At 69.9% G+C, this 56,064-nt stretch carries 52 protein-coding genes (2 of these 52 running past the window's edge); 21 read left to right on the top strand and 31 right to left on the bottom strand.

Features of this window, described 5'->3' with window-relative positions; all coding sequences use genetic code 11:
- From AB0B98_RS02325 to AB0B98_RS02310, 4 genes are all read left to right on the top strand, one after another.
- Positions 1 to 265, top strand: the 3' portion of a protein-coding gene (locus tag AB0B98_RS02325; protein ID WP_091399738.1) for a mersacidin/lichenicidin family type 2 lantibiotic. 14 nt of this gene lie to the left of the window's left edge; only the last 265 of its 279 coding nucleotides appear in the window; its start codon lies off the left edge, out of view; it ends in the stop codon at positions 263 to 265.
- A 93-nt stretch (positions 266 to 358) separates the two neighbouring features.
- The gene (locus tag AB0B98_RS02320; protein WP_357360205.1) at positions 359 to 3,697 is read left to right on the top strand and encodes a type 2 lanthipeptide synthetase LanM family protein; all 3,339 of its coding nucleotides are present in this window, start codon (positions 359 to 361) and stop codon (positions 3,695 to 3,697) included.
- Positions 3,690 to 4,184 carry a hypothetical protein gene (locus tag AB0B98_RS02315; protein WP_357360203.1) on the top strand — a complete coding sequence of 165 codons (495 nt, stop codon included), beginning with the start codon at positions 3,690 to 3,692 and terminating at the stop codon, positions 4,182 to 4,184. The genes AB0B98_RS02320 and AB0B98_RS02315 overlap by 8 nt, the downstream gene beginning before the upstream one ends.
- Positions 4,181 to 6,355, top strand: coding sequence for a peptidase domain-containing ABC transporter (locus AB0B98_RS02310; RefSeq protein WP_238667799.1), 2,175 nt, complete (start codon positions 4,181 to 4,183; stop codon positions 6,353 to 6,355). The genes AB0B98_RS02315 and AB0B98_RS02310 overlap by 4 nt, the downstream gene beginning before the upstream one ends.
- A 9-nt stretch (positions 6,356 to 6,364) precedes the next feature.
- Here the strand turns inward: AB0B98_RS02310 and AB0B98_RS02305 are convergent, their stop codons facing one another.
- Both AB0B98_RS02305 and AB0B98_RS02300 read right to left on the bottom strand, forming a co-directional pair.
- Positions 6,365 to 9,202, bottom strand: a complete 2,838-nt coding sequence (locus AB0B98_RS02305) for a BTAD domain-containing putative transcriptional regulator (protein ID WP_357360200.1) — start codon at positions 9,200 to 9,202, stop codon at positions 6,365 to 6,367.
- A gap of 110 nt (positions 9,203 to 9,312) precedes the next feature.
- The gene (locus AB0B98_RS02300; protein ID WP_238667797.1) at positions 9,313 to 9,921 is read right to left on the bottom strand and encodes a TetR/AcrR family transcriptional regulator; all 609 of its coding nucleotides are present in this window, start codon (positions 9,919 to 9,921) and stop codon (positions 9,313 to 9,315) included.
- Positions 9,922 to 10,034: 113 nt separating this feature from the next.
- Here AB0B98_RS02300 and AB0B98_RS02295 point away from each other — a divergent pair, with 113 nt between their 5' ends.
- A complete protein-coding gene (locus tag AB0B98_RS02295) occupies positions 10,035 to 11,045 on the top strand; it encodes an aldo/keto reductase (RefSeq protein WP_238667796.1) in 1,011 nt (336 codons plus the stop codon).
- Positions 11,046 to 11,060: 15 nt separating this feature from the next.
- On the opposite strand, the gene AB0B98_RS02290 is transcribed toward AB0B98_RS02295, so the two are convergent.
- Together AB0B98_RS02290 and AB0B98_RS02285 are read right to left on the bottom strand one after the other, a co-directional pair.
- Positions 11,061 to 11,888 (bottom strand): hypothetical protein, encoded by an 828-nt coding sequence (locus AB0B98_RS02290; protein WP_357360197.1) that lies wholly within the window; start codon positions 11,886 to 11,888, stop codon positions 11,061 to 11,063.
- Positions 11,889 to 11,895: 7 nt separating this feature from the next.
- Complete coding sequence (locus tag AB0B98_RS02285; RefSeq protein ID WP_357360195.1) at positions 11,896 to 13,476, bottom strand: helix-turn-helix transcriptional regulator; 1,581 nt, start codon at positions 13,474 to 13,476, stop codon at positions 11,896 to 11,898.
- Between the two features lie 199 nt (positions 13,477 to 13,675).
- Between AB0B98_RS02285 and AB0B98_RS02280 the strand changes: the two genes are divergently transcribed.
- Together AB0B98_RS02280 and AB0B98_RS02275 are read left to right on the top strand one after the other, a co-directional pair.
- Positions 13,676 to 13,936 (top strand): hypothetical protein, encoded by a 261-nt coding sequence (locus tag AB0B98_RS02280; RefSeq protein WP_357360193.1) that lies wholly within the window; start codon positions 13,676 to 13,678, stop codon positions 13,934 to 13,936.
- Between the two features lie 13 nt (positions 13,937 to 13,949).
- Positions 13,950 to 15,083: a cupin domain-containing protein gene (locus AB0B98_RS02275; protein ID WP_357360191.1), complete on the top strand. Its 1,134-nt coding sequence runs from the start codon at positions 13,950 to 13,952 to the stop codon at positions 15,081 to 15,083.
- A 48-nt stretch (positions 15,084 to 15,131) separates the two neighbouring features.
- Here the strand turns inward: AB0B98_RS02275 and AB0B98_RS02270 are convergent, their stop codons facing one another.
- The 5 genes from AB0B98_RS02270 to AB0B98_RS02250 form a co-directional block, all read right to left on the bottom strand.
- A complete protein-coding gene (locus tag AB0B98_RS02270; RefSeq protein WP_357360189.1) occupies positions 15,132 to 16,607 on the bottom strand; it encodes a PepSY domain-containing protein in 1,476 nt (491 codons plus the stop codon).
- Positions 16,608 to 16,782: 175 nt separating this feature from the next.
- On the bottom strand, positions 16,783 to 17,343 hold the full coding sequence (locus AB0B98_RS02265; RefSeq protein WP_357360186.1) for a copper resistance protein CopC: 561 nt from the start codon (positions 17,341 to 17,343) through the stop codon (positions 16,783 to 16,785).
- 22 nt (positions 17,344 to 17,365) lie between these two features.
- Positions 17,366 to 18,580, bottom strand: coding sequence for a Dyp-type peroxidase (locus tag AB0B98_RS02260; protein ID WP_357360567.1), 1,215 nt, complete (start codon positions 18,578 to 18,580; stop codon positions 17,366 to 17,368).
- A 23-nt stretch (positions 18,581 to 18,603) separates the two neighbouring features.
- On the bottom strand, positions 18,604 to 19,206 hold the full coding sequence (locus AB0B98_RS02255) for a copper chaperone PCu(A)C (RefSeq protein WP_357360184.1): 603 nt from the start codon (positions 19,204 to 19,206) through the stop codon (positions 18,604 to 18,606).
- 65 nt (positions 19,207 to 19,271) lie between these two features.
- Entirely contained in the window at positions 19,272 to 21,320 is a 2,049-nt protein-coding gene (locus AB0B98_RS02250; protein ID WP_357360182.1) for a copper resistance protein CopC, read from the bottom strand.
- Positions 21,321 to 21,542: 222 nt separating this feature from the next.
- Between AB0B98_RS02250 and AB0B98_RS02245 the strand changes: the two genes are divergently transcribed.
- Positions 21,543 to 22,529, top strand: coding sequence for a zinc-dependent alcohol dehydrogenase family protein (locus tag AB0B98_RS02245; RefSeq protein ID WP_357360180.1), 987 nt, complete (start codon positions 21,543 to 21,545; stop codon positions 22,527 to 22,529).
- Positions 22,530 to 22,564: 35 nt separating this feature from the next.
- On the opposite strand, the gene AB0B98_RS02240 is transcribed toward AB0B98_RS02245, so the two are convergent.
- From AB0B98_RS02240 to AB0B98_RS02220, 5 genes are read right to left on the bottom strand one after another with little or no spacing between them, the layout of a single operon-like run.
- The gene (locus AB0B98_RS02240; RefSeq protein ID WP_274525437.1) at positions 22,565 to 23,305 is read right to left on the bottom strand and encodes an MBL fold metallo-hydrolase; all 741 of its coding nucleotides are present in this window, start codon (positions 23,303 to 23,305) and stop codon (positions 22,565 to 22,567) included.
- Positions 23,298 to 24,329, bottom strand: coding sequence for a hypothetical protein (locus tag AB0B98_RS02235; RefSeq protein WP_357360178.1), 1,032 nt, complete (start codon positions 24,327 to 24,329; stop codon positions 23,298 to 23,300). The genes AB0B98_RS02240 and AB0B98_RS02235 overlap by 8 nt, the downstream gene beginning before the upstream one ends.
- 4 nt (positions 24,330 to 24,333) lie before the next feature.
- Positions 24,334 to 25,086, bottom strand: a complete 753-nt coding sequence (locus tag AB0B98_RS02230) for a hypothetical protein (protein WP_357360176.1) — start codon at positions 25,084 to 25,086, stop codon at positions 24,334 to 24,336.
- Positions 25,083 to 25,370 (bottom strand): acyl carrier protein, encoded by a 288-nt coding sequence (locus AB0B98_RS02225; protein ID WP_357360174.1) that lies wholly within the window; start codon positions 25,368 to 25,370, stop codon positions 25,083 to 25,085. The genes AB0B98_RS02230 and AB0B98_RS02225 overlap by 4 nt, the downstream gene beginning before the upstream one ends.
- A gap of 60 nt (positions 25,371 to 25,430) precedes the next feature.
- On the bottom strand, positions 25,431 to 26,528 hold the full coding sequence (locus AB0B98_RS02220; RefSeq protein ID WP_357360173.1) for a DUF3419 family protein: 1,098 nt from the start codon (positions 26,526 to 26,528) through the stop codon (positions 25,431 to 25,433).
- Between the two features lie 497 nt (positions 26,529 to 27,025).
- Here AB0B98_RS02220 and AB0B98_RS02215 point away from each other — a divergent pair, with 497 nt between their 5' ends.
- The 4 genes from AB0B98_RS02215 (at position 27,026) to AB0B98_RS02200 (ending at position 30,861) form a co-directional block, all read left to right on the top strand.
- Positions 27,026 to 28,228: an MFS transporter gene (locus tag AB0B98_RS02215; protein ID WP_357360171.1), complete on the top strand. Its 1,203-nt coding sequence runs from the start codon at positions 27,026 to 27,028 to the stop codon at positions 28,226 to 28,228.
- Positions 28,229 to 28,318: 90 nt separating this feature from the next.
- The gene (locus AB0B98_RS02210) at positions 28,319 to 29,410 is read left to right on the top strand and encodes a hypothetical protein (protein WP_357360169.1); all 1,092 of its coding nucleotides are present in this window, start codon (positions 28,319 to 28,321) and stop codon (positions 29,408 to 29,410) included.
- Positions 29,407 to 29,541 carry a hypothetical protein gene (locus AB0B98_RS02205; protein ID WP_274525390.1) on the top strand — a complete coding sequence of 45 codons (135 nt, stop codon included), beginning with the start codon at positions 29,407 to 29,409 and terminating at the stop codon, positions 29,539 to 29,541. Before AB0B98_RS02210 ends, AB0B98_RS02205 begins: the two co-directional genes overlap by 4 nt.
- Positions 29,542 to 29,601: 60 nt before the next feature.
- Positions 29,602 to 30,861 (top strand): hypothetical protein, encoded by a 1,260-nt coding sequence (locus tag AB0B98_RS02200; protein WP_357360166.1) that lies wholly within the window; start codon positions 29,602 to 29,604, stop codon positions 30,859 to 30,861.
- Between the two features lie 115 nt (positions 30,862 to 30,976).
- Here AB0B98_RS02200 and AB0B98_RS02195 read toward each other — a convergent pair whose 3' ends face one another.
- The 6 genes from AB0B98_RS02195 to AB0B98_RS02170 form a co-directional block, all read right to left on the bottom strand.
- On the bottom strand, positions 30,977 to 31,789 hold the full coding sequence (locus AB0B98_RS02195) for an S-methyl-5'-thioadenosine phosphorylase (protein ID WP_357360565.1): 813 nt from the start codon (positions 31,787 to 31,789) through the stop codon (positions 30,977 to 30,979).
- A 148-nt stretch (positions 31,790 to 31,937) separates the two neighbouring features.
- Entirely contained in the window at positions 31,938 to 32,642 is a 705-nt protein-coding gene (gene mtnC / locus AB0B98_RS02190) for an acireductone synthase (protein ID WP_357360164.1), read from the bottom strand.
- The gene (locus AB0B98_RS02185; RefSeq protein WP_357360161.1) at positions 32,639 to 33,220 is read right to left on the bottom strand and encodes a cupin domain-containing protein; all 582 of its coding nucleotides are present in this window, start codon (positions 33,218 to 33,220) and stop codon (positions 32,639 to 32,641) included. Before AB0B98_RS02185 ends, mtnC begins: the two co-directional genes overlap by 4 nt.
- Positions 33,217 to 33,885 carry a methylthioribulose 1-phosphate dehydratase gene (gene mtnB, locus AB0B98_RS02180; RefSeq protein WP_357360159.1) on the bottom strand — a complete coding sequence of 223 codons (669 nt, stop codon included), beginning with the start codon at positions 33,883 to 33,885 and terminating at the stop codon, positions 33,217 to 33,219. Before mtnB ends, AB0B98_RS02185 begins: the two co-directional genes overlap by 4 nt.
- Positions 33,882 to 35,414, bottom strand: a complete 1,533-nt coding sequence (gene mtnA, locus AB0B98_RS02175; RefSeq protein ID WP_357360157.1) for an S-methyl-5-thioribose-1-phosphate isomerase — start codon at positions 35,412 to 35,414, stop codon at positions 33,882 to 33,884. Before mtnA ends, mtnB begins: the two co-directional genes overlap by 4 nt.
- Positions 35,415 to 35,632: 218 nt before the next feature.
- Positions 35,633 to 36,052, bottom strand: coding sequence for a GDP-mannose 4,6-dehydratase (locus AB0B98_RS02170; RefSeq protein ID WP_357360155.1), 420 nt, complete (start codon positions 36,050 to 36,052; stop codon positions 35,633 to 35,635).
- Between AB0B98_RS02170 and AB0B98_RS02165 the strand changes: the two genes are divergently transcribed.
- Positions 36,035 to 36,340, top strand: a complete 306-nt coding sequence (locus AB0B98_RS02165) for a sugar phosphate nucleotidyltransferase (RefSeq protein ID WP_357360153.1) — start codon at positions 36,035 to 36,037, stop codon at positions 36,338 to 36,340. The two genes, AB0B98_RS02170 and AB0B98_RS02165, sit on opposite strands and share 18 nt — an antisense overlap.
- A 253-nt stretch (positions 36,341 to 36,593) precedes the next feature.
- Here AB0B98_RS02165 and AB0B98_RS02160 read toward each other — a convergent pair whose 3' ends face one another.
- Positions 36,594 to 37,706 carry a hypothetical protein gene (locus AB0B98_RS02160; protein ID WP_357360151.1) on the bottom strand — a complete coding sequence of 371 codons (1,113 nt, stop codon included), beginning with the start codon at positions 37,704 to 37,706 and terminating at the stop codon, positions 36,594 to 36,596.
- An 836-nt stretch (positions 37,707 to 38,542) separates the two neighbouring features.
- Between AB0B98_RS02160 and AB0B98_RS02155 the strand changes: the two genes are divergently transcribed.
- Together AB0B98_RS02155 and AB0B98_RS02150 are read left to right on the top strand one after the other, a co-directional pair.
- Positions 38,543 to 39,442, top strand: coding sequence for an ADP-ribosylglycohydrolase family protein (locus AB0B98_RS02155; RefSeq protein WP_357360149.1), 900 nt, complete (start codon positions 38,543 to 38,545; stop codon positions 39,440 to 39,442).
- Positions 39,443 to 39,913: 471 nt separating this feature from the next.
- Positions 39,914 to 40,990 (top strand): cellulose binding domain-containing protein, encoded by a 1,077-nt coding sequence (locus AB0B98_RS02150; protein WP_357360147.1) that lies wholly within the window; start codon positions 39,914 to 39,916, stop codon positions 40,988 to 40,990.
- A 458-nt stretch (positions 40,991 to 41,448) separates the two neighbouring features.
- On the opposite strand, the gene AB0B98_RS02145 is transcribed toward AB0B98_RS02150, so the two are convergent.
- Positions 41,449 to 41,973: a GNAT family N-acetyltransferase gene (locus AB0B98_RS02145; RefSeq protein ID WP_357360145.1), complete on the bottom strand. Its 525-nt coding sequence runs from the start codon at positions 41,971 to 41,973 to the stop codon at positions 41,449 to 41,451.
- 827 nt (positions 41,974 to 42,800) lie between these two features.
- Here AB0B98_RS02145 and AB0B98_RS02140 point away from each other — a divergent pair.
- Positions 42,801 to 43,700, top strand: coding sequence for an ABC transporter substrate-binding protein (locus tag AB0B98_RS02140; RefSeq protein WP_357360142.1), 900 nt, complete (start codon positions 42,801 to 42,803; stop codon positions 43,698 to 43,700).
- Between the two features lie 83 nt (positions 43,701 to 43,783).
- Here the strand turns inward: AB0B98_RS02140 and AB0B98_RS02135 are convergent, their stop codons facing one another.
- Genes AB0B98_RS02135 through AB0B98_RS02115 form a run of 5 tightly spaced genes read right to left on the bottom strand, consistent with a single transcriptional unit; the run spans position 43,784 to position 48,920 of the window.
- Positions 43,784 to 44,464, bottom strand: a complete 681-nt coding sequence (locus AB0B98_RS02135; RefSeq protein ID WP_357360140.1) for an ATP-binding cassette domain-containing protein — start codon at positions 44,462 to 44,464, stop codon at positions 43,784 to 43,786.
- The gene (locus AB0B98_RS02130; RefSeq protein ID WP_357360138.1) at positions 44,461 to 45,468 is read right to left on the bottom strand and encodes an ABC transporter ATP-binding protein; all 1,008 of its coding nucleotides are present in this window, start codon (positions 45,466 to 45,468) and stop codon (positions 44,461 to 44,463) included. Before AB0B98_RS02130 ends, AB0B98_RS02135 begins: the two co-directional genes overlap by 4 nt.
- Positions 45,465 to 46,349, bottom strand: coding sequence for an ABC transporter permease (locus tag AB0B98_RS02125; RefSeq protein ID WP_357360136.1), 885 nt, complete (start codon positions 46,347 to 46,349; stop codon positions 45,465 to 45,467). Before AB0B98_RS02125 ends, AB0B98_RS02130 begins: the two co-directional genes overlap by 4 nt.
- A complete protein-coding gene (locus AB0B98_RS02120) occupies positions 46,342 to 47,361 on the bottom strand; it encodes an ABC transporter permease (protein WP_357360134.1) in 1,020 nt (339 codons plus the stop codon). The genes AB0B98_RS02125 and AB0B98_RS02120 overlap by 8 nt, the downstream gene beginning before the upstream one ends.
- A complete protein-coding gene (locus tag AB0B98_RS02115; RefSeq protein ID WP_357360563.1) occupies positions 47,331 to 48,920 on the bottom strand; it encodes an ABC transporter substrate-binding protein in 1,590 nt (529 codons plus the stop codon). The genes AB0B98_RS02120 and AB0B98_RS02115 overlap by 31 nt, the downstream gene beginning before the upstream one ends.
- A 188-nt stretch (positions 48,921 to 49,108) precedes the next feature.
- Between AB0B98_RS02115 and AB0B98_RS02110 the strand changes: the two genes are divergently transcribed.
- Positions 49,109 to 49,624 carry a signal peptidase II gene (locus AB0B98_RS02110; RefSeq protein WP_357360131.1) on the top strand — a complete coding sequence of 172 codons (516 nt, stop codon included), beginning with the start codon at positions 49,109 to 49,111 and terminating at the stop codon, positions 49,622 to 49,624.
- Here AB0B98_RS02110 and AB0B98_RS02105 read toward each other — a convergent pair.
- From AB0B98_RS02105 to AB0B98_RS02090, 4 genes are read right to left on the bottom strand one after another with little or no spacing between them, the layout of a single operon-like run.
- A complete protein-coding gene (locus tag AB0B98_RS02105) occupies positions 49,613 to 50,245 on the bottom strand; it encodes an LUD domain-containing protein (protein ID WP_357360129.1) in 633 nt (210 codons plus the stop codon). The genes AB0B98_RS02110 and AB0B98_RS02105 overlap by 12 nt on opposite strands.
- Positions 50,242 to 51,687 (bottom strand): LutB/LldF family L-lactate oxidation iron-sulfur protein, encoded by a 1,446-nt coding sequence (locus AB0B98_RS02100; RefSeq protein ID WP_357360127.1) that lies wholly within the window; start codon positions 51,685 to 51,687, stop codon positions 50,242 to 50,244. Before AB0B98_RS02100 ends, AB0B98_RS02105 begins: the two co-directional genes overlap by 4 nt.
- Entirely contained in the window at positions 51,684 to 52,394 is a 711-nt protein-coding gene (locus AB0B98_RS02095) for a (Fe-S)-binding protein (protein ID WP_357360125.1), read from the bottom strand. The genes AB0B98_RS02100 and AB0B98_RS02095 overlap by 4 nt, the downstream gene beginning before the upstream one ends.
- Positions 52,395 to 52,422: 28 nt before the next feature.
- A complete protein-coding gene (locus AB0B98_RS02090) occupies positions 52,423 to 53,142 on the bottom strand; it encodes a GntR family transcriptional regulator (RefSeq protein WP_357360124.1) in 720 nt (239 codons plus the stop codon).
- A 112-nt stretch (positions 53,143 to 53,254) separates the two neighbouring features.
- Here AB0B98_RS02090 and AB0B98_RS02085 point away from each other — a divergent pair, with 112 nt between their 5' ends.
- The 4 genes from AB0B98_RS02085 to AB0B98_RS02070 all read left to right on the top strand — a co-directional run.
- Positions 53,255 to 54,094 (top strand): fumarylacetoacetate hydrolase family protein, encoded by an 840-nt coding sequence (locus AB0B98_RS02085; protein WP_357360121.1) that lies wholly within the window; start codon positions 53,255 to 53,257, stop codon positions 54,092 to 54,094.
- A complete protein-coding gene (locus AB0B98_RS02080) occupies positions 54,094 to 54,882 on the top strand; it encodes an SDR family oxidoreductase (RefSeq protein WP_357360119.1) in 789 nt (262 codons plus the stop codon). The genes AB0B98_RS02085 and AB0B98_RS02080 overlap by 1 nt, the downstream gene beginning before the upstream one ends.
- Positions 54,883 to 54,894: 12 nt before the next feature.
- On the top strand, positions 54,895 to 55,803 hold the full coding sequence (locus tag AB0B98_RS02075) for a hypothetical protein (RefSeq protein ID WP_357360117.1): 909 nt from the start codon (positions 54,895 to 54,897) through the stop codon (positions 55,801 to 55,803).
- A gap of 188 nt (positions 55,804 to 55,991) precedes the next feature.
- Positions 55,992 to 56,064: the 5' portion of an RNA polymerase subunit sigma-70 gene (locus AB0B98_RS02070; RefSeq protein WP_357360115.1), read on the top strand. Its footprint extends 926 nt past the window's final position; only the first 73 of its 999 coding nucleotides appear in the window; it begins with the start codon at positions 55,992 to 55,994; the stop codon falls past the right edge of the window.

The following is a 56,064-nucleotide window of genomic DNA, read 5'->3' as shown; positions in this document are numbered from 1 at the left end:
AGCCTGGAAGGACCCCGAGTACCGGGCGAGCCTTTCCGCCGAGCAGTTGGCGGCGCTGCCGGAGCACCCCTGCGGCGTGGTCGAGCTCGGTGACGACGTCCTCGCGCACATCGCCGGCGCGCGCACCGAGGGCCTGTGGACCCTCGGCTGCTGTGGCGGCTTCACCGCCCGGGAGACCCCGTGCGGTTCCTGTGGCGCGACGTGCGGCGGAACCACCTGTGGCACCTGCCAGACGCAGTCGACCTGCGGTCTGTGCACCGCCTGATCCACCCGCTCCACCGGCGGTGCCCGGACACCTGAGATGTCCGGGCACCGTCCCCCGCGAGACCCGACCGCTGCGCGAGAGAGAGCACCCCCGATGACGCAGTCGCACCCGCCCGGCCACGACCCGGTGGACGTTTCGAACCCCTGCTGGTACCTGGCGTACTCCCTGCCGGAGAGGCTCGGCGGCGCGGCGCCGACCGGCTCGGCGGACGAGGACCGGGGGCGGCTCCGGCTCGATCGGTGGAAGAACGAACCGGTCTTCGCCGGTGACACGGACCTGTTCGAGAGCTGGCTCGACGCCCTCGACCTCGACGAGCCCACCCTGACCACTGTGCTCGGCGAGACGCCGGAGACGGTCCGCAGCAGGTTCGCCGACATCCCGGACTACGTGCGCACCATCGAACGGGCCTGGCGCAACCACCGGCCGGGCGAGACCGGTGCCGCCGACCAGCACGGGCACGACCATGACCACGACCACGACCACCACCACGTGCCGCACCCGCACGCCGCGTTCGTCGAGCTGGTGCGCCCGCTGGTGGACGACGGTGTCCGCCGGGTACGCGAGGCGGTGCACGCGGCCTGCGCGGGTGCGCCGGGACCACACCTCGACGCCGACCTGCTCGCCGACCAACTCTGCGAGCCGCCCTACGGGGCGATCAACCTGCTCGTCGGCCGGGTGCTCGTGCTGGAACTCAACGTCCTGCGCGTGCAGGGGCAGTTGGAGGGGGAGACCTCGCAGCAGCGCTTCGAGGACTTCGCCCGGCGGCTGCGCGACCCGAAGTACACGCTCGACGTGCTGATGGAGTACCCGGTGCTGGCCCGGGACGCGACGATCCTCATCGACAACTGGGTGGACGCCCGGGTCGAGTTCGCCCAGCGCCTCGTCGCGGACGCCACAGCGCTGACCGCCCGGCTGGGCGACCCGGCGGAGCTGGGCAGCGTGACCGAGGTGTCGTTCGGCGCCGGTGACTCACACCGCGGCGGCCGCTCGGTCGGGTTCGTCCGCTTCGCCAACGGCGCCCGCGCCGTCTACAAGCCCCGAGGCCTGCAGGTCGAGCTGCACTTCCAGCAACTGCTGGACTGGCTCAACACGCGCGGCGCACAGCCGTCGCTACGCACCATGTGGGTGCTCGACCGCGGTGACTACGGGTGGTCGGAGTTCGTCACCGCCGGGCCCTGCGCCGATCACGACGCGCTGCGCCGCTTCTACACCCGGCAGGGCAGCTACCTGGCGTTGCTGCACAGCCTCGCGGCCGTCGACTTCCACCTGGAGAACATCATCGCCGCCGGCGAGCACCCGATGCTTGTCGACCTGGAAGCCCTCTTCCACCCGCAGGGCGAGCAGACGGACCAGCAGATCGGCGTCTCGGCGGAGTCGTTCCGGACGATGCGGGAGTCGGTCCTGGAGGTCGGGCTCCTGCCCCGGCCCATCATCTACCAGGACGACGACGGCGTCGGCGGCGTCGACTTCAGCGGCCTGGCCGGCACCGCCGGGCAGCTCACGCCCACCCCGGTCGCCACCTGGGAGGAGTCCGGCACCGACGAGATGCGCCTGGTCCGCAAGCGCATCGAGATGGGGGGCGGGCAGAACCTCCCCAGCCTGAGTGACACGGCACACCACACCCTCGACTTCAGCGCCGACATCATGGCCGGGTTCGAGCAGACCTACCGGCTGCTGCACCGCCACCGCGACGAACTGCTGGCACCGGACGGGCCGGTGGCCGCGTTCGCCGGTGACGAGGTACGCGTGATCCTGCGCGCCACCCGCACCTACGGCAAGTTGCTGCAGGAGAGCCGCCACCCCGACCTGCTACGCAACGCGCTGGACCGGGAGCGGTTCTTCAGCTTCCTCTGGTTGCAGGAGGAGTGGCCCGGGGCCGAGGCCCGGATCGCCACCGCCGAGCAGGCACAGCTGAGCCGCGGCGACATCCCCTTCTTCAGCACGACGCCCGCCTCGCACGACTTCGTCGCCGGAGATGGCTCGGTGGTCGCCGGGGTGCTGCCCACCAGCGGCCTGGAGCGGTCGCGGCAGCGCATCGGCGCCCTCTCCGAAACCCACCTGGCCCAGCAGACCTGGATCCTGCGTAGCTCGCTCGCGGCGCTGACGATGGGCGTGGAGAGTCAGGGGCAGTGGTCGGAGTACCAGGTCACCGCCGCCACCGTTCCCGCCGATGTGGACCGGTTCATCGCCGCCGCGTGCGCTGCCGGCGACCGGCTGCTGCTGTCGGCCGACACCGGCGAGGACTCGATCGCCTGGCTCGGGCACACCCTGGTGGCCGACAAGATCTGGCAGCTTGGCCCGGTCGGGATCGACCTTTACAGCGGGTTGTCCGGGATCGCGATCTTCCTCGGCTACCTCGGCGAGGTCAGCGGCGAGCAGCGCTTCCGCAGCGCCGCCGAGGTCGCCGCCGGCATGCTGGTACGTCAGATCGACCTGCTCGACGAGACGCCGACGGAGAGTTTGGAGAACTTCACAGTCGGCGCCTTCAACGAGCTGGGCGGACCGCTGTACGCGTTGAGTCACCTGGGTGCCCTGTGGCAGCGCGAGGACCTGTTGGACGCCGCCGGACGCATCGTGCCCGTCCTGCTGCACCTCGCGCCGCAGGACGAGGCGTACGACGTGATCAGCGGCGCGGCCGGAGCGATCCTCGCGCTGCTGGCGTTGCACGCGGCACGGCCGTCGGAGCCGGTCCTCGACGCGGCCCGCACGTTCGCCCGGATCCTGCGGGACAAGGCCGAGCCGGCCGGCGACGGGATCGGCTGGGCGGGCGCGGTGAACCCGAGTCGGCCGCTGGCGGGTTTCTCACACGGGGGGTCCGGCATCGCGGTCGCCCTGGCCCGGCTGGACCGGGCCCTCGGCAACCGCGACCATCTGCCGCTGGTCGAGGGAGCGATGCGCTATGAACGCTCGGCCTTCGACCCGGAGCACATGTGCTGGCTCGACCTGCGCGACACCACGCCGGAGCGGTACTCGATGGTCGCCTGGTGCCACGGCGGGCCCGGCATCGCGCTCGCCCGCGCCGACCTCGCCGGCTACGTCGGCGACCACGAACTGCTCGACCGCGACCTCGCCGACGCCAGCACCGGCATGTTGCGGTTCGGCCTGACCGGCGAGGTCATCACGGGCACCGGCAACCACAGCATCTGCCACGGCGACCTCGGTAACGTCGAGGCCCTGCTGGCCGCGGCACGGGTCCGTGGCGACGAGGACGCCGCCCGGCAGGCCGAGCTGGTGGCCGCCAGCATCCTGGACTACATCGACCGGGACGGCTGGCTGTGTGGGGTTCCGCTCGGTGCGGAGACTCCGGGCCTGATGAGCGGCATCGCCGGCATCGGCTACAACCTGCTGCGTCTGGCATTGCCGGAGCGGGTTCCGTCGATCCTGCTGGTCGAGCCTCCGGTTCCGGCGGTGGGCGGTGACCCGCGTGGCTGAGCAGCAGCTCTGGCCGTACCGGCCGCAGGCGTTGGCGACCTACCGCGGTGGCGTGCACGACGGCCCGGCGCGGAGCCCCATCCGGTCCTCACGACGGCCGCTGGTCGCGCTCGCCGTGCTGCTGCTGATCGGCGTGGGCTTCGCGGCGGTCATGCGGGTGCCACGGACTGTCGACGGCGCCGTGATCGGTGCCGACGGGCCGAATCTGGTCTCCATGTTCGCCGGGCGCCTCAGTCCGGAGCCGGCGCCGGGCACGGAGGTCACCCTCGTGCAGGAGGGTGGCCGGTCGACACTGCGGGTGGTCCGGGCCGAGGTCGTCGACGACACCGCCGATCGGCGCTGGAACATCCCGGCGGAGGTGCCCCGGCCGGTCACCATCGTCTGGCTCGCCGGAGACGCGAAGGAGAGCTTCGGCCGGCTCAGTCTCGTGGTCGCCAATCCCACACTGCTGGAGTTGGTGCCGGGCGTTGAGGGGGTCCTCCGATGACGATGAGCTGGCTGCGACCACGTCGCCGGGTGCCGATCATGCTCCAGATGAGCGCCACCGAATGCGGTGCCGCGTGCCTGGCCATGGTCTTCAGCTCCTACCGGCGGTGGACCTCTGTCGCCGAGTGCCGCGAGCAGTTGGGCATCGGCCGTGACGGGGCCACGGCGTTGCAGATGACCCAACTCGCCCGCCGGACGGGGATGCGGGCCCGAGGTGTCAGCGTCGACATCGACGGACTGCCACAGCTGCGGTTGCCGGCGATCGTGCACTGGAACTTCCGGCACTATCTGGTGCTGGAGCGGTGGGACCGACGCGGCGCCGTCGTCGTCGACCCGGGGATGGGCCGGCGGCGGATGAGCCGCGAAGAGTTCGGCGAGGGGTTCACCGGAATCGCCATCGAACTCACCCCGGGCGAGGAGTTCGAGCGACGCTCCAGCCCGGGACGGCTGGCCTCGCTGCGGTTCGCCCGCAGCATGCTGACGTTCTCCCGTCCGCTGCTCGGCCTGGTCCTGGTCGTCTCGCTGCTGCTCCAACTGGCGGTGCTGCTGCCCGCACTGATCACCAAGTTCGCGGTCGACACGGTGATCGGGAAGGGGCAGGTCGAGGCCCTGACCGTCCTCGGACTCGGCATGCTCCTGCTGTTGGCCACCCAGGGGGTGGGCACCTACGCCCGAGGTGCCGCTCTCAACGTGTTGCACGCCCGCATGGACGACACCATGATGCGGCGCTTCTTCGACCACCTGCTCGCCCTGCCGTACTCCTACTTCCAACTGCGCAGCAGCGGCGACCTGCTGATGCGGATGTCCAGCAACACAGTCATCCGCGACCTGGTCACCAGCCAGACGATGTCCCTCGTCCTCGACGGACTGTTCGTCGTCGTCTACATCGGCATGCTCCTGGCGTTCACGCCGCTCTACGCCTGGCTGGTGCTGGGTCTGGGCCTGCTGCAACTCGGCGCGATAGTGGCGACGTACCGGGCCATGCGGGAACGCACGCACCGGGACATCGCCGCACAGGCCGAGGAGCAGAACTACGCGGTCGAGGTGCTTGCCGGCGCCGAGACGGTGAAGGCGATGGGCGCCGAGCAGCAGGTGCTCGGCCGCTGGTCCGGGCTGTTCCAGACCCGGCAGTTCGCCTCGCTGCACCGCCGTCAGCTGGAGACCGGGTTGGAGGCGACACTCGGGGTGTTCCGGATGGGATCGCCGCTGCTCCTGCTGTGGGTCGGCGCGCACCAGGTCGTCGCCGGCGCGATGTCGCTGGGCACCATGCTGGCGCTCAACGCCCTCGCCGCGGCCGTGCTCACCCCGCTGATGGGCCTGGTCAACACGGCTCGTCAACTACAGACGGTCGGCACCCACCTGGAACGGATCCGGGACGTGATGGACGAGGCCGCCGAGCAGGACCGGTCCACGTCCCAGCCACCGGGCCGCATCTCCGGGCAGGTGACACTGAGCGGAGTCGGAATGCGCTACAGCGCCAACGCCGCCTGGGCCGTACGCGGAGTCGACCTGACCATCCCGCCCGGCGCGAAGGTGGCGCTGGTCGGGCGGACCGGTTCGGGCAAGACGACGCTCGCCAAGACGATCATCGGACTGTACGTGCCCACTGAGGGCGAGGTCCGCTTCGACGGGCGTCTGCTGCAGGACCTCGACTTCCGCGAGTTGCGACGCTGGTGTGGCATGGTCACCCAGGAGCCTGCCCTGTTCGCCGGGTCCGTCCGCGACAACATCTCCCTCGGGCACCCGGCCGCGACCTACGACGAGGTCATTCTCGCCGCCGAGCGCGCGCAGATCCACGACGAGATCATGGCGATGCCGATGGCGTACGAGACCCGACTCACCGAGGGCGGCGGAGGGCTCTCCGGCGGCCAACGGCAACGGCTGGCCCTCGCCCGCGCCCTCGTGCACAACCCGCCGCTGCTGCTGCTCGACGAGGCGACCAGCCACCTGGACGTGGTCACCGAGCGTCGGGTGGACGAGGTCCTCTCGGCGCTGTCGTGCACCAGGATCGTCATCGCGCACCGGTTGAGCACCGTGCTCAACGCCGACCTGATCGGTGTGATGGAGGAGGGTTCCCTGGTGGAGCAGGGCACGCACGACGAGTTGATCGCGCACGGGCGCTACTACGAGGCGCTGATCCGCGACCAGCTCCAGACGGCCCGACCGCTGTAGTCGGGCGTCTCACTCGGGCGGGGTCATCGGGCCGGGGTGGCCGGGCGCGACGCGTGCCAGCAGCTGCCGCACCACGTCGGCGGCGGGGTCGCCCAGGTCGTCGTAGATCCGGATCGCCCGCTGCCATGCCTCGGCAGCGGCCGGAGGATCCGCCATCGCCTCGCGCGCCTCGCCCAACCGGACGAGGGTCAGCCCTTCGTGATACCGGTTGGCCGATTCCTGGAAGCGTTGGACCGACTGCTCGTAACAGACCGCCGCCCTGGCCGGGTCACCGAGCCGGTGGTACGCGAAGCCCAGACTGTCCAACGTCGCGGCCTGCCCGACGCGATCGTCGATCGCCTCCTGTTCGGCCAGCGCCTCGGCGCAGTCGACGACGGCCTGGTGGTAGTCGCCGGTCAGGGCGTGCAGGTAACCCTTGACGTTCAGCGCGCGCGCCTCAGCGTACCGGTTGCCGATGAGCTGCGAGACCCGCAGCGCCTCGGCACTGTGTTTGAGCGCCTCGTCCAGCCGGCCGTACTGGGTGCAGTGCTCGGTGTACTGCCGCAGGATCAGCGCCAGGCTGTCCAGGTCCTCAAGCTGTTCGTACAGTTCGAGCGCCCGCTGCACGTGGTGCTCGGCCGCGTGCTGGTCGCCGAGCCGCATCAGCGCGCGGGCGAGCATCCGACTGGTCTGCGCCTGCGCCCGGATGTCACCGACCCGCTGGGCCGCCGCGAGCGCCGCCTGCTGGGCCGCGAGCTGCTCCTGGAACATGCCCCGAGGCGCGAGGTACGCGGCCAGGGCCCAGGCGAGCTGGCAGGCGTACCGCTCGAAGCCGGTCTCCGCTGCCTGACGCAGCACCCGCAGCAGAACGGGGTGCTCGGCGTGGAACCAGGCCGCCGCGGAGACCCGGTCGGGCATCGGCACGTGCACGTTCGTCGGCATCGGTGGTTCCAGCTCGATGGGTGCCCAGGTCGGCTGGAGCAACACCGCGCCGGGGTGGGCGCTGTGCAGGTAGTGGTCGTACATCCGGCGCGCGGCGGCCTGTCGCTCCTCGGCCACGTCGGATGCCTGGGCCAGTTCGGCCGCGTACGACCGGAGCAGGTCGTGCAGGGCGTACCGCTCGGGTAGGTGCTCGGTCAGCAGGTGCAGCCGGGTCAGCTCCTTCAGCAGCGGGGTGACGGCCGCCCGGGGCCGGCCGAGCAGCGCGGCGGCGGCGTCTCCGGTCAGGTCGGGGCCCGGGTGCAGGCCCAGCAGGCGCAGCAGGCGGGCCGCCCCGCTGCTCAGCGCCCGGTACGACCAGGAGAAGATTCGGCGGACGTCCCCGTCGGCCAGTTGCTCCAACCGGGACTCTGACGGGCGTAGTTGGGCCGCGACGGCGTCGATCGGGAAGGTGGACCGGGCGGTCAGCCGGGCCGCCACGATGGACAGGGCGAGCGGGAGGCGACCGGTCGACTCGATCACCTCGCTGGCCGCCGCCGGTTCCGCCGCCACCCGGTCGTCGCCCAGCCGGCTGCGGAGCAGCCTCGTCGACTCGGCGGCCGTCAGCACCGCCAGCGTCAACGGTCGTGCGCCTTCGGCCACGGCGAGACTGCTGAGCTGGTCACGGCTGGTCACCAGGACCGCGCACCGACCCACGCCGGGCAGCAGTGGCCGTACCTGGTCGGCGTCGCGCGAGTTGTCGAGGACGACGAGCATCCGACGTGAGGCCAGCAGGCTGCGGTACAGCCCGGCCCGAGCGTCGACGCTGCTGGGGATGCGGCCGACCGGTACGCCGAGCGCCTCGAGGAAGTCGACCAGGGCGTCGGCGGGGGACACCGCGTCCGCGTCGTCGTAGCCTCGCAGGTTGACGTACAACTGGCCGTCGGGAAAGCGGTCGGCGGCCCGATGGGCCCAGTGCAGCGCGAGCGTCGTCTTGCCCACGCCGGCCATACCGCTGATGGTGACGATGTCCACGGTGGTGGGTTGTGCGGGCCGGGCGCCGAGGGTCGCGTCGAGGAGATCGAGTTCGGCGGTGCGCCCGACGAAACCAGGTAGGGCCAGTGGTAATTGCTGAGGGCGGTCCGGTGCCGCCCCGGCCGACGCCTCGTCCGTCGGCCCGGTCGCCGCGGCCTGCTTGCCGAGGCGGTGGTGCAGGACGTCGTCGTGCAACCGGGTCAGCTCGGGGCCGGGGTCCATCCCGGTCTCCTCGGCCAGCGCCCGCCTGGCTTGCTGAAACGCTGCCAGAGCCCCAGCGATGTCGCCGATCTGGTAGAGACCGGTCATGAGTTGGGACCAGGCCCGTTGCCGCAGTGGGTGACGGTCGAGCAGCGCCCGCAACCGGGGGATCACCTGGGCCGCCTCGCCGAGCGCGAGCCGCGCCGCAGCGTGGTCCTCCTCGGTCAGCAGCCGCCGCTCCGTGATCCGCGCGACCCGGCCGGTGAGGAGCCGGGGCAGCGGCAGCCCGGCGAAGGCGGGCCCCCGCCACATGCCGAGCGCGTGGGCCAGTTCCGGCTGCGCCGCCGCCGGGTCGCCGGCAGCCAGCGCTGCCCGTCCGCGCGCCGCCGCCGCGTCGAACCGGTCCACGTCCCGCTCGTCCGGCTCGACGCGAAGCAGGTAGCCGCACGGTGTGGTGAGGATCCGGCGGCGCTCACCGGCCGCACAGTCGAGTGCCTGGCGCAGCCCTCGTAGGTAGGTGCGCAGGTTCGCGGCGGCCGAGGCGGGCGGCTGGTCGCCCCACACCATCGTCATCAGCTCGTTGGCGGAGATCGCCTCACCCGGGCGTAGCAGCAGAGCGGCCAGCACCAGCTGCTGTTTCGTCGACCCGAGGGCGACCGGCCGGCCGTCCCGTGACACTGTCAGCGGCCCGAGCAGGTCGAAGTGGAGGGGCATCGATCAATGACGTTAGCATCGATTGAACATGATCTTCATGTTTGGTCGGGCGGTCGCCCGCGGGGCCCGGTCGACCAGTGGCGTGGCACGGCGGCCTGACCCCTGGCCGGTCAGCGCAGTCCGCGGATGAGGTTGTCGACCAGGGTGCGGGCGAACTCCTCGGTGAGCGGCAGGTCGGCGATGAGAAGTCGGTGGTAGCAGGCGCCCCAGAGTTGGTCGACGACGGATTCGGGGTCGATGTCGGCGCGTAGCTGCCCCCGGGCCATCGCCCTGGTGAGGGTTTCGACGGCGAGGGCGCGTCGGGGTCCGGAGTAGCGCTCGCGGTAGGCGGCGGCCAGTTCCGGATCGGTCTGCGCCTGCCCGATGAGTTGGCGGACGACCCGACCGGCGGTGGTGTCCCGCACCAGGTGGACGAAGGCGACGAGCTGGTTGGTCAGGTCGGCGACGATGTCGGCGGTGTCGGTGAAGGCCAGGGTGGGCGCGACGACAGTGAAGTAGCCGTCCAGGGCGAGTGCTCCCTTGGAGGGCCACCACTTGTAGATGGTCATCCGGCTGGCTCCGGCGTGGGCTGCGACCTTCTCGATGGTGAAGCCGGCCATGCCCTCGGCCAGCAGGAGTTCACCGGCGGCCGTGAGGATCTCCGCGCGTACCTGATCGGTGGGGCGGCGGCCACGACCACGCCGCGCTGGCGTCTGGGCATTCGGCGTGAGCTCGGCCACTGGTCCTCCCGATTATATGGACACGCTGTCTACTCGCTGATTATATGGACACAGCGTACACAGCGGTGCCTGGTTGTCACGACGCACCGCGACTACCGAAGGGGACGAGGGACATGACTGGTCTACGACGGCGACGGTTGGGCACCTCCGGGCCGGAGGTGTCGATCATCGGGCTCGGCGCGATGGGCATGTCCGACCTGTACGGGCCGGCTGACGAGGCGGAGAGCGTCGCGACGCTGCACGCGGCGATCGACGCCGGTGTGAACCTCATCGACAGCGCGGACTTCTACGGGTCGGGTCACAACGAGATGCTGATCGGCCGCGTGCTGCGGGAGCGTCGCCGGGACGAGGTGGTGCTCAGCGTGAAGTTCGGCGCACGCCGGACACCCGACGGCGGCTTCCAGGCGGCACCGTACGACGTGTCGGCGGCGGCGGTGAAGGACCGGCTGGCGTACTCGCTGCGACGCCTGGGCACCGATTACATCGACATCTACCGGCCGTCGCGGCTGAACCCGCAGGTGCCGATCGAGGAGACAGTGGGCGCGCTGCTGGAGATGCAGCAGGCCGGCCACATCCGGCACATCGGGCTCTCCGAGGTGGGCGCGGACAGCATCCGCAGGGCCGCGGCTGTGGCGCCGATCAGCGACGTCCAGATCGAGTACTCGCTGCTCTCCCGGGGCCCGGAGGCCACCATTCTGCCGGCGCTGCGGGAGTTGGGCATCGGGTTGACCGCCTACGGGGTGCTGTCCCGAGGGCTGCTCAGCGGCCACTGGTCGGCGGACCGTGCGCTGACCGGCACGGACTTCCGGGCCAACAGCCCCCGGTTCCAGGGCGAACACCTGACCGCCAACCTGCGCCTGGTGGACGCGCTCGGCCGGGTCGCGCAGCGGCTGGGGGCGACCACCAGCCAGGTGGCGATCGCCTGGGTGGCAGCACAGGGCGAACAGATCGTGCCGTTGGTCGGGGCGCGGCGGCGCGACCGGCTGACCGAGTCGCTGGCCGCAGTCGGCCTGGTGCTCGACCAGGACGCACTGGACGAGATCGAGCGTGCCGTCCCGGCCGGCGCTGCCTCCGGCCAGCGGTACGCGACCACCATGATGGCGATGCTCGACAGCGAGAAGTGACTCCGGCGGGCGGGTTCAGGAAGCTGCTCGCCAGACCCAGTTGCGGCGTTCGTAGAGCGGCACCAGCCCGGCCCGGCGCATGTTGTTCAGCGACGGGTTCTGCTGACCGGGCGCGGGCTTGCCGGTCTCGGCGAACAGCCACCGGCATCCCGCCTCGGCCGCGGCTCGGGCGCGGGCGGCGATCAGCGCCGACTGCGCCCCGAGGCCGCGGTGCCCGGTGGCCGTCGCGGCGGCGTTGAGCGACGCGGCCTCGCCGTGCAGGAACAGGTTGCCGCCCGCGACCAGCTCGCCGCCGTCCCAGGCCGCGTACGGTCGCCACGCCGGCTGGCCGACAGTCGCGGCCAGCATGTCGGTGAGCCCACCGGTCGGCATGCCGAACCCGGTGAGCAGCACGTCGGCCCAGCGCCGCGCCTCGGCGGCCGGCACCGGGGCGACGCGCAGACGGGTCTGCGTCGCGGCGACGTCGCCCGGGCGGGCGGCGAGCTTGACCCAGGTGCTTCCCGGCTCAAGCCCGCGCGCGGCAGCGACCTCGTCGAAGCCCGCCGGCAGCACCGACGGCACGAGCTGAAGGACTGCCTGGTCGACGCCCTGCTCCCGGTAGAAGTCGAGGACGCGATCCAGGGTCTGCACCGTGAACGGCTCGGTGGTGCCGAAGCCGAGGGCCTTGCTCCAGTACCCGCCGGAGGGATCGTTGCGCATGGCGAGGGCGACACCGCCGCCGATGCGGGTGGTCGCGATCCCGAGATCGGTGTACGTGGGCCCGGGCGCCTGCGACTCGTAGGAGTGCATGAATTCGCACTCCACGGCTTCGGCGAGCGGGGTCAGGTCGGCTGGCGCGGTCATCGGCTGATTATCGTCTGGTCCGTTCCCAGGCCCGTACCAACTGCATTCGATTATGAATGCCCAGCTTGTGGTATATGGAGCGGAGTTGGGTGTCCACGGTGTGGAAGGAGACGAAGAGACTCCTGGCCGCCTCCTTCTTCGTGGCACCCGCGGCGAGCATCTCGGCCACCCGCTCCTCGGCGGGGGTGAGCGCGCCGATGCCCCGGCTTAACGGCTCGTCGATCGACTGCCGGTGGCGCGGTGTGGCGGCGAGGTCGGCGCAGCGCCGGTCCGCGATCGCCTGGTCGCCAGGAGCGCCGATCCGGGCGTAGAGGGCAGCCGCCTCGTGCGCGGCATCGCGTGCCTCCCCGGACCGCGTTCGGGGACTGTTCGCGAGGTCGAGCAACGCGTCGGCCAGCGCCGGCCGCGCGGCGGTGGTGCGCAGCCGGTCCACCGCCGACCGGAGGGCGTCCGGGTCGTCGTCGCGCAACCCTCGGCTCTGATCGGCCAGCGCGTGCCACAGCGGCACCGGAGTACGGGTGGAGACCAGCTCGACCAGCTCGGTGACCCGGCGGGCGGCCCGGGTGTCGTCGGCCGCCACCGCCGCGCGTACCAGTCGGGGGCCGAAGTGCGGCACTGGCACCAGTGACCGGACCGACCGATGCAGGTCGGCGACGACAGTGCTGAGCAGGTCGGCCGGGGCGCTGAGGGCGGTGTCGCGCACCGCCACACAGAACGCCAACGTCCACATCGAACGGTCCGGCCATCGGTCCTCGGCGAGGCAGGCGCGGAGGATGGCCCGGGCATCGTCGTGTTCGCCACGGCGGTAGCGGACCTCGCCGATCACCGCCACCAACAGAGCACGCACCTCCCTGCTGAGGTCCACAGAGCCGGAGCTGAGCGTCGTGACGGCCAGCGCGGCCGCCTCGGGCAGCTCTCCCACAGCCACCATGCGCAGGCAGTCCAGCGCGGTCAGCCGAGTGAGTGAAACGTCGGTCGCCTCGGGCGGCTCGCGGGTCGCGGCCTGCGCGTCCTGGTACCGGCCCAGACCCAGCTGCACGAGGATCCGCTCCGCCCGGATGGACTCGGCGTCGGCGCGTGCCGCCCAGGAGTCCGGGTCCAGGGCCGCCAGCACCGCCTGGGAACCCGGCAGATCACCGTGCCCGAGCGAGCGTGCGGCCCGGGCGAGGGCGAGCTGGCGAGCGGACGCCTGATCACCCGAAGCGGCGTGCGCGGTGCCCGCGTCGCGCAGTAGGGCATCGGTGTCCGGATGTCCCGTGCGGGCCGCGACCGTGGCGACAAGGGCGAGCACTGTGCCGCGGCTCGGAGCGTCCAGTCGGAGGTTGAGCGCCTCCCGCAGACCGGCGAGGGCGATGGTCGGCTGCTCCAGAGCCACGATCTGCGCCAGGCGACCGAGCAGGAAGGCGCGATGGCGCTCGCCGCTGCGACTCATGGCGATCTCCGCGGCCAGGACGTGCAGCGCCTCCATCCCGCGTCCGGCGAGCCGGAGCTGGTCCGCCGTGGCAGACAGCCGGTGCCGTCGTTGTTCGGCGTCGGCGGCGATGTCGTCGGCCGGAAGCGTTCCACAGTTGAAGGGTGATTCGGACAATGGCGTTCTCCCCGGTTGTTACCAGGCGCGTCGAAAGGCCGTCCTGCGACCGAGCCTAGCTACGGCGGCAGGTACGGGCGACCAGATCGAAAAACCGACGCCGATTGCGCCGAATGGCCACCACCGTCCGGGATTCCGCAGGTGGTAATGGCGCGATCACGTGATGCGACGGGCTGCGTTCGCCGCCGATCATCGAATCATGGCCCAACTCACCGAACTTCCCGGCCTGCGTCGGCTTCGGGTCGTACTGCTGATGTTCGTCCTCTACGCCAGCACCGGGGCGGGTGGTCACGCTCCGGCGTGGACCCGCCTGGTGCTGGTGGCGACCGCCGCGGCGATCCCGGTCGCGATCGTGGTCCAGTACGGCTGGCCCGGGCTGCGTGCCCTGCTGGGGATCTCGTCGCGGCTACGGCTGCGGGGCGGGTCCGTTCCCGCGCCCCATCCGATCCAACCCGAGTGAGGAGACAGCGATCATGGCGAACAGCGATCCCGAGCCGCGGCGCGGCGACCAGGGCGGCCCGCCCTTCGCGGGGCGCAACGTCGAGCTCGAGCGGCAGAACCCGGACCTCCTGGTTCCACCGACGACCGACAGCCGACTGGTGCCCAACCTCAAGTTCTCGTTCTCACAGGCGCACACCCGGGTGGAGAAGGGCGGCTGGACCCGGGAGGTCACCAACCGCGACCTGCCGATCGCCAGTCAGTTGTCCGGCGTCCAGTTCGGTCTCGAGCCGGGCGCGTACCGGGAGATCCACTGGCACCAGCAGTCGGAGTGGGCGTACATGCTCAGCGGCAGCTGCCGGATCAGCGCCGTCGACCACGAGGGCCGCAACTTCATCGAGGACGTGAAGGCGGGCGATCTGTGGTTCTTTCCGCAGGGCGTGCCGCACAACATCCAGGCGTTGGAAGACGGCGCGCAGTTTCTGCTGGTCTTCGACGACGGGGCGTTCTCGGAGAACAACACCTTCCTGCTCAGCGACTTCTTCGCCCACACCCCGCGACACGTGCTGGCCAAGAACTTCGGCTGGACGCTGGAACAGATGGAGAACCTGCCCGAGCGGGAGAAGTACATCTTCCAGGGCGACGTCCCACCACCATTGCAACAGGACCGGGTGGTCAGCCCGACCGGCGACATCCCACGAAGCTTCAAGCACCGGATGCTCGCGCAGACCCCGCAGCGATTCCGCGGCGGAACGGTCCGGATCACCGACTCGACCAACTTCGCCGCCTCCGTGACCACCTCCGCGGCCCTGGTGGAGGTCGAGCCGGGAGGGATGCGCGAGTTGCACTGGCATCCCACCACCGACGAGTGGCAGTACTACATCTCCGGAACCGGGCGGATGGGTGTCTTCGCCTCGCAGGCCGCGGCCCGGACGTTCGACTTTCAGGCCGGCGACGTGGGCTACGTCCCGTTCGCGTACGGCCACTACATCGAGAACACCGGCGACGAGCCACTGGTGTTCCTGGAAATGTTCCGCCATCCCCGGTTCGAGGACATCTCGGTGATGCAGTGGATGGCAAACACGCCGCACGAGGTCATCGCCGACACGATCAACGTGCAGAAGTCGATCGTCGACAGCCTGCCGAACACCAAACAGGTGGTGATCTGAGCGAAGCGCCCGGCCGTCCGTCGGCGGACGGACGGCCGGTCCGGTGGATCAGCTCCCCGCGGGTGCCGGGGAGGTGGGGGCCGCGGCGGGCCGTCGGCGTCGAGACACCGCACCCACCACCACGTCGATGGCGAGGAAAGCGAGCACCGTGAGCCCGAACAGGGGCAGCGTCCAGCCGATCGCCACGGTCACCGGCACCCCGATCAGCAGCGCCCAGAGCGGCAGGCCGCGTACGCCACCGCGAGCTGGCGGCGTGCCGGCGAACGCACGGCGGTCGGCGCGGGTGGGCCGGCGTTGCCACCACATGCGGTAGCCCCAGAAAATGACGCAGAGCAGGCCGAGGGCGAGCGCGGCGAGCAGGATCTGGTTGACCAGGCCGAAGAGGATCCCCATGTGGGCCTGGATGCCGAGGCCGCTCAGTTTGGCCAGCACTGGCCAGTCGGCGAAGTCGCTGCGCGCAGTCACCGTGTCCGAGGCCGGGTCGACGGCGATGCGGTCCTTCCTGACCGGCCAGGTGTTGTCGACCTGCGTGACGGTCCAGGCGGAGCCCGGCTCCTGCGCGGGGCTGATCTCGACCGGCCCGGAGAGGCCCGCGCCGCGAGCGACCGCCAGGACCCGGTCGAAGGCCGCCGACTCGACGACCCCGCCCGCCCCGGCGGCACCGTGCTCGTGGCCCCCGCCGGTCTCGGCAGGGGAGGGCGGACCGGCGGTGAGGCTGGTGGAGATCTCCGGGGTGCGGGCGCTGAGCGCGTCGAGGCCGGCGGCGAAATTCGCTCCGGCGTAGCGGGACCAGGTCAGGCCGGTGACCGAGAGGAAGAGGAGTCCGACGGTGAGCCAGATACCGGTGGTGGCGTGCCATCCCCGGGTGCGGCGGACACCCTTACCGGTGGACAGGTCCGGCACGAGCAGGTGCCGGGCGGCAGCGCGGGCGGCGCCGCGTCGACGCCACCAGAGGATGACCCCGCCGAGCGCCATCACCCACAGCCAGCTCGCGGCCAGTTCGGAGTAGTGCTCGCCCACCGTGCCCAGGTGCAGGTGGCGGTGCAGATCGTCCAGCCAGGTGGTCACCGGCGTGGACCCGAACCAGGTGGTGAGCTGCCCCTGGGACTCGCCGGTGTACTGGTTGATGTAGACGGTGTGCTGGTTCTCGCCCAGCTCGGGCAGGGAGAACACCACAGTGGTGGTCCGGTCGCCGTCGCCGGGTTGCACTGTGGTGATGCTGCCGTCGGGGTGCGCGTTGCGCGCGGCCCCGATCTGCTCGGCCAGCGGAAGCTGACGGTCACCCACCTGGGCGACGGTCAGCTGGTCGCCGTAGAGGATCGCGTCGAGTTGCGGGGTTGTGGTGTAGGCCAGGCCGGTCAGTGCGGCGACCACCAGGAACGGGCCGACGAGGATGCCGGCGTAGAAGTGCAGCCGCAGCAGTAGCGCGCCGAACGGTGACGTGCGCCGGGCTGGCCGGGCCGGTTTCTCGGTGGTGGTGGCGGGCTCCGGCGTCGGCGTGCCGGACAGTTCGGTGAGAGACATGGTGATCCGATCGAAGAGTCGGGAAGCGTCCGAGGCTGCTTCCCGTACTGGTCTGGTCGCCCGGTGAGGTGTCGCGTCGGCCCTGACTGGTAGTCGGGGGAGAGACGCCGGCGGTTCCCGAGGGTCGGTTCCCGATGACCCGGGCGGCGGGCGGACCGCACGAGGGCGGGTCGGATCAGCGCCGGGCCGCCCGCCGCCACAGCAGCCCGGCCGTCAGCAGGACGAGGAGGGCCAGCGCGGCAGCCGCGACGAGTACACCGACGCTCGGACCACCGCCGGACTGTGCGGCGACGGACGGGGTGGGCGCTGACGCGCTGACGTTGGCAACCGGCGCGGCGCTGGACGTCGGATCGGCCACAGTGAACGGGTAGGAGCCCTGTACCGGGTGCCCGTCCACGGAGACGACCCGGTAGGCGACCGTGTATGTCCCGTTCGGCAGGGTGTCGGTCACCTGGATCGTGGTCTTCGCTCCGGTGACCACCGGTTGGCCGGTGGGAAGCTTCCGCTTGGCGGCGTCGGTGAGCACGATGGTGGTGAACGCCGCGTCGATTCGCTGCATGAATTCGAGCGTGACCTCGGTCGGTGCGCTCGGCACCGTCGCGTCCCGAGCGGGCGTGGCCGTCTTCAGCGAGTTGTGCGCCCAGGCCGGGCCGGCCGGGATGAGCACCGCCACGAGGACGGCGAGCACCGCCGCGCCGAGCCGGACGGAGGTACGGCGGGACGGCGGCACGGTCATGACGGAACTCCGGTTGGCGTCGTCATCCGAGCACCTGCTCGCCGATCCAACCGCCCGGTTGACATCCGGGCGGGATGGCGAAGACAGCGGAACCGATCGGCGTGGTCCACTCGTTGAGCAGGTCCCGGTCGGCCAGCCGGCGCTGGATGGGCAGGAACTGTCGGGCGATGTCGGCCTGGTACGAGGTGAAGATCAATCCGCTGTCCGCGTGGCCCTCCGCCGTCGGCACCCCGTCGTAGTTGTAGGGCCGGCGCAGGATCTTCAGCCGGTCGTCGGTGACGTGGGCGCGGGTCAGGTGGGAGAAGTCGGGGATGACGGTGAGGCCGTCGGCGTCGGTGGCGGCGAAGTCGGGTTCGTCGTGTTCGGCGGTGCCGGTGAGCGGTGCACCGGTGTCGAGCCGTCGCCCGACGGCGAGCTCGCGGTCGCTGCGGCCGAGCAGGTCCCAGGTTTCCATGTTCATGCTGATCCGCCGGAGCACCACTGTGGTGCTGTCGCGCAGCCACGCCGGGCCGTCCGCGACCCAGAGGGCGGTGTTCATGGGTGCGCCGGGTCGGGGGTTGGCGGTGCCGTCGAGCTGACCGAACAGGTTGCGTTGGGTGTGGCCGCCCGGCTCGACACCGGGGCTGCGCCGGAAGCCCTGCTGGACCCACCGCACTGTGGCGAACGGTCGGCTGTCCTTGATCAGGACTCGCTGGGCGTGGGCGACGGAGATCGCGTCGTCCGCGCAGATCTGGAGCAGCAGGTCACCACCGGACCAGGCCGGCTGAAGCCGGTCGATGCGGAACGACGGCAGTTCGGTGACCGATGCCGGCCGGCGGTCGTCGACGCCGGCCGCCCGGTAAAGGCCCGGCCCGAACCCGAAGGTCACCGTCAACCGTGCCGGCAGCAGCCCGAGTTCGGCCTCGGTGTCGGCCAGCGCAGGTCGGCCCTGGGTGAGCCGGGCGGCGTCGTCGGTGAGCAGCCGCAGCATCCGACCCAGCGCGGCCCGGTCGACGCCGACCCGCACTGTGAGCGCCACGAACGACGCGTGCGCCTGCGGTTCGGTGGCCACCCCGGCCTGCCGAGCGCCGTGGAACGGCTCGACCAGACCGCCGACTGACGCCACTGGCGTCGTGTCGGCAACCGTCGTAGGCGGTGGCCCGGCCCTCCCCACACTGGTAGCGGCGATGGCGGCACCGCCGGCCAGGGCTCCGCCAGCGGCAAGTGCTCCGCCGGTGAGCAGACCACGCCTGCTCAGCGGTCGGACAGGTGGTCTCCGCTTCACGATGCCGGGCTCATGCTCATCTCCGGCGTGGCGCTCATGCCGGGCATCGGCTCGCCGTGCCCGGGGGCGTAGCTCTCCTGCGCGCCGGTGAACGGCTTGGCCATGGCGCGGAACTGCTGGGTCCTGCCGTCGGCGAAGGTCAGGGTGAAGGTCAGCTCGTCGCCCGCCTGAACGGGCTTGGTGAGGTTCATCAGCATCAGGTGGTCGCCGCCGGGCTCCAGGGCGTGCGTGCTCCCGGCCTTGATCACGATGCCGCCCTGTTTCTGCCGCATGACCATCTTGCCGTCCTTCATGGCCATCTCGTGCAGCTCCATCGGCGACAGGGACGTCGTGGCACTCGTCAGAGTGACATCGGTGTCGCCGTCGTTGACGAGGGTCCCGAAGGCGGCCGTCATGCCCTTGTCGGCCGCCTTCACCCACGGGTCACGAATGCCGAGCACACCAGCGCCCGGGTTGGCCGAGGTCGGCGCGGGCGGTCCCGCCTGCGCTGTCGACGGAGAGTCGGACGAGCCGCAACCGGCGACGCCCACCGTCAGGATCGCGGCGGCGAGGATGGCTGCCGAGCGGCGGCGTGAAGCGTTCGTGCTGGTGGTGCGCATGTGTTCTTCCTCCGAAGGTTGCGGCTGGGAGGGTGGTCGGCCGCAGCTGGGAGAAAGTTCCGGGCTCACTGAACGTTGATCGTGAACTCCCCGGTGTGCACCTTGCCGGCGATCTGGAAGTCGAAGAAGGCCCGGTACCGGCCTGAACTCGGCGCGGTCAGCCAGAACTTGACGGTCCCGTCGACCAGCTCCGGCTCGGGGTGGACGTGCACGTAGCCGAGGTCACCCTCACGAACCACGACCAGGTGCCCGTACGCGCCCAGGTACCGCTCCACCTGCGCCGGTACGGTCGGGTCAGCGCTGACCTGGAAGTGCATCGGCGCCGTCACCCCCACCGTCGGGGTGCCGGTCATCGACACCGTGTACGGACCAGCGGTCGTCTGCGCCTGTGCCGGCGGCAGTGCGGTCGGGGTGTGCGCACCGGGCACTGTGTGGTCGACGCCCAGCACCAGAGGCTGCTGCGTGCCGTCGGCCGCGGTGACGGAGAAGTCGGCGTAGACGCGGTAGCCGCCGGGTCGGGCCAGCGTCAGGGGGACGCTCCAGGTGCCGTCGGGCGCCATTGTCGGATGCAGGTGCTGGTAGCCGGTCAGGTCGCGGCCCACCACGATCAGGTGCAACGGCTTGTCGTGGACGACCGCGAAGGTCGTTGCCGGCTGCCGGTCGGTCCCGACGATACGGAACCGGTAGTCGGCGCGTACACCAGAGGGTTGGGACCGCTCCAGCGGTTGCAGGGTGTACCCGCCGGCGCTGACCGTCGTGCCGGTCGCCAGCGTCGCGCCAGTCGCGTCGTCACCCCGATGCGTGTGCGGCCCCGTACCGGCCGGGTGTTGGTGCCCGTCGGTCGCGGAGCCCACCTGGCCCGAGGCGGGCGGTCCACCGGCTGACTGTCGTGCGTTGCCGGTCGCGGGACTCTTGTCGGAGGTGCCGATACGGGCCAACCCGAACCCGGCCAGCAGGGCCAGCACCAGACCGCCGACGAACAGCGCCAGGTGGGTGTTGCTCAACCGGGACCCAGGCGTAGCGGCGGCGAGGTCCGTGTCGGGCCGTGGTCCGGGGTCGACCGTCGGCTCGCCGTCCGTACTGGCGAAGGCTTTGGTCGTCTGATCGGTGGGCGTCGGATCGACCGCAACGCCCGTGCGGGCCGTGACGACTGTGTTGCCCTTGCGCGCCGCCGGCACGGTGGCGGGCCGCCGCTTGTCGCTCGCGGTACGCGCGACGACGCCGGTCGCGGCGCCGACCTTGCCCCCGCCGGGCTTGTCCCCGGCAGCCTTGCCGCCGACGGTCTTGCCAGTGCCCGTCCTGTGCGTGGTACGGGCGCCACCGGCGCGTCGGCCGGAGGTCGCCGCCGAGGCACGGCCCCGGCCGGCGGGTGTTCCGGCGGATCGGCGACGCCAGACGATGAACCCGGCCACCGCCCCGACCGCCGCGACCGCCGCCGCCCAGCCGGCCCAGGCCAGCGCCCCGGAACCGCTCTCCTCGGTCGACCCGGTCGACGGGGCCGCCGCAGCCGGCGGGGTCGTCGGATCGGCCGCGGTGGTCGGCACCGCCGAGGCCTGCCCGGACGTGTTGTGCTGCTCGGTGGCGGCCACCAGCGCCGGGTCCGGTTGGGTCGACGGCGGGCTCCACCCCTTCGGCGCTGCCGTCACCCGCCCGTCGTAGCGGAAGGTCAGGGTGCCCCGCACTGTGTCGCCGTCCGAGGCGACCGACAGGTAGCTCACCGAATACTGACCCTTGGCGGGCAGGTGGGCGACGGACACCACCGCGGGGAACCCCGTCGTGTACTCCCGTGGCTCGAACTGCCCGTTGACCAGGAAGTACTCGCGTACCGGCTTGTCGAGTGGCTTCGGCTCCCCCTGCGACCACCCGTTGTCGACACGGGTGCCGCCCGGGGCGGTGATCGTGAAGAACGCGTTGGCGGCGGCCTTCTCGGTGAAGAACAGCCGCACCGACGTCACCGGCTCGCGCACCGTGGCGCCTCCCGCCGGTGTGGACTCGGCGAGGGTCCCGTGAGCTGCGGCGGGCTGAGCCGGTGCGAGCAGAGCGACAGCCGAGGCGAGGAGGAACGCGAGGAGGCCCGAGACCACCCGCCCAGGAATCTGAGGGTGACGACGCATCTGAATATCCTCACTGTGCCGAGACTTTTTACAAGAGGTGAGGAACTTTTTCCTCAGATGGCAAAAGCCGATCAGCCGTGACCTGTGGCATCCGGGTGGTCGGCCGGGCCGGCCAAAAGTTCCGGCGGACGCCGGCGCGGGTCACCGAGGAAGCCGCCCCGGCCGGCAATCCGGTCGGATACCGTCCACGTGACGTCTCGACCACGGAGAGTGTGGATTGCCATGCGTGCTGCGGTGCTGCGGGAGTTCGACGTTCCGCTGACGGTCGAGGAGATCGATCAACCCACCCCCGAGCGCGGTCACGTGCTGGTGCAGATCGTCGCCAGCGGGGTCAACCCGCTCGACACGAAGATCCAGGCTGGAAAGGCCGCGCACGCGCGTGTCCAGGTGCCAGCGGTGCTCGGCCTGGACCTCGCCGGTGTCGTCGCGGCGGTGGGCGCGGACGTGACCGGCTTCGAGCCGGGGGACGAGGTGTACGGGCTGTGCGGGGGCGTCGGCGACCTCCAGGGTTCGCTTGCCGAGTACGCCGCAGTGGACGCCCGGTTGCTGGCCCACAAGCCGAGGAGCCTCTCGATGCGGGAGGCCGCCGCGTTGCCACTGGCGGCGGTCACCTCCTGGGAGGGGCTGGTCGACCGGGCTGGGGTCCGTGCCGGGCAGAAGGTGCTGGTGCACGGCGGTGCCGGCGGGGTCGGGTACGTGGGCGTGCAACTTGCCCAGGCCCGCGGCGCCGAGGCATACGCCACCGGCGGCCCGGCGAGCATGCGGGTGATCGAGAGCCTGGGCGCCGTGCCGATCGACTACACCACGAGCACAGTCGAGGAGTACGTCGAGAGGTACACCGGCGGGGAGGGATTCGACATCGTCATGGACAACGTCGGTGGCGCGACGCTCGACGCGTCGTTCGCGGCGGTACGCACCTACCACGGGCACGTCGTCAGCGCACTGGGCTGGGGCTCACACTCGCTCGCTCCGCTGTCGTTCCGTGGCGCGACCTACTCCGGCGTGTTCACTCTGCTGCCGATGCTCACCGGGCGGGGCCGCGAACACCACGGCGCCATTCTGCGCGAGATCGCGACGCTGGCCGACGCCGGCGCGCTGCGCCCCCGACTGGACGGGCGTCGGTTCACGCTCGACACGGTCATGGACGCCCACCACCTGGTCGCCGGCGGCACCGCCGAGGGCAAGGTCGTCGTGGACGTTGCCGGTTGAGCCGAGCCGTTCGCTCCTTGGACAGGATGAGGTCTTCAAGCATTGGGGAACACACCATCACCCCAAGTCAACCCATGAATGTCAGGGAGTGTCGTCGACGTCTTGGCCAGGAGCCGATCGTGAGATGTCGCCACCGTCCGCCTATCGGCGAACTCGACAAACTCCTTGCGGCTGGACAGGTGGAAATAGACATTCAGTCGCCGAAGCTCTGCGAAGGTCAGCCCGGGTCCGCGTCGGTACCGATGTCCGGAATAGAGCCGGGCGTCCTCGGAGATTTCGTGATCCAACCGCCGCACGCTGTCGTAGAGGTCTGAGGCAGAGCCTCCCTCGAAGTGCGTGAAACCTATGCCTTCAGGAAACAGCGTGTCGCCAGCAAAGAGGGCGTCGCCGACAAGGAAGCAACACGACCCCACGGTGTGGCCGGGTGTCTCCATCACACCTACCTCGATGGAGCCAGCCTTCAACGTCTCGCCGTCCCGGCAGTGCACCATTCCCGGTTCGTCGAAGCCGTAGTAGGCGGCTTCGACACCCGACAGGTACACAGGGGCTGGCAGGAGGCTTACCAGTTCGGCAACTCCGTTGACGTGATCCGAATGCGCGTGCGTCAGCACTACCGCCTGCAGGCTCCAGCCTTCAAGGTGAATTCTTCGGGCGATGCCCTCGCTGTCCCATGCAGGATCCACGACCACGGCATGGCGTGTCTCAGGGTCCCCGATCACGTACTGGAAGTTCGGAAAATGTGCTGGTCCGGCGGTACCGACCAGAATTCTATGCATCACCGACGCTTCTCTCAGCTGGAGCGCCCGCACGCGATTTCGTCGTCCGTTCCAGTGCCTGCCATGGCAGATGCCGGAACGTCGACGGCCGCGGTTCGGCTGCGGCAACGGGCGCGTACTCGGAAGCGTCCAGGGCGAGGAGCCCTCCCAGGTAGGCCTGCGCCTCCAGCATCGCCAGGCGGTCCCCAGGGCAGCGATGCGCTCCCGCCCCGAAGACGTAGCTCTGAGCCTTGCGGCGATCGTCAGTCTCACCAATGCCCAACTGCAGGCTCGCACTGGCCAAATCCACTTCGATCAAGGCGCCTCGCGGTATCTGGCCGACCCTGTCGATGAACACATCTCGGGAGGCATAGCGTGTCGTCAGGCCCAACGGGGCGTCCTGCGTCAACAGGCGCATGACGACACTCGCGGAACCCGCACTGCGCACGGCGTCCGTTACGGCATCCGCGTCGTTCCACCACGCGGAGGTCAGGACCTCCAGGGCGACCACGGTAGTCTCCGCGCCGGCCACCAGGAAGAGGGCCAGCTCTGCCGACCGGGCCTCGTTCGACAGGTCCGAGAACCACGGCACCGTCACGTCTCGGACGAGGCGTTGGATGTAGTCCTTCGCCTGCGCCACAGAGTCGTCGGTCTCAGGAAGCCCGCCGAGGATCCGCAGCACCGGCTTGAGGCTCTCGTAGTGCTCGATGGGGTCGACCTCAGGGAGGTCCAGGAGGTCCAGGACGATGCGGTTGGGGATGTAGACGCAGCCCTGCAACAGGTCGTTGCTGGCGCGCGCACGAGCGAATCCGTCAGCGACGGCGGAGTCAACCATTTCCTGGACCGTGACGCTGCCAGCCCACTGTTTCCCGAAGCCGGCCCACCACCCGCGCTTCCTCTTGAGGTGCTCGCTTCCCTCCAGATCCAGCGTGGACGCTCCGAAGACCCGGCGTGACACCCGGAACGGGTGATCGACCCGGAACTTCTCCTCGCGAAGCAACCGGCCGACGTCTGCTGGGTCGCCCAACCTGAGACGTTCCTCCATGGGCCTATCCGCTCGTTTTCCGGCCGTCACCGGCTGGGGACTGGACATCCGCCCGTGCCGCCGTGCTCTTGGCGACGAGCCGGTCGTACCCGAGGCCGAAGCAGGCGCTGTACAGGGGCTGCCCGTCGTTCGAGCGCAGGTTGCAGCTTCGCGCGAACGCCCCGAGGTGAAGGTTGACCGACGCCACGGCGAGGCCGTCGACGACGAACTCGGACTTCAGGTTCTCGGACTCCTGGAACTTCAGGTGCAGGTCCTTGGGGTCGAAGAACGGGTCGCTCGCCTTCTCCACGACCGCGTCCACCCAGAACTCCTCGGCGAGTGACGACGGCACGTCACGAACGATGTGCCCGATCCACTCGTGCACCAGGCCCAGGTCCGTCGAGAGGAAGATGAACTCTCGCATGAGGAACGAGGACTGGCGTTCGCCCGGACGGTAGGTCTCCTCGTTCCGGAAGCAGAGATTCTTGTGTGTGAACAAGGAAGGACTGGAAAGCTGGCGATCTCTCAGATGGTCGAACACCGCGTAGCAGGTAGTCGGTGCCAGGAGGAACTCGGAGTCCGAGCCCATCGCGCCCGAGACCACCAGTGCATGCTGGGGAAAGCTGCGCACGTAGTGTGTTGCCAGGACGGAGTTCCTGGGGAGCAGCGGGGAGAGTTTGAGCTGCTCGGCACCCGAGAAAGAGGGGATTCCGATGAGCATCCTGTCGATCTGGGCCTCGACGTCGCTCAAGCCCAGTTGCGCGCCGACCGGACTCATCGGGCAACTGGCGTCGTATGCGAACCGTAGACGGCAGCGATTGTCCGGGCAGTGCGGATGCTGTCGAGCATCAGGTCCTCCAGCGGGACGTGCGCGCCGGTCTCCTTCTCCAGGAACACGATCAGCTCCATTATCGACAGGCTGTCGACAATGCCCGCCTGGATCAGGTCCGTGTCCGCGCCGATCTCAGTTCCCATCGCCGGGCGCTGAGTCTCTGTCGAAGTATTGAGGTCGCGCAGGAACTCCAGCACCGCTCCGAGGAAATCGTCATTGCTTCCAGTCATGCCGGGCTTTACCCTTCGTCCATTTTGAAGTTGCCAACCGTGCGGTCTGCCTCGCGCCACTCATCGGGTGCCGCCAGCTCCTCGCACGAGCTCGCCGACGGTGACCTCGCGATAGAGCATCGAGCGCTCCTGCTCTGTCAGCTCTTTCGACAGCTCCTGACGGATCTCGAGGTGGTCACCGAACACCGGTGCCAGCTGCCCCTCGCCATACATACTCCGGTGCAGGACGATTGCTCCGTCGGCTGACGAAGCCTTCCGAGCCTTGCCCGCGAGGGCCTCGTGCTGCGAGGGGCTGCCCCAGTCGAAGATGTTGGACAGGTAGAAGGCGTCCACGTCCGTCACGGTGTCGAGGCACTGGTCGACCGTGCTGTTGACCAGTCGCATCTTGTCGATGTTGCGGCGTGTGGCCGTGTATCCGTCGTCGGAGAGATAGGCGGGTGTGCCGTCGACCCGGTCGTGGAGGTAGCGACCGGTGAGCAGCTGATGTAAGAAGTAATTGTTGGCGACGGGCTTGCCCACGATGGCGTCCTTGATTTGCGCCGCGTAGAACTCGCCGAACTTGGACTCAGGGCTACGTGCGGACCACAGCGGTGGGTAGAAGTGCGACTGGGTCCAACGGCTGAACAACACCCGCACGGCGGTGTCCCAGCGGTCGTTGTCGAGGTGCTCGGCGAAGAAGGCACGCTGCTCGTCCATGGTCGAGCACGCGAAGAGGAGGTCGACGTTCTCGGCGCCGAGGATGAGCTGCGTCAGGTTGTCGCCGACCAGCCTGTAGAGGCGATCCGTCACGCCACAGCCGTTGATCCCCGACGCGATGCGCGCCTGGTGGCTCCGCCAATACGCGCGGGCTCCGTCGGGCAGGGCTTCTTCCAACTCGCGGAAGGTGCCGAGGCGGTTCACGGCAGGCCGCTCGCCAACGAAGGCGAGGTAGTCCTCCAGTTCGAGAGCGATCAGGGCGGCCTTCTTGAGCTCGATGAGCGCGCACTGGGCCGGGTTCGCGTCCACGACGACGAGGCTCTCCAGCTCGTCGTCCAGCAGCGAGAATGCCGTGCAGCCGCCCGAGCCGATGGTGAGGACCCTTCGGGCCCCGTAGCTGACCTGTAGTCGACGTTCGATGCGTGAGTCCTCGCGGATCTGTGCGAAATAGATCTCGCTCATCGACGCCACCCGATCGGACGTCTCGGATCCTGAAATCGGAATCGCAACTTGATCAGACCCCCGAAGTGAGAACAAGAAAATGGATCATCGCATTGTGACTGCGGGCGGTCAACCCCTCCATTTCGGAGTCCGGCTCCTCGCACGTGAGCTGCGATCGTCCGCGGCGAGGGGGTCTGCGTGCGGCGCCCGGCTGACTCGATGGCCGACGCGGACAGCCCTGATCGCCACGCGGCCCGCCGCCGCCTCGACCGAGATGCGGATGACCACGATGCTCCGTCGTGGTGCAGGGTCGCGGCCTCTTCTTCGGATCCTGCCCATCGACCTGGGTGAGACGGCTGCCGATATCCCATGGCACGCGCCACCGGTTACTTTGTCCGCATGAAGCACTCCACGTCGAGCCGGTGCGGCGACCGCAAACATGATCACGCGATGCGGGGTCGACTATGCACCGTGGATACCGCGGGGTCGACTTTGCGCCGTCGTGGGTTAATGCGCGCGTGAACAAGGAATCCAGCACGGGGGTGCAGGCATACAGGGCCCTGCTCGGCGAGCGGGACATGCGCCGGTTGGCCGTCGCGGCCCTGGTAGCGCGCCTGACCATGAGCATGTGGTCGGTCGTGCTGTTCCTGCTCGTGGCCGACCGACGCGACGAGTCGTCGGCCGCCCTGGCGTTGGCCGCCTATACGGTGGGCCAGGCACTCACGGCCCCCGCACGGGGCCGATGGATCGACCGCCGGGGCGTGCAACCCGTGCTCCTCGTCACCACCAGCCTGTACATCCTGATGGTGGCCGTCCTGGTCGCCGTCATCGAGGGCTCGTCGATGCTGGTGATCGCAGGAGTCGCCGTGCTGAGCGGCGCTTTCATGCCGCCGGTCGCTGCCACGATCCGTGGACTCTGGATCGCCCTCACCCTCCCGGGAAAGGGCCGGCACACAGCGATGGCCCTCGACGCTGTCCTGCTCGAGGTGGCCTTCGTCGTCGGCCCCGCGGCAGCGGGCCTGCTGGCGACGTGGACGGATCCGGCCGTCGCGGTCCTGCCCGTCATCGCCCTGCTGGTCCTGTCCGCGGTCTTGGTGATCCGGTCGGAACCGGCCGAGCAGGTGCTTGCCTCCCGGAGCAAGGGCGGATGGGGGCCGGTTGCCTCTTCGCCGTTCAGGACGACCCTGCTACTCGCGCTGGTCCCGTCCCTGGTCAGCGCCGCCGTCGAGGTGCTGCTGCTGACGATCAGCCACTCCGGCGGCTACGAGTGGGCGGGAGGACTGCTGCTGGCCGGAATGGCCGTGGGCAGCCTCGTCGGAGGACTTGTCTTCGGCGCGTACGGCAGTGGACGTACTCCGCAGAGCTGGTTGCCGATCATGCTGCTGCTGACGGCCGGCGGCATCGTGATGCTGCTCCTGGGTCAGGCCGCGCCATGGAGCTTCATCGTCGTCGCTCCCCTGGTCGGCGCCACCACGGCACCCTGCCTGGCCACGGTCTTCTCGCTCTCGGCGGCGACCACCCCCCCGGGGCAGCGGACCGAGGCGCAGTCCTGGGTCAACACGAGCCTCGCGCTGGGCTTCGCCATGGGTGCACTCGTCGTTGCCCCCTTCGCCGATCAGGTCGATGTCGCCGTGGTGCTTCTCGTCGTGATCGCTGCGGTCGGCGCGCTGGCCGCCCGGCTCGTGGGCCCCTCGCTTGCCAGGCACGCGGGGCCCGAGTAGCACGTAGATCACCGTTATACTGGTCGATGTCAGACGGCGCGCCGTGACGACGTCGATGCATGTGTCTGCGACAGACGAAAGCCGGAGGGAATGATCAGCTCCACTGTCCCCTCAGCCTGGCCCCAACCAGAAAGCTTCTACTCTTCGCCGAACTGGCTGCGCTTCGTTGACTCCGACGGCGTCGGCCGTCCCGCCTACCTGATGAAGGACGGTGCCGGGCTCGTCGCCCACCATGCGCCGGACGAAGGTCATCCGGACTATCGCTTCGAGACCCTGCTCGACAGCGAGGACGACAGTGCGCGGCTGCTGCTCGGTGGACGCCGGGGATTCTGCTCCCCGGTGATCGGGACTCACCGGTCGCCCGCAGCGCTGGCGGAGCTCATGGGCGCGGCCCTCGAGGCGTTCCCCGAGGTACACGGCGCCTGGTGGTGGCCATACCTGCCGTCGAAGGACGTGCCGCACGTCGTAGCGGCCGCGCGTTCGCTCACCGGAGAGACCCCCGGGGTGCACCTCGTCGACGCCGACTGCACCGTGCAGCAAATCCCTGCGGATGGGCCCTTCGAGTCGAAGCTGACGAAGTCGCAGCATCGACACTGGCGCCGCGAGTGGCAGCGCTTCGTCAAGAGCGGCCTCGAGCTCCGGCAGGTGTCGATCGACGAGATTGTCGCGTGCGGGGCTCCGCTGCTGCAGCAGGTCGAGCTCAAGTACGGCAACGAGCACGAGGAGGAGAACCTGCGGGCAACCCTCGGCCGCCAGGCCCACATCCTCCGCGAGGAGGCCGTGGCGCACGCCGTCTTCGACGGCTCGCGCATGACCGGGTACTCGCTCGGCTACCGGTCGGGCCAGCAACTCGCGCTTCGTTCGATCGGCCTGAACTACGGGGAGCTGCGCAACGCCGCGGAGTACGCGGTGCTCCTAGTGCACGGGCCCGTACGGTTCGCCCAGGAGAACGGCATCGAGTCCCTGCACCTCGGCACCCGCAGCTACGAGGCTAAATGTCGGCGAGGCGCGGGGGTCCGCGGCCTGTGGGCGGTGGCACCTGGAACCACGACGTCGAAGAAGAAGATCGAGGAGCTCGCCGGGTCGGTCCTGGCCCAGCTTCCCGCCACGGATGCTGCGGCGTTTCGCTCGGAGATCGACGCGGTCCTGGCCTCACTCCTCGTCGAGAGTGGTCAGGCGTGACACTCCCTGTGTCAACCTCGGGCAGCGAGGAACTGGTCTTCTCCAGCTTGGAGGAGGCGTACCGCGTTGCCGTGCCGGGCCGGGTTGTCGACGAGGCCTCGAAGGGCGACCGCCACAAGCCCATCTGCTGATCCTCGCCGAGTTCCGACAGGACGTTACTTCCAAGATCTGATCGAAAGGATGGTGCCGTAGTGACCGCCCACGCCGTGGTCCTGACCACCGTGCGCCGCGCCTTCCCGTTCCGTCTGCTCGACGCCGCATCCGTCGACCACGTGACCATCGTGGCGGAGGCGGGCCATCCCCACCACTTCCCCGACGGCGGCGGCGCGTCCCGTCTACCTACCATGCAGGTCATCGAGGTCGACGACATCCGCGACACGACCCAGGTGCTCGTCGCCGTCCGTCGGGTGGCCGCGTCACGTCCTGTGGATCGCATCATCTCGCCGGTCGAGTTCGGTGTACCGACCGCTGGCTTCCTGCGGTCCTCGCTCGGGATCCCCGGAGATTCGTACGACGTCGCACTCGCCTTCTCCGACAAGTTCCTCATGAAGCGACGCCTCATCGAGGCAGGCCTGAAGACAGCTCAGGTCCAGCGGGTTTTCGAACCGACCGACGTCCCGAAGGCGGGCGACAGCCTGGGATGGCCGGTCGTCGTCAAGCCGACGTTCGGCGCCCTCTGCATGGACGTGACCCGGATCGACGGGCCGGAGGCAGCGAGGGCCTGGGCGACCGGGCCGACCGGAGCGCGTTTGCGCGCCGAGGAGATGCCGGTGGCCGTGGAGCAGTACGTGGCGATGGACCGGGAGTTCCACGTCGACGCCGTTCTTCACGAGGGCAAGGTGCTGTTCGCCGCCGTGTCGATCTACTTCGACCCGCTGCTCGGCCGGATCGACGACTTCGACGGATCGTGGATCGTCCCCCCCGACCACCCTGACCATGACGAGGCGCTGGAGGTCGCCAGCCGGGCCACGATCGAGTTGGGGCTCCGCGACGGGGTCGCCCACGTTGAGCTCTACCGGTCCCGCGACGGCTTCCGGGTCGGCGAGGCGGCGTGCCGACCCGCGGGCGGCGGCATCGTCGAAGCCATCAGTCACCAGCACGGAGTCGATCTGTGGGAGGCATTCTGGTCCCTGGGGCTCGGGTGCACGCCGGCGCTGGACGTCACGTCGACCGACGGCATTGTCGTCAACGTGAATCTTCCGATCCGTCCGGGCCGGATCGTCGAGATGTCGTCCGAGGAGGAGATCCGCGCGGCGATCCCTGGACTGATCGACATGCGGATGACCATGAGCGTCGGCGACGTGGTCACGTCGGACCTCAACTCGTCGTCGACGCCAGGGGTCGTCTTTTTCCGCGCCCGCGACGAGGCAGAGATCGCTCCCACGATGGCGGCGCTTCGGCGTGCCTTCCGGCTAGAGGTCGAACCTACGGATGGGTCAACGATCGTGTGAAGAACAGCGGTAAGGCTGTCCAGAGGCCCTGCCGTGGGCAGGTTCCGCAGCATCGCCGGTTCCTCCGGCTCCGGCATGCCGATCGCCTCCGTCAGGTGCGCCTGAGAGGGTCGTGTCAGCTGGGCACGGCATCCCGGGCGACTGCGATGCCGTCGAGGCTTTCCCGGCACGGGCAGGTTCGATCGGCAGGCAGGTCGGCCAAGGCATTCAGAACAATCGACCGGAGGCGGTCGGTGTTCTTCGCGAAGACGTCGAACACCTCCCTCTGATTCACGGCGGAAGCGCTGTCCAGACCGGCGTCGAGGTCAGTGACCAGCGCCACCGCCGTGTAGCACATCGCGAGTTCGCGAGCCAGAACTGCTTCCGGGAGGCCGGTCATGTTGACCACGGACCAGCCCTGAGCCGCGTACCACTGTGACTCGGCCCGGGTCGAAAATCGGGGTCCCTCGACGACGACCATGGTGCCTTCATCCGTCACGGGCATCCCCTCGCGACGCGATGCCGCGATGACTACCTCACGCCCCTGCGAGCAGTACGGGTCGGCGAACGGTACATGTGCCGCGCCGGAGTCGTAGTAGGTCTGCTGGCGGCCGCTGGTGCGGTCGACGAGTTGGTCCGGGACCACGAGGCTTCCCGGCCCGAGCTCGGGTCGCAGCGAGCCGACGGCGCACGGGGCGATGATCTGGCGGACGCCGATCGAGTGCAGTGCCCAGAGGTTGGCGCGATAGTTGATCCGGTGCGGCGGGTAACGGTGGTCGCGGCCGTGCCGGGGGAGGAAGGCCACATCGCGGTCGCCGACGCGACCAACAAGGACGGCGTCCGACGGTTCGCCGTACGGGGTGCTGACATGCACTTCGCGGGCTTCGTCCAGCAGCGAATAGAAGCCGCTTCCGCCGATGACGGCCAACGACGCTTGTAGCGCTGACATGATCTTTCTCCTCATGCATGGAATTTCGTGAGTCGATGGATTGCCTCGTCGGTGTCCGGGAAGCCCTGCCGAAGGTTCACCGAACCGGAGGCGTGGGGAAACTCGGTCATCCCGCGAAATATCGTCGAACTCTGATGCCGCGACCGGCTCATGTCGGCCTGCCGACTGGCTGCGGGCGCACAGACGAGAAATCAGTGACCCAGGCGTGGGCGCCGAAGTCCGTTGGCGGGTTCCCGGGTCGGTGCACACCCAGGGTATGCCAGCCGGCGGCGCGGGCGGCGGCCAGTTCGACGGGCCGGTCCGAGGCGAACAGGATCCGGTCCGCGGCTACGCCGATCTCCCGGCTGATCCGTTGGTACGCCGCGGGATCGGTCTTGGCGCCCATGCCCTGCGCGTCGAAGAGCCGGTCGACCAGCGGTCGCAGATCACCCAGCTCGGTGTGGCGCAGCCAGTCGTGTTGCGCCTGGACGGAACCGGAGGAGAACAGGTGCACGCCGAGGCCGTCGGCACGCCACGTCCGCAGCGCGGTGGGGACGTCGTCGAAGACGTGTGCGGTGAGCGCTCCGCTCGCGTACCCGTCCGCCCAGATCATCCCCTGCAGCGCCTTGAGCGGTGGCGCTTTGACATCCTGATCGATCCAGCCGTTGATGACGACGACCAATTCTGCGCGTGTTGCCGTCGGCTTGCCCGCCAGAGCCGCGGTGGCTCGGAGTACGTCCTGGACATCCGTCGTGTCGCGTTCGAGAAACGTGGCGACTCGCTCACGAGAGTAGGGAAAAAGAACATCACGGACGAAGGCGAGGGAACCTAACGTGCCCTCGACGTCCAGGACGACTGCGTCGGCGCGGCTCACCAATTAGCGCCGATCAACTCGTCGAGGTAAGGGATCTGACGGGCGGTCGGCTCGCCGGTGAAGTCGGCGATCCACCCGTCCTCCTCCTGGAAGAACCGGATCGCCGTGAATTGGGGCTGCCGGCCCATGTCGAACCAGTGCCGCGTGCCGCGCGGCACCGAGAGCAGGTCACCAGCCTCGCACACGACGGCGTGCACCATGCCGTCCAGATTCAGATAGAAGCACCCGCGTCCCTCGACGAAGAACCGGACCTCGTCCTCGTCGTGCACGTGTTCCTCGAGAAACTTCTCCCGTGCCGCTCGGGCCGTGGCGGGCCAGTCCGGGTCGGCGTCGTCGGGCCGCATGCGTACGACGTCCACCAGCCGGTAGCCGCCGGCCTCGCTGATCCTGCGTACGTCATCGCGGTAGGCTTCGAGCACCTGACCGGAGTCGGCGGCAGCATCGAGCGGCCGGGTCGTGGCCCATCGTTCGAACACGATGTTCCAGCGGGACAGTTCGACCCGGATGCGGTCCTCGTCGGTAGTGCGCAGTCGAATGTCGTTGCCGTCGGTAGCCGGCATCACCTGAAGCAGTGTCATAGCAGACCCTCCTGGAATAGATCCGTGTTCGGTGAGGCGCTTGCGGCGAGCAGTGTCAACTGGCACATCGCCTCAAGGCATTCGAGGCGATTGCGGGCCACCTCGAGCGACGGACCCCAGGCAGTGACGCCGTGCCAGGCGAGCAGGAACACCGGCGGTGTCGCCGCGGACTGCGCCAGGTGGTTCGTTACGTCGGTACCGACGCGTGCGACGTCCGGCCAGTTGGGAAAGACCGGGACATGGACGCTGGCCGGGTCGACGACTCCGAGGCCCTTGATCAGCTCAAGATCGGCGAACCGTACCGACGTCCGGCTGGCTCGGGCCGCCAACACGGCGACAGCCGTGGCGTGCGGGGAATGCACGTGGATGACCGCGCCACAGCGCGGATCGGCGGCGTAGATGGCGGTGTGGATGCTGGTCTCGGCGGACGGCTTCGGCCCGATGGGCCGCACGGGCAACCCGGTCCGCACGCTGACGGGTACGGTGTCGCTCTCTGTCAGCCGTCCCTTGCTGCGTCCGCTCGTGGTGATGAGTATCGTGTCGCTGGCGTCGTCGAGCCGCGTGGAGAGGTTGCCGGACGTTCCCTCGAGCCATCCCCGCAGGTACAGCTCCCGGGCTTCCCCTACCAGGTGAGCGGCGCCGCGGGTGTCGATGATGCCTGTCACGCGGTGGCTCCTTCGTCAGCAAGGGCAACGACCAGGCGACGTCCGTTGAGGCGCTCGACACCGCCGAGCCCGGCGACCTCGAGCAGCACACCGAAGCCCGCGGTACGGGCATGGCTGGCGGAAACCAATTCGGCTGCGGCGGCGAGGGTTCCTCCAGTGGCAAGGACGTCATCGACGATCAGCACCCTGGCGCCGGGAGCAAGGGCGTCCATCTGCACCTGCAGCGTGTCAGCGCCGTACTCGAGGCCGTACTGGACGCTGTGCACCGCGCCGGGCAGCTTGCCGGCCTTACGGGCGAACGTCAGCGGGCAGCCGAGCAGTTGCGCGACAAGTGTTCCGACGGGAAAGCCCCGGGACTCGATGGCGAGGACATGGTCGCACCGTCCGCGGAAGGTATCCGCCAAACGGCGGGCGAGGGCCGCAAGAGCATGCGGGTCCGTGTAGACGCCAGCGAGATCGCGGAAGGTCACGCCTGGCTGTGGGAAGTCGGCTACGTGGCGGACAAGCGAAGTGTCGCCGATGCGGGTGGGCCGGATGACCCGGTCCTCGGTGACAATGGCGGTGATCAAGTCGATCGGTGTGACGTCGAACGCGGGGTTGTACACCGCTGTCCCGGGCTGCGCGATCTGTGCACCCGCGATCTCCAGTACCTCGTCGGCGGGCCGGTCCTCGATGAGGATGTCATCGCCGCGCGGCGTGGTGACGTCGACCGAGGACTCCGGTGCGACGACGATGAACGGGATGCCGTGGCGCGCTGCGGCCAAAGCCAACGCATAGGTACCGATCTTGTTGGCGGTGTCGCCGTTTGCGGCGATGCGGTCCGCCCCGACGATGACGCAATCGACCGAACCACCGGCCATGGCCGCCGCGGCGGCCGAGTCGACACACAGCCGGTGCGGGATGTCCGCCTCGGCCAGCTCCCACACGGTGAGTCGGGCACCCTGCAACAGCGGCCGGGTCTCGGTCGCGAGCACCGAACCCAGATCACAGCTGGCCGCCAGCTCTCGGATCGCGCCCAGGGCGGTCCCCCAGCCGCCGGTCGCCAATCGGCCGGTGTTGCAGTGGGTGAGAACGTGCATCGGCCGCCGCGGGGACACCTCACGGATGAGGGTCGCGGCGCGTGTCGCTGCGGCACGGTTCGTCCGCTCGTCCTCGGTGATCATGTCGAGGGCCTCTTGCAGGACGGCGTCCGGGCCGTCCGCTAGCCGGCCGAGCGCCCGCTGGACACCCCACCGCAGGTTCACGGCGGTTGGTCGGGCGGCCGCGAGCAGTTCGGCGTCCGCCCGTACGGCAGCATGATCAACCTCGCCGGCGACTGATCGTAGGTGCGCCGACAGAGCGACGCCGAGCCCACCCGCCAGTCCGAGGGCCGGAGCGCCCCGGATGGCCAGGCGCTGAATCGCTGTGATGATCTGATCGATGCCGGTCATGTGCAGGACCGTCATCTCGTGAGGGAGTGTCGTCTGGTCGACAGCGACGACGCAGCCGGGTTCCCAATCGACCGAACGCTGCATGAATTGCTCCTCCATCGACAAAGTGCTGAAGTCGGCAGGTCGATACGGCGCTTTGAGGCGTCCCGGAACGTGGATGCGAGTGGCTGCACAGCGTCCACAATTGTCGAGTTATGTTGATCACGAAGGTGGCTCCGCCTTGAGTGGCCTCCACCCCTTTCGGTTATCTCGACACCACTGCACCGTCGCAGCCAGCCCGTACTCCAGATCGATGCGTGACGCGCACCCGACCTCAGTCATGATCTTGCTGGTGTCGCGGGAATAGCGACGGTCGTGGGCCCTTGCGGGCGGCGACTGGCGCGATCCTGTCCGGGCCGGCCTGGCGTTTCGTGCCGGGGCGCGGCGTCGGGCAGTGTCTGCGTGCCGAGCGCGTTGGTGGTGACGAACGGGGTGGCACCCGCAATGGAGCGGTCGACATGAGAGTCAGCGGCGAAGTGGACGATGACGTCGTGACCCGCGGCCATCGCGTCGATGAGAGCGGTGTCAATGCCACAGTGGATGCGATCTGGGCGTGTGTCCTCACCTGCGGCCTCGAGGTTGCGCAGGCTTCCGGAGTCGGCCAACTTGGTCAGCACAGTCACCCGGGCGGGATCGACCGACGGTTCCCCCGGAGCGCTGCTCTCCGGGGTGCCGCCGGCATGAAGGATCTCGCGCACGTAAGGATCGTATCCGCAATAGATCGAAGTACGTCACCCCCGTCTCACGCAACAAGATCACGTAAACCCGCGGAGCGTGAAGATCATCGTCGCCGATGTAGCTGGTTTCATCCGGTCCTAATACGTGCGTATGCTGCGGCGGCCGGATGCCGGCTGTGGTCGCTCACCCGTGCGGTGCCCACACAGCTCACGCCGGTCTTTCACAAACCGATGATTGGCTGTCCTCTTTCGACGTTGATCTTCGCAGCCGTGTCCGAAATGCTCGGTGCGGCTGCCGCCAATGGCTAGTCGATGTGGAGCGTTGCGGGTGTGCCTGCTGGAGTCCGCCGCAGATCCGTCAGTCGATACACCGATCCCGCGGGCAACGTCCTGAGCAGGCCCTTCAGGCTGGTGACCTCTGCGGCGGACCCGAAGTGGTCAGGATTCGCGGCTCCGGCCTCGCTGGTGGTGTCGACCCCCTCCCGGCCTGCCGACGCTTGTTACGCATTCAGGCTGCGGCGACTGCGACTGCGACTGTGGGCGCGGTCGTGGTGGCGTCGGCCTAGAACCGCCGCCGGTTCCTCTTGCGGCGGAGCAGGATCAGGACGGTGGTGGCCCCAACTGCGGCGGCCACCGCGATGGTCATCCATCGGTCGAGGCGGTGAGGAGGTGTCGCGGCCGTCGGTGGCGTGATGAGGGCAGGTGCCTTGGTGAGATCCTGCGATTGGGGTGGCGGGGCCACGGCTTGCGAGTGTGCCGCGCGTTTTCGGCTGCGGTTCAACAGCAACTGAACGGCAGCCTCGATCGCGAGCATGATGCCCCCGCCGGCGACTCCGGCCAGCGCGCCGGCCATGAAGAGGTCGCGCTGTTGTATAGCCGCCGTATCGAGCAGTTCGCCCGACAGGCGGTAGCTGAGCGGTCCCGCACCGCCTGGCAGCTCCCTGGTCCAGCGAAGGATGCCGGAGTCCGGCAGCTGCGGACTGGCGGCCTGTGCATTGAAGTCGTCGGGTTGGTTGTATAGGCGGATGGTCGCCTTGGATCCTGCTGGCAGCGGGCGGAATGCGACATCTCCGGCGGATGCGGTGGGTAGCGTCGTGATTCCTGGCAGGACGTAGAGCAGCCGAGCCCCAGAGGCGCGCGTGCCTGTCATGCGGCTGACACCAGATAAGATCTCCTGCCGCAGGCCCGCAGCGCCGCCTCCGAGCGAAACGCGCGTGTAGATGCACCGCGACATCGATCCGCCGAGCATGGACCAGTAGTCGCCGTTCTCGGACTTCGGCTGCACGGGTTCCCACTTCACCGGCTGGTCAAATTTGTTGATCAAGTCGATGCCTGTGGTCAACTCCCCGCATAGCAGCACAATGACAGCGGTCGGTGGCGCGGTCTCGGGCACCGCACCGAATTCGTGCTGCAGCACTAGCGACAGGGAGGTCGTGCCCGCCTTGCCGGTTCCGGGGTTGTAGGCGACGTCAACCTGAACCGGAGTGGTTACGTCGGTCTGGCTCCCGTCGAGCGCGACAGCGATCACGCCACGGTCGGTGAGTCGGGGACTGGGGCTGAAACCGGTCGCAGCGAGTTGCCAGGCCCACGCCGTCGCTCCCACCGTCGCAACGACGGCGAGGGACAGCAGCCAGCGGTTCTTGACCAGCTCACGGCGAAGTCCGGTCTCGGGCATTCGCTAACCGTACGGGCCTGAGGCGTGGCCAATCGACAGGCATCTCGCTTAGGCAGACCGTACTGGCGCGTCGTAGGCTGCGGACGCCATTGGCAGCGGGCGAGCGGCACGGTCACGGAATGGAGCGTCCAGGCCCAGGCCGCCTTGCCTCCTGCCGCCGCTCCTCGAACGTCCCGCCACGAGCTCGGTGCGGGCCAGCAACTCTGTGCTTATCCGCGGTCGAGCAGCCCGGGACATCGCTACGGCGGTTCCCAGCGGAGAACGAAGTACGAGGATGCGGGCGTGTTCCACATTGGTCCGATGGGGCCGCTCCGGTGAGGTCAGCGTGCCGAGTGGGAGCGGTAGTGAGCAGCGACGTTCGGGTGAGCGCACGCGTAGGAAACGGCCCCTGCGCGAGAAAGTCGTCATCGGCTTGGCTGTCCTGTCCATGCTGGTGGCCGCCCTCGACAGCCTGAGCGTTGGCCCATCGAGTGACTGGTTGTTCTCGCCGAAGACGCCGCCGGACCCAGACCAGTTCAGGTATAGCGCGGCCGCTGGCTGATCCCCACCAGCCACCTCGTGGCCGTCCTGTACCTGTCCAGCATTCGGCTTCCTGACGGGCGACCCGCTGGGCAGCGCCTCGCCGCACGACTATGCTTCGCCGGGTTCTCCTACGACTCCCGTCGCCGACCAGGGATTAGCCAGGCCGCGGGCTGGCCGACCAGCAGCCTGCGCTGGGAGGAATTTCAGGTGTCGGCTTGCGGCAGCCGCTGGGGGTACGACGCGAGTAGTCAAGGTAGCGCCCGCCCGGCTGTCGCCTGCCGTCTGGATCCGTTGCATGGCAGGATGGGGGCTTCATGATTGCCGTTGATCTTTGTCGTGACAGCTTGGACGGGCTGTCAGTAGGTGACGCGCTAGGCGCGCAGTTCTTCGTTCCAGGCACCTCTTACACCGAACTGGCGGCTGGTCGCCCTCCTCGTGGGCCGTGGCCCTGGACCGATGACACAGAGATGGCCTGCTCCATCGTCAGCGAGTTGCAGGCCCGTGGCGACATCGACCCCGACCGCCTTGCGGCTGCCTTCGCGCAGCGGTACGAGCCCTACCGCGGTTATGGCGGCGGCGCGGTCGTCATCCTGCACCAGATACGCGACGGAGCCGACTGGCGGCAGGCGGCACGCGCCGCCTTCGATGGTCAGGGGTCTATGGGCAACGGCGCAGCCATGCGCGTGGCACCGCTGGGCGCCTATTACGCCGGCGACTCTCGGGCCGCAGCGCTGCGCGCGATGCGCTCGGCGGAGGTCACCCACGCCCACGCCGAGGCAGTACTTGGAGCGGTCGCCGTCTCTGTAGCCGCCGCCGAAGCAGGTCATGCTCGACGAACAGATCGCCGGCCCGAGCCGGAAGCACTACTGCAAGCGGTGCTGGCGCATCTCGTCGACAGTCACGTCAGTGCAGGCATTCGGCGGGCTATCACCCTTCTCGGCACCAGTGTTGCCGAAGCTGCCTACGAGCTGGGCAACGGAGCGCGGGTGCTGGCGCAGGACACGGTGCCCTTCACGCTGTGGGCAGCAGCAACCTTCCTACACGACTATCCGGCGGCGGTCCTGGCGTGCATCGAGGCCGGCGGTGACGTGGACACGACCGCCTCCATAGTCGGCGGCATCGTCGCCGCCTTCACCGGCGCCGGCCCCGGTGGCATCCCCTTGCCTTGGCTCACCACGCGCGAGCCGCTTCCAAGCTGGATTACAGCTAGCTAGGCACTAGCCGACGGTGGCCCGCTTATCGGTTGATCCGGATGCCGACGGTATCCAGATGTCGCTACGGCGCGTAACCCCACCACCGACCGACACGAACTCCACCGGATGGTGTCCTAACCAGCGCATTCGCTGTGACGACCTCTTCGGCGGATCTGAAGGCGTTAGCGTTGGCATCCCGCAGATGCGGTATCGCGACTTTCGTTCACAGCCGATGAGCCGGCGTGGCACTGAACCACAGTGTCCTTCGCATGCGAACCATCCTTTACATCGCTGGTATCCGATGGATGGGCAGGCCTGCCTAGCTTTCCCTAAGTACACGTACTCCCCACCGGGCCGCTACCGATCAGCCCTGGGCGGGCTGTCCGTTGTCCTGCCGGCGGCAGGACTGCCGTGCGTGCCTTGACAGGAAGGCGGAGCAGCAGGACAGTCGACACAGTCATAGACGTTCAACTATCTAAGGCGAGGTGTGCCATGCGGAAGTCGCTGACTGCTGTGGCCGCCATCGCTGTTGCCATGGTCGCGATGATTGCCGCGATCTCACACGCCAGTGCGGCGAACGCGGCGGCCGGGTGTCGGGTGAACTACGTCGTCACCAGCCAGTGGACCGGTGGCTTCCACGCCGACATCGCGGTCACCAACTTGGGTGACCTAGTCAACGGGTGGACGCTGCGGTTCGCGTTCCCTGCAGTCGACCAGCGGCTCACGCAAACCTGGAGCGCCACCTGGGCCCAGGCGGGCCAGCAGGTCAGCGCGACCAATCTGGGCTGGAACGCGACCCTGGGCACCAATGGCTCCGCGAACATCGGTTTCGTTGGCGCCTGGTCGGGCAGCAACCCCATACCGGCGTCGTTCACGCTTAACGGCGTAACGTGCACCGGCGGCGTCCTGCCCAGCGTGACGCCGACCCGGACGACCACACCGCCGCCCGCTGACTACCCAGCGATCGTCACCTGGCTCAGCCCGACCGCCGGCGCGGTGTACACCACACCGGGAACCGTCCCGCTGGCCGCGACCGCGACCGTGGGAGGCGGACACAGCATCACCTCGGTGTCGTTCCGGGTGGACGGCGTCACGGTGGCCCGGGGGGTGAGGACGACCGGTGACCGGTACGAGGCGCTGTGGACACCACCGATCGGGGAGCCCGGCACCAGCACCACCTTCGTGCTGTACGTCTCGGCCGGCACCGACCAGTCGCTGTCTGGCTCTGCGCCGCCGTTGCTGGTCACGGTGGTGACGCCGGCGTCCACCGGCACCAACCACCCGCCGGCGGTGGCGTTGAGCACCCCCGGCGGGCAGACCTACTTCCTCGAGCCGACGACCGTCACGCTGGTCGCCGACGTCGCCGACACCGATCCCGGGGACCTTGTCAGCCGGGTGGAGCTTTACCTCGGCGCAACCCGGCTGGCCGTGACGCCGACCAACAGCGGACAGCGCTACCAGTTCCAGACGGCCCTGTCGGCCGGAACGTCGTCCACCTTCACCGTGCGGGTCCACGATTCCCACGGCGGCCTCGGCATCTCGAACCCGCTGACCTTCACCATCCGTTAGCGCCTCGTCCCTCCGTTAAGGGCTGACCAAGGTCCTTCCACTGGCCGTCGATACGTTTGCGAGTCGGCACGGCGCTCAGGGTCAATTCGACCAGGCCATCGGGGGTTGGCGGTCACCGTCGTGGTGGGTGCCGACACTCGATCCACCCTGCCCGGTCCGCGTGCCCCGCAGAATCCTCGATCAAGGATCAGAAGTCACTCACGCCGGGACGATAGCTGTGGCCAAGAGGCAGCACCCCGGCGGGCTCAGCGAGCCTTGAAACCATCCCCACCGGCGCTACTGCACCGCGTCGACCCATATCTCGGATCAACCGACATGGACCTCGGGGCAGTACGTCAATGGCTCGATCACCGAGACGACGCCGATCGACCAGCCGCGAACGGATCTGCCGCCGACCGTGCACGCTGGTGGGGTAATCGCAACTGCGTCTACGCGATCGAGAGCGGCCGCCGTTCTCGTCAGAGAAGTAGCTCGTAGCGGCTGACAAGCGTTCGGGTGCCGCCGCCGGAGCGCTGACCGGGAGCGCCGCCGACTTCGACGTCACCGCGGTGGTGAAAGCCGGCGGCCTCGTAGTAGGCGCGCAAGCCGGGATTGGTGGCCACGCAGTCGAGCCGTAGCACGGCGGCGTCGTGGGCGCGTGCCCGATCCGCGGCCCAGGTCAGGATGGCGCTGCCGGTACCGGCAGCCCACCTTTCCACCGCCATCCGGTGCAGGTAGCCGGCTCGACCCAAGCAGTCGCTCCATACGGGATCGGACCAGTCGAGCGTCACCGTGCCCGCGGTGCGACCGTTGGCACGTACCAACCAGGTTTCCCCGCGCTCAACGGCCGGTGTTATCCATTCGGTGACAAACCGGTCCGGCCATTGCTGGATGCCGGCGGCGGTGAGCCAGGCCGCGGCATGGTCGAGAACCGCCAGGACGTCCGGCACGTCCGCGGCCGTCGCACGAACGAACAGCAGATCCCCGTGGATTCGGCTCGTCATGCCACCAGTTTCTCAGCGCCATTCCGGTTTGCTTGTCCCGACCCCGGGTCACGCCAAGCGGAGGGCCGCTGCCACATAGGCTTCTGCCGCTGACAAGGCGCGGCGATCGTGGACGTGCTTCCCCATCGACCGATGCGGCTGCGGGAGCCAGCGCTGGCGCCAAGCAGGGGTACTGGGCAGACTTCAAGGTCGGTCGGTGGCCCGGCGCGGGCCCGGTTTGGGGGAGCAGGTTGGGAGCAGCAGGGTGCCCTGAACGGTTTTGTGCTGCGCCCAACGGCGTCGAACGGCGCTCAACTGCACCCACCCCTGCCTGTGGCTCCTCGTTTCCGCAGGTCAGACTAGGTGCTACGTCCTGTTAGGGCTCGAAGTGGTCAGGCGTTGCTGTTCCCTGGATAGCTGGCCTGGACGTGGCGAGGAATCCATCCGCCATGCAGCAACTTCGGGAGGCTGCTGCAGAAAGAGCCAAGATCGGATTGAGTGAAGAGTGCTGCGAGCAGGAGTGTGTTCGCGCCGAGTCGTCCGAGCGGTACCGAGGCGATTGGTCGGCGCCCGGACTCCCCCCGCTGCCGCCGCATAGTGCAGAGCGGTGGCCCCGGCGGCGGTGACACCGTTGACGCCGAAGCCAAGATCGATGAGAAGCCGGACCGTTGACCAGTTGCGCGCCTCGGCCATCCGCGTAACCAGGTCTGCATGCCGATCGCACAGTCCAGGTTGTTTGCACTCGTGCTCATGAGCCCAGACGAGGAGCCGATGTGACAGGGCGAGCCGCCGTGATCTCTCTGTCGGGGAGTGGACTTGGTTCGGTCGCGCCTGGTAGGCAGGCGGATGTGCGAATCGTCTCCCTGTTGCCGGCGGCCACGGACGTCGTGGCCATGCTTGGCCTGACCGGGCATCTGGTCGGGCGTACCCACGAGTGTGACTGGCCGCCGGGGGCTCTGGCCGACGTCCCGGCGGTGACCGCGACGTCCCTGCCGGAGACCTTGACGAGCCGGGAGATCTCGGCGGCGATCGCCGGTGACCCGCACCGGGGATCGTCGTTGTACCAGCTCGACGTCGCCGTGCTGGAGGGGTTGAAGCCGGATCTGATCCTGACCCAGGATCTGTGCGACGTGTGTGCGGTCTCCTACGAGCGGGTCAACGACGCGGTTGGTCTGATCGATCTCGACACCAGTGTGATGTCCCTGGAGGCGAGGACCATCGACGGGATCCTGGACACTGTCGATGCCGTTGCCGCGCTGACCGGCACCGAAGGCAGGGCGGCGGAGATCCGAGCCGACGCCGAGCGTCGCCTCGCCGCGTTGCCGGGGTCGGCGCCCGGCGCGCCGACGGTGTTGTTCGTCGAGTGGCTCGACCCGTTGATGCCTGGTGGGCACTGGGTGCCGGAGCAGATCGCCTACGCGGGCGGGCGCTCGCTGCTGCTCGGGCCGGGCGCGCACAGCACCCCGCACCCGTGGTCGGTGGTCGCCGACCTGGCTCCCGAGGTGGTGGTGTTCGGGCCGTGCGGGTTCACGCCGGAGCGGACCGTCGACGAGTTGTCCGTGGCAGTCGGGCAACCCGGTTGGGCGGACCTGCCCGCGGTGCGTCACGGGCAGGTGTGGGTGGTCGACGGGCCTGCCTACTTCAACCGCCCCGGCCCGAGGGTCGTCGACGGCGCGGAGATCCTCGCCGGCATCCTCTCCGGCCGCCCCGACTCCCGCGCTCGGCGGGTGCCCCTCGACGTCGGCTGACGCTGCCGCGCCCGAGTGGCGGAGGCGGACCTCCGAGGCCGATCGCCCGTTGTCCCGGCATTCGCACCGCACCGCACCGAGGTTCAGGAGCGTGCCCCCGCTGTGCTGGCGAGGTCGACGATCCGGTCGCTCCAGCGGGCCAGCAGGGTCTGGTCGTGGGTGATGACCAGGACACCGGCGCGCTGGGTCCGCTGGTAGTCGCGGATGACGGCGGCGACGTGCGCCTGGGTTGAGGCGTCGAGCATCGCGGTGGCCTCGTCGCAGAGCAGGTAGTCGGGGCGGTGTACGAGGGCCCGGGCGAGGCAGGCGCGTTGCAGTTGCCCGTCGGACACCGCGTGGGGACGCCGGCTGCGCAGATCCGCTGTGAGGCCGACGAGGTCGGCGAGTTCGGCCACCCGTTCCCGGACCGCCGACTCGGGCGTCCGGGTGGCGCGTAGCGGTTCGGCGATGAGATCGGTGAGGCTCAGTCGCGGATCGGCGGCGGCGCGCGGGCTCTGGAAGAGGGCGGCGACGCGGGTCCGTAGGGCGACCGGCACGGCATACCGGACGGCGTCGACAGCGGTGCCGTCGATGCTGACCCGGCCCTGGTCGGGGCGGTGCAGCAGGGCCAGGACCCGGACCAGTGTCGACTTCCCGCAGCCGGACGGCCCGCGCAGTCCGACCGTCTCTCCCCGGCCGACCCGCACTGTGACGTCGTCGAGGACGACCTGGCGGCCGTAGGAGACGCTCACCTCGTCGGCGAGCAGGTGCTGCGCGCTGGTCACGTGGTGGCTCCGGTGGTGGGGATCGGGTGGTGGCAGGCCACTGTGCCGCCACCGGCGACCGGTGTCGACTGTGGTCGGTCCGCGCAGGTGTCGGTGCGGCGTGGGCAGCGGGGCGCGAACGCGCACCCTGGGGGCAGCGCGGTGAGCATCGGCGGGTCGCCCGGCACCGGCCGGAAGGCCCGGTCCGGCAGGGCGTCGAGCAGCGCCGAGGCGTACGGGTGGGACGGCGCGGTGAACAGCCGGTCGGTGTCGCGGTGTTCCACGATGCGGCTGGCGTACATCACGGCGACGGTGTCGGCGACCCGGTGGGCGGCGGCCAGGTCGTGCGTGATGAGCACGACTGACGCGCCGCTGTCGCAGCGACGGCGCAGCAGGTCGAGGGTGTGGTCCACCAGCGGCCGGTCCAGCCCGGTGGTGGGCTCGTCGGCGATGAGCAGCGACGGGTCGGGCGCCAGTGCGAGCGCGGTGACCAGACGCTGTGCCATGCCACCGGACAGCTCGTGCGGGTAGCGGTCCAGGTCCGCCGGGTCGAGCCCGACATCGACAGCGAGGCGGTCGGCGTCGGCGCGGTCGCGGCCGTGCGCCCGCAGCGTCTCGGCGAGCAGTCGCCGTCCGGTCCGGACCGGGTTCAGGGCGGTGGCCGGGCTCTGCGGGACCAGTCCGACCCGGCGCCCGCGTACCCTGCGGGCAAGCTGGCGTTGGCCGCAGGTGACCAGATCGACCGGGCCGGCACCGGGGTGGTGCAGCACGGCGTGGCCGGTGGTCGTGGCGTTGCCCGGCAGGAGGCCGAGTAGGGCATGGGCCAGGACGGACTTGCCGCAGCCGGACTCGCCCACGACGGCCAGCAGTTCGCCGGGCCGCACGGTGAGGCTGAGATCGCTGACTGCGCGCACGCGCGCGTCGCGGAGCCGGAACTCGACGCCGAGGCCGTCGACGGCGAGCAGCGGCTGCCGCGCGGCGGCGTGGGGCGACGCCTCGGCGGTAGCGGATTCGGTGGTGGTCACAGGTGCAGCTCCGCTCGGATCCGGGGATCGAGGCGGTCGCGCCAGCGGGCGGCGAGGACCGCGATGGCGAGGGTGACGACCACGATGACAGCGCCCGGTGCCAGGCTGGCCCACCAGGCGCCGGTCAGCAGCGACCCCTGGCCGTCGTTGATCATGTTGCCCAGCGAGGCGAGGTGTGGTGGCAGGCCGAGGCCGAGGAACGACAGGGCGGTCTCGTGCCACACCGCGTGCGGGATCATCAGGGTGGTCGCCAGGGCCAGCCGGGGCAGGACGTGCGGCAGCAGGTGTCGGGTGAGGACCCGGAGCCGGCCGGCTCCGCCGCTGATGGCGGCGTCGACGAACGGTCGGGTCCGCAGGCTCAACAACTCGGATCGGACGATGCGGGCGGTGGAGAGCCAGTGGGTGAGCCCGACGGAGGCGATCACGGCACCGAGGCTGGGACGCAGCATGGCGACGATGAAGATGCCCAGCAGCAGGTGCGGCATCGCGGCGATGGTGTCCACGATCCGCATCAGGATCCGGTCGACCCGGCCGCCGAGCGTGCCGGCGATCCCGCCCACAACGCCCCCGAGGACTGTGGCGACGAGCGCGGCGACCGCGCCGACGAGCAGCGAGACCCGCAGCCCGTAGACGGCGCGGTGCGCCACGTCGCGGCCCAGGTCGTCGGTGCCGGCGAGGTGGGTCCAGGAGGGCGCCAACCGGGTCTGGTCCAGTGCGACAGCGCTCTGGTCGAGCGGCCAGACGAGCGGAGCGAGCAGCGAGCCGGCGACGGCCACCAGCAGGACCAGACCGGCGATGACGACACCGGTCTGGCCGGGTCGCAGCCGCAGCCGGGACCGGGTCACCCGGAGCAGCGGCGGTCGGGCAGCGAGGTCAGCCATCGAGTCGTACCCTCGGGTCGGCGGCGGCGTAGGCGAGGTCGGTCGCGAGGTTCGCGGCCAGCACCACCGCTGTGGTGACCAGCGTGATCGCCGCCAGCAGCGGAAAGTCGCTGCCCAGCGCGGCGGCGACAGTGACGGCGCCGAGGCCCGGCAGCGAGAAGACCGTCTCGACCAGCACCGCCCCGCCGACCAGTTCGGGCAGGTGGGTGCCGACCAGGGTGAGGAACGGCAGCAGCGCGGTCCGCAGCGCGTGTCCGAACAACACCGTCCGACCGGGCAACCCGCGGGCCCGCGCCGCGAGCACGTGGTCGTCGCGCATGCTGTCCGCGACAGCGTCCCGGACGAACAGCACGAACCACGGCGCCTGCGACACGGCCAACACCCCGACCGGCAGGATCAGGTGGTGGGCCACATCGGACCAGGACGCGCTGGTCGCTGTGACGTCGGTGAGCCCGCCCGCCGGCAACCAGCCCAGGGCCAGCGCGAACACGGCGATCGCGGCCAGGCCCAGCCAGAAGACCGGCATCGACTGCACCGCGTACGCGGCCGCCCGCAACGCGCGGTCGAACACACCACCGCGCCGGTACGCCGCCAGCGCGCCCAGCAGCAGGCTCGCGACCAGGACCAGGGCGAGGGACACACCGATCAGGAGCAGCGTCCAGCCGGCCCGGGCGGCGAGCACCGAGGCGACCGGTTCGTGGCGGCTGGTCGACCAACCCAGGTCGCCCTGCACCAGGTTGCTGATCCAACGCAGGTACTGCACCGGCAGGGGATCGTCGACGCCCCAGTTCGCGCGTAGTTGGGCCAGGTTCTCCTCGCTGGCGGTGAAGGCCGCAGCGCCCGCGTACTGCTTCGCCGGGTCGACCGGCGAGGCGGCGCCGAGGGCGAACATACCGACGCTGGTCGCGGCGAGCACCGGCACGGCGACCAGGAGCCGACGCCGGACCACCGCGCCCGCCCCGGCCAGTCGGCCGGAGCGGGTCACGACCGCGTCCAGGTGTCGATGTTCCACCAGAGGCTGTTCGACACCCCGTGCTCGTGCGCCTCGACCCGCGGCGCCACACCCTCAACCGAGGACTTCAGCACGTAGGTGTGCCGCAGGTAGGTGAGGAACAGCCACGGTACGTCGACGGCCAACTGCTTCTGGAACTGCGCGTACGCGGCCTTGCGAAGGGAGGGGTCGATCTGGTCGCGGCCCTCCTGCAGGGCGCGGTCGGCGACGTCGGAGCGGTACGAGCCGGGGTTGAAGTAGCCCTGCCCCGCGAACGTCGAGCCGAACAGCTTGTACGAGACGAAGTCCGGGTCGTACGGCGTGCCGTAGCCCATCAGCAGGGCGTCGGACTTCATCCGTGGGTCGATGGCGTCCCAGGTGAGCCCCGCCGGAGTGACCTCGATGCCGACCTTCTTCGCGTCGGCGGTGACGGAAAGGGCCAGGTCCTTGCGCAGCGTGTCGCTCGCCGGGTACATCAGCGTGAACCGGGCCGGCCGGCCGTCCTTGACGCGCACCCCGCCGGGGCCGGGCGTCCAGCCGGCCGCGTCGAGCAGCGCTCCGGCCGATGTCGGGTCGGCGGTGGGTTTGCCGATGATCGACGGGTCGGCGAACTCGGAGGTCGGCGGGATCGGCCCGAACGCCGGTTCGCCGGCGCCACCGAGGAGCCCGGCCACCATCGCGGCCCGGTCGACGGCCAGGTTGAGCGCTCGGCGGACCGCCGGGTCGGCGAGGACCGGGTTGCCCGTCGGCAGCATCACGCCGCGGTAGTCGGCGGTCGGCACCCGCTGCACCCGGTACGTGGTGTCGGCGTCGAAACCGGAGGCCAGCTTCGGCGGCAGTTCGGCGGCGTCGAACTCGCCGGCGCGCATCCGCTGGGCGCGGACGTTGTCGTCGGCGACGAACGCGACCACCACCCGGTTGTTCTTCGGCCGGCCACCGAAGTAGCGCTCGTTGGCGGTGAGCACCAGGCGGTCGCCCGGGGTCCAGGAGTCGACCCGGTACGGCCCGGTCCCGATCGGCTTGCGGTTGAACGGTGCGGTGTTGATGTCCTGCCCGCTGAGCAGTTTCGCCGGCACGATGCCGAGGGTGAGCCGCTGCAGGAACGGCGCGTACGGGTAGCGCAGCCGGAACACGACGGTGGCCGCGTCGGGCGCGGTCACCGACTCCACCATGTCCAGGTCGGAGCGGAGCGTCGAGTCGACGGTCGGATCCAGCACGGCCTGGTACGTGAAGACGACGTCCTGGGCGGTCAGCGGGGTGCCGTCGTGGAACTGCACGCCGTCGCGGAGCTTCGCGGTCACTGTGCGGCCATCGGGTGACAGCTCCGGCAGCGCCGTGGACAGGCCGGCGACGAGGCGGTTGTCGTCGTCGCGGCTGACGAGGCCGTCGAAGATCAGTGAGGCGCCGTCGACGCCGTAGTTGAGCACCGGGTTCAACGCGTCCGGCTCGTCGGAGGTGGCGACGACCAGCGTTGCGCCGCCGGATGAGCCGTCGGGGTTGGCCGGGGCCGAACATCCGGCGAGGACGAGCATCCCCGCCGCCGCGGTCGCCGCCGTGAGGCGTCGGAAGGTCGGACGCATCCGGGTCACAGAGGGCTCCTGTGGTGTGGGGAGGAATCGTTTGTCGGGTGGGCGCGACGCCGACCCCGTTGATCATCACGGTGACACAGTTGCCAGTCTTTGGCAATTACCAAACGTAGGCATCTTCTGGTTGATCAGGAGCCATTCGTCGGTGGTGACGGTCATCGGCGACCGGCTAGGGTTCCGGAATGTTCCGCGCCGTCGTGTTGATCGCTGCTGGGGTGCTCGCCGCGGATCAGCTCACCAAGTACTGGGCCGAGTCCGCGCTCTCCGGCGGGCAGACCATCACCGTTCTCGGTGACCTGCTGCAACTGCGACTCCTGTACAACCCGGGCGCCGCCTTCTCGATCGGGTCCACGTACACCTGGATCTTCGCGGTGGTCGCGGCGGCGGCGGTGGTCGCGGTGACGGTCGTGGCGTGGCGGGTCACGTCGCGCGCCTGGGCGGTGGCGTTGGGCCTGGTGCTCGGCGGCGCGGCGACGCACCTGCTGGACCGCCTCTTCCGGGATCCGGGGTTCGCGCGCGGGCACGTGGTGGACTTCATCGACTACGCCGGGTTCTTCGTCGGCAACGTCGCCGACATCGCCCTGGTGGTCGGCGTGGGCATCGTCATGCTGCTCAACGTGCGCGGCATTCCGCTGCGCGCGACCGCCACCCCCGGCGAGAGCCGCAGCGACGAGCAGGTGCCCTCGTCAGACGCCTGAGCCGCCCGCTGGAACGGCTTCGTCGTCCGGGCTGATCAGGACGACCTCCAGCCGGCGCGGGCCGTGCACTCCCTCCACACGGTTGAGTTCGATGTCGCTGGTGGCGGACGGGCCGGAGATCCAGGTCAGCGGGGCGTGCGGGGCCAGTCGGGTGAGCGCCTCCGGCAGCAGTCCGACGACCTGGTCGGTGCGGACGACGCAGATGTGCCGGTCGGGCACCAGGGTGAGCGCGCGCCGCCCCTGCGTCGGGCCGGCGTCCAGGATGATGGTGCCCGTGTCGGCGACCACGACGGCGCAGCCGGTCAGGACCGCGTCCAGGTCGTCGAGCGCTGCCGGCGACAGCGGGGGCGTGTCGCGGTGCACCTCTCCGGCGTAACCTTCCAGCCAGTTCGCGGGGACGTCAGTGGGGACGGCGAGCCGGTCGACGGCGCCGAGCAGTCGGGGTAGGGCGTCGATGCCCCTGTGGACGACGGCCCGGTAGTCCTCCAGGCGGTCGACCAGGGTTTCGATCACGTCGGAGCGGTGGTCGACCCGGCGGTACCCGCGGGGCACCTGCACCGGCGGCGGGCTGTCGGCCAGCGCGGTCCGGAGCCGCGCCAGGATCTCGTCACGGGCGCTCACTGCTTTCCCCACCATTCCCTGAAGGTCTGCGGCGCGGGCAACGGCAGGTCGCGCGACCGGGTCCACGCCGAGGCGGGCCAGGGCAGTCGCCGCAGCGTTCGAGCGCCGGTGCGCCGCTCACGGTACGCCCCGAAGGGCCCCGCGCCGGCCCGAGCCAGGCGCAAAGCGGCGGCCCACCGTCGAGGGCTGCGCATCACCCAGGACAGGACGCGCATGGCGGCCCGTTCGACCGGCGGGTGCGGTGCCTGCTGGCGGAGATGAACCAGGATCTCCGGGATGTTGATCTTCACGGGGCAGACGTCGTAGCAGGCGCCGCAGAGGGTCGACGCGTACGGCAACGAGGCATTGTCGGCCACACCGGTCAACTGCGGCGACAGGATCGCCCCGATCGGCCCCGGATACACCGAGCCGTACGCGTGCCCGCCGGCCCGCTCGTACACCGGGCAGACGTTGAGGCACGCGGAGCAGCGGATGCACGACAACGCCGGCCGCCCGACCGGGTCGGCGAGCACCGCGGACCGGCCATTGTCGACGAGCACGATGTGCACGTCCTGCGGGCCGTCGCCGGGGGTGACGCCGGTCCACATCGAGGTGTACGGGTTCATCCGCTCGCCGGTCGAGGATCGCGGCAGCAGTTGCAGGAAGACCTCCAGGTCGGTGAAGGTCGGCAGCAGCTTCTCGACGCCGACGACGCTGATCAGCGTCTCGGGGAGGGTGAGGCACATGCGGCCGTTGCCCTCGGACTCCACCACCACGAGTGTGCCGGTGTCGGCGACGGCGAAGTTGGCGCCGGAGACGGCGACCCGGGCCGAGAGAAAACGCCGTCGCAGGTGGGCGCGGGCCGCCTCGGCCAGCGCGGCCGGTTCGTCGCTCAGGTCGGCCGGCGCGTCGGCCATGCGACGTTGGAAGATCTCCCGGATCTGGGCCCGGTTGTAGTGGATCGCCGGCACCAGGATGTGCGAGGGGGTGTCGTCGCCGAGTTGCACGATCAGTTCCGCCAGGTCGGTCTCGTACGCGGCGATCCCGGCGGCCTCCAGCGCCTCGTTGAGCTCGATCTCCTGGGTCGCCATCGACTTGACCTTCACGACCTCGTCGGCCCCGGTGGCCCGGGTCAACGCGACAACGATCCGGCACGCCTCGGCCGCGTCGCGGGCCCAGTGCACTGTGGCGCCGGCAGCGGTGGCGGACGCCTCGAACTGCTCCAGCAGCTCCGGCAGGCGACGTTGGACGTCCGCCTTGATCGCCGAGCCGGCGTCCCGCAGGGCCTCCCAGTCGGGTACCTCGTCGACGACCCGTGCTCGCTTGGCCCGGATGGTGCGGGTGGCCCTGTGCAGGTTGGCCCGGAGTTGCGTGTCGGCGACGGCCGGCTTGGCGGCGGTGGGGAACGGCAGCGGGGTGCGGATCCGTCCGCCCCCGGTGGCGGGTGCGACCGGATGGCTCATGAGAGGGCTCCCGTCTCGGCGAGAATCTCGGCGTAGTGCACGGCCCGTACGCCCGAGCGGTGGCGGTCGAGACCGCCACCGATGTGCGCCAGGCAGGAGTTGTCGGCCGCGGCGAGCACCCGCGCGCCGGTGTCGCGGACCCGGGCGCACTTGTCGGCGAGCATCGCTGTGGAGACGTCCGGGTTCTTCAGTGCGAACGTGCCGCCGAAACCGCAGCACTCCTCGGCGTCGCCCAGCTCGACCAGCTTGATCCCGCGCACCTGGCGCAGCAGGGTCAGCGGCCGGTCGCCGAGGCGCAACATGCGCAGGCCGTGGCAGGTCGGGTGGTAGGTGACCGTCTCCGGGAACTCCGCGCCGACGTCGGTGACGCCGAGAACGTCGACGAGCAACTCGGACAGCTCGTACGTGCGGGCGGCCACCGAGGTGGCGGCCGGGTGCAGGCGCGGGTACTGGTCGCGGATCATCGCGGTGCACGACCCGGACGGCGCGACGATGGCGTCGTAGGAGTCGAAGACGTCGACGTAGTTACGCACCATCGGCACGGCCCCGGACCGGTAACCAGTGTTGGCGTGCATCTGCCCGCAGCAGGTCTGCTCGGCGGGGAAGTCGACTGTGTGGCCGAGTCGCCGCAGGATGCGGGTGACCGCGATGCCGGTGGCCGGGAAGGCGAGGTCGTTGACGCAGGTGATGAAGAGGGCGATCCGCACGGCGGCTCCTCGGATGGGTGGGGGTGGGTCACGCCGAGTCGCGCGGTGTCGCGGGGACGGGGAGCTGGTCGAAGGCGGGCAGGTGACGCTCCCGGGCGGCGCTGAGGTGGGCGCGCATCGCCCCGGTGGCGGCTGCCGCGTCACCGGCGACGATGGCGGCGGCGATGCGCTGGTGCTCGGTGTTGGTGTCCGCCGCGCCGGCGACCGGAAAGTACAGCCGGTGCAGGTGCAGGTGTGAGTGCAGCCGCGTGATGCTGTCGCGCAGCAGCGGGCTGCCGGAGACCTCGGCGATCAGGTCGTGGAACCTCGCGTCCAGCGCGGTGAACGCGGCGTGCCGGCGATAGCCGTCGCCGGCCTCCACGTCGATGCTCGCCGCCGCCTCGGCACTGATCCGTTGGCGGGCCTCGGCGGAGGCGTGGGTGGCGGCCCGTCCGGCGGTGGCGCCCTCCAGCAGTTGGCGCACGTCGAACAGGTCGTCGAACTCGGTGCGGCTCAGCAGCGGCGTGGTGGTGTAGCCGGAGAGCGGGCGTTTCCGGACCAGGCCGTCGGCCTCCAGCCGGGCGAGGGCCTCGCGGACCGGGGTGGGGGAGACGTCCAGCTCCCGGGCCAGCGCGTCGATGTTGACCCGCTCACCGGGGGGAAGGATGTGGTCCATGACCAGCGTCTTTATCGACTCGTAGACGTCCTCGGTGAGGGTGAGTCGACGGGCGGGACGAAGTCGACCCTCGCGAGGTTCCTGCTGGGCCATCTCGTCTCCTCAGCAAGCCCTTGACTGTGCCGGTGTGAGCGAGTACACACGAGCCAAACAACATCCTATAGGAAATTGGGTCCGTTGCGACCCATGCGCTGGAGGTCGGTTCGTGAGATTCATGCGCGTCGGGCCCGTGGGGCGGGAACGCCCCGTGCTGTACGTCGACGGGCGGCACTTCGACCTCTCGTCGCTCACCGTCGACATCGACGGCGAGTTCCTTGCCGGCGACGGCGTCCGGCGGGCCCGCGAGGCCACCGACCTGCCCGAGATCGACGTCACCGGTCAGCGGGTCGGTGCGCCGATCGCCCGGCCGGGGGTGGTGCTCTGCGTGGGGCAGAACTACGCCGCGCACGCCGCCGAGTCCGGTGCCGCCCCACCGACCGACCCGATCATCTTCTACAAAGCGCCCAACACCGTCGTCGGCCCGTACGACGAGGTTCTGATCCCGCGCGGCTCGGCGAAGACCGACTGGGAGGTGGAGCTGGCGGTGGTGATCGGCCGACCGGCCCGCTACCTCGCCTCACCGGCCGACGCCCTCGGGCACATCGCCGGGTACGTGCTGTCCAACGACGTCTCCGAGCGGGACTTTCAGCTCGCCGTCTCCGGCGGCCAGTGGTCGAAGGGCAAGTCCTGCGAGACGTTCCAGCCGCTCGGCCCGTGGCTGGTCACCACCGACGAGATCGGCGACCCGCAGGCGCTGCGGCTGCGCTCCTGGGTCAACGGCGAGCCCCGCCAGGACTCCAGCACCAAGGACATGATCTTCGACGTGGCGCACCTGGTCTGGCACCTGTCTCAGTACACAGTCCTGGATCCGGGCGACGTCATCAACACGGGCACCCCGCAGGGAGTGGCACTCTCCGGACGCTTTCCGTACCTGGCCGCCGGTGACGTGATGGAGGTCGAGATCGACGGCCTCGGTCGGCAGCGCAACACGCTCCGGGACGCCTGATGCGGTGCGACGGTCTCGTGGCGGTGGTGACCGGAGGTGGCTCGGGGATCGGCCTTGCCTGCGTGCGGGCGTTCGTCGCCGCCGGTGCCCGGGTGGGTGTCCTGGACCTGGAGCTGTCCGGTCTGCCGGAGGATCCCGACGTCCTCGGCGTCCGGGCGGACGTGGCCGACCGGTCCTCCCTCAGCGCGGCCGTCGCCTCGGTCGCGGAGGCGTTCGGCGGCATCGACATCCTGGTGAACAACGCCGGCATCTCGGCCGTGGGCACTGTGGAGGAGGACGACGACGAGCAGTGGAGCCGGGTACTCGACGTCAACGTCTCCGGCGTGGCCCGAACCAGCGCCGTCGCCCTGCCGTACCTGCGTCGGTCGTCGTCCGCGGCGATCGTCAACATCTCCTCGATCGCGGCGACTGTCGGCCTGCCCCGACGCGCCCTGTACTCGGCGTCGAAGGGCGCTGTGCACGCCCTCACCCTCGCCATGGCCGCCGACCTGGTGACGGAGGGCGTCCGGGTCAACTGTGTGGCCCCCGGCACCGTGGACACACCCTGGGTGGCCCGCCTGCTCGCCGGCGCGCCCGACCCGACGGCCGAGAAGCGGCAACTGGCCTCCCGGCAACCGACCGGCCGCCTGGTGACAGCCGACGAGGTTGCTGCCGCCGTCGTCTACCTCGCCTCGCCCGCGACCGGGTCGGTGACCGGTTCGTCGCTGCCGGTGGACGGCGGCATGTCCGGCCTGCGCCTGCCCGCCCGGGTCCCGCCCGTGGCCGGCACTGCCGAACCGGGCGCGTGACATGATTGCGGGATGGGGAAACAGCAGGACGTCGGTGCAGCCGACAGTCACAGCGGGTCCGGCACCACCGCCCACCGTCCGATCGGTGGCAGCGCTGACGCTCGGCTCGCCCTCGCTCAGGACCCCACAACGCCACAAATGACCCTTATCGACCTGGCATCCGATCCGTCGGTCCTGGTCCGCAAGGCGGTCGCCTCTCGGGCCGACGCACCCGCGCAGGCCCTCCGACCGCTCACCCGCGACCATGATCGTCAGGTCCGGGAGGCCGTGGCGAGGAACCCCTCCACCTCGATCGCCAACCTCATGCGCCTGGTCAAGGACGCCGACCGGTGGGTCCGCTGGGCGGTCGCCGGCAACCCGGCCTGCGACGAGTCGATCCGCCAGGTCATGTCGCAGACCTCGGACAAGGAGCTTCGCGGTCTCCTCGCGGAGAGTCGTGACCTGGAGCCGGAGCTGGCCGCCAAGCTGATCGGCGACGTGTCACCCGAGGTACGGGAACGACTCGCCACGCACACCCACGACCCCGACGTGATCAACGCCCTGCTGGCCGATCGCACCGCACGCGTACGCAAGGGGGTTGCCCGCAACCCGCGCACCACCGCCGAGCAGCGCAGCGCGCTCGCCGCGGACCCGGTGGTCGACGTCCGTGCCGCGCTGGTGCGGGCCGTCGAGCTGGACGAGGCGGACCTGACCCGCCTGGTCGACGACCGCGCGGTGCAGGTCCGACTGGCGATGGCGACGTCCGAGTTCGTTCCGCCGCACATCCGGCAGGCCCTTACCCGTGACGCCGACGAGATGGTGGCCAGCGCGGCACGGGACTACCGCCCCGGCGCCGGCAACGCCTCCGCCGTGCGGGCACCCCGCATCGCGCACCGGCCCTCCGCCGGTGCGGGCCGATCGGGTGGCGGCACCGCCCGGTAGGACCGCCCCGCCGCCCCGCCGCCCCGCCGCCCCGCCGCCCCGCCGCCCCGCCGCTGCGAGCGGCGGATGCGCCAGCGAGCGTCATGACTCGCAGGTACTCACCATCTCGATCAGACCCGGGTGATGAGTTGTCGCGTCCGCGCCCGTCATACCTACGACAGGACATGACGAGGCGGAAGGATGACGTGATGAGTGCGGACACGCGGCTGGAGGAGCTGGGCGTGAGCGGTCTGGGCGAGGTCGACGAGCCGGCGTTCGTGG

Source organism: Micromonospora sp. NPDC048947 (assembly GCF_040649495.1).
Lineage (GTDB): Bacteria > Actinomycetota > Actinomycetes > Mycobacteriales > Micromonosporaceae > Micromonospora > Micromonospora alfalfae.
The sequence above is the reverse complement of the archived record's forward strand: the minus strand, read 5'-3'. Positions and strand labels throughout refer to the sequence as shown.

Bases quoted from the DNA above. Each gene is read 5' to 3' on its own strand.
- AB0B98_RS02320 (WP_357360205.1), top strand. From the start codon at position 359: ATGACGCAGTCGCACCCGCCCGGCCACGACCCGGTGGACGTTTCGAAC.
- AB0B98_RS02310 (WP_238667799.1), top strand. From the start codon at position 4,181: ATGACGATGAGCTGGCTGCGACCACGTCGCCGGGTGCCGATCATGCTC.
- AB0B98_RS02305 (WP_357360200.1), bottom strand. From the start codon at position 9,202: ATGCCCCTCCACTTCGACCTGCTCGGGCCGCTGACAGTGTCACGGGAC.
- AB0B98_RS02295 (WP_238667796.1), top strand. From the start codon at position 10,035: ATGACTGGTCTACGACGGCGACGGTTGGGCACCTCCGGGCCGGAGGTG.
- AB0B98_RS02290 (WP_357360197.1), bottom strand. From the start codon at position 11,888: ATGACCGCGCCAGCCGACCTGACCCCGCTCGCCGAAGCCGTGGAGTGC.
- AB0B98_RS02280 (WP_357360193.1), top strand. From the start codon at position 13,676: ATGGCCCAACTCACCGAACTTCCCGGCCTGCGTCGGCTTCGGGTCGTA.
- AB0B98_RS02275 (WP_357360191.1), top strand. From the start codon at position 13,950: ATGGCGAACAGCGATCCCGAGCCGCGGCGCGGCGACCAGGGCGGCCCG.
- AB0B98_RS02270 (WP_357360189.1), bottom strand. From the start codon at position 16,607: ATGTCTCTCACCGAACTGTCCGGCACGCCGACGCCGGAGCCCGCCACC.
- AB0B98_RS02265 (WP_357360186.1), bottom strand. From the start codon at position 17,343: ATGACCGTGCCGCCGTCCCGCCGTACCTCCGTCCGGCTCGGCGCGGCG.
- AB0B98_RS02255 (WP_357360184.1), bottom strand. From the start codon at position 19,206: ATGCGCACCACCAGCACGAACGCTTCACGCCGCCGCTCGGCAGCCATC.
- AB0B98_RS02250 (WP_357360182.1), bottom strand. From the start codon at position 21,320: ATGCGTCGTCACCCTCAGATTCCTGGGCGGGTGGTCTCGGGCCTCCTC.
- AB0B98_RS02245 (WP_357360180.1), top strand. From the start codon at position 21,543: ATGCGTGCTGCGGTGCTGCGGGAGTTCGACGTTCCGCTGACGGTCGAG.
- AB0B98_RS02240 (WP_274525437.1), bottom strand. From the start codon at position 23,305: ATGCATAGAATTCTGGTCGGTACCGCCGGACCAGCACATTTTCCGAAC.
- AB0B98_RS02235 (WP_357360178.1), bottom strand. From the start codon at position 24,329: ATGGAGGAACGTCTCAGGTTGGGCGACCCAGCAGACGTCGGCCGGTTG.
- AB0B98_RS02230 (WP_357360176.1), bottom strand. From the start codon at position 25,086: ATGAGTCCGGTCGGCGCGCAACTGGGCTTGAGCGACGTCGAGGCCCAG.
- AB0B98_RS02225 (WP_357360174.1), bottom strand. From the start codon at position 25,370: ATGACTGGAAGCAATGACGATTTCCTCGGAGCGGTGCTGGAGTTCCTG.
- AB0B98_RS02220 (WP_357360173.1), bottom strand. From the start codon at position 26,528: ATGAGCGAGATCTATTTCGCACAGATCCGCGAGGACTCACGCATCGAA.
- AB0B98_RS02210 (WP_357360169.1), top strand. From the start codon at position 28,319: ATGATCAGCTCCACTGTCCCCTCAGCCTGGCCCCAACCAGAAAGCTTC.
- AB0B98_RS02195 (WP_357360565.1), bottom strand. From the start codon at position 31,789: ATGTCAGCGCTACAAGCGTCGTTGGCCGTCATCGGCGGAAGCGGCTTC.
- AB0B98_RS02185 (WP_357360161.1), bottom strand. From the start codon at position 33,220: ATGACACTGCTTCAGGTGATGCCGGCTACCGACGGCAACGACATTCGA.
- mtnA (WP_357360157.1), bottom strand. From the start codon at position 35,414: ATGGAGGAGCAATTCATGCAGCGTTCGGTCGATTGGGAACCCGGCTGC.
- AB0B98_RS02165 (WP_357360153.1), top strand. From the start codon at position 36,035: ATGAAGGATCTCGCGCACGTAAGGATCGTATCCGCAATAGATCGAAGT.
- AB0B98_RS02160 (WP_357360151.1), bottom strand. From the start codon at position 37,706: ATGCCCGAGACCGGACTTCGCCGTGAGCTGGTCAAGAACCGCTGGCTG.
- AB0B98_RS02155 (WP_357360149.1), top strand. From the start codon at position 38,543: ATGATTGCCGTTGATCTTTGTCGTGACAGCTTGGACGGGCTGTCAGTA.
- AB0B98_RS02150 (WP_357360147.1), top strand. From the start codon at position 39,914: ATGCGGAAGTCGCTGACTGCTGTGGCCGCCATCGCTGTTGCCATGGTC.
- AB0B98_RS02145 (WP_357360145.1), bottom strand. From the start codon at position 41,973: ATGACGAGCCGAATCCACGGGGATCTGCTGTTCGTTCGTGCGACGGCC.
- AB0B98_RS02125 (WP_357360136.1), bottom strand. From the start codon at position 46,349: ATGGCTGACCTCGCTGCCCGACCGCCGCTGCTCCGGGTGACCCGGTCC.
- AB0B98_RS02115 (WP_357360563.1), bottom strand. From the start codon at position 48,920: ATGCGTCCGACCTTCCGACGCCTCACGGCGGCGACCGCGGCGGCGGGG.
- AB0B98_RS02110 (WP_357360131.1), top strand. From the start codon at position 49,109: ATGTTCCGCGCCGTCGTGTTGATCGCTGCTGGGGTGCTCGCCGCGGAT.
- AB0B98_RS02100 (WP_357360127.1), bottom strand. From the start codon at position 51,687: ATGAGCCATCCGGTCGCACCCGCCACCGGGGGCGGACGGATCCGCACC.
- AB0B98_RS02090 (WP_357360124.1), bottom strand. From the start codon at position 53,142: ATGGCCCAGCAGGAACCTCGCGAGGGTCGACTTCGTCCCGCCCGTCGA.
- AB0B98_RS02080 (WP_357360119.1), top strand. From the start codon at position 54,094: ATGCGGTGCGACGGTCTCGTGGCGGTGGTGACCGGAGGTGGCTCGGGG.
- AB0B98_RS02075 (WP_357360117.1), top strand. From the start codon at position 54,895: ATGGGGAAACAGCAGGACGTCGGTGCAGCCGACAGTCACAGCGGGTCC.